This window comes from Desulfobulbus sp. (assembly GCF_031547805.1).
In the GTDB taxonomy this organism is placed as follows: Bacteria; Desulfobacterota; Desulfobulbia; order Desulfobulbales; family Desulfobulbaceae; genus Desulfobulbus.
Window position 1 is genome coordinate 57,672 of sequence record NZ_JAVBRQ010000031.1, and the last position, 40,439, is coordinate 98,110.

Consider the following 40,439-nt stretch of genomic DNA (forward strand, 5'->3'; position numbering starts at 1 on the left):
TTTTCCTGTTCGTTCTCCTGCCGCTGGCCATTGCCCTTTTTGCCGGCTACCGCTACCTGACCAGGGAAATCCCGGTCAAGGTGACGGTGCAAACCGTTGACAGCGGCCCGGTGGAGGCCACGGTGGCCAATACCCGGGCCGGCACGGTCAAGGCCCGGCTGCGGGCCAACCTCACCCCGGCCATCGGCGGCCAGATCGCCGCGCTCAACGTGCGCAAGGCCGACCGGGTCAAGGCCGGCCAAATCCTGCTCACCCTGTGGAACAACGACCTCCAGGCGGATTTGCGGCTGGCCCAGAGCGAGGCTGTGGCCGCCGCGGCCGCGCACCGGGAATCCTGCCTGCTGGCCGATCTCGCCGAAAAGCAGGCAACGCGCCAAAGTGAGCTGATCAGGACCCGTTCCACCTCGGAAGCGCTGTACGACGAGGCCCAGGCCACGGCCCGGGCTCGGCGGGCGGGTTGCGAGGCGGCCCAGGCCCGGCAGGCGGAGGCCGCCGCCCGGATCGACGCGGCCAAGGCCACCCTGGAGCGGACGATCCTGCTGGCGCCCTTCGACGGCATCGTGGCCGAGGTCAACGGCGAGGTCGGCGAATACTTGACCCCCTCGCCCCCCGGCATCGCCACCCTGCCGGCCGTGGACCTGATCAACATGGAATCGCTGTACGTGGCCGCGCCCATCGACGAAATCGACACCGCCCAGATCCGGCCGGGCATGGCGGCGCGGATCAGCCTCGACGCCTTTCCCAAGAAGCATTTCCCCGGCCAGGTCCGCTCCATTTCCCCCTATGTGCTTGAGGTGGCCAAACAGGCGCGCACCGTTGAAATCGAGGCCGATTTCGCCGATGGCGCCGCTCCGCCCAACCTCCTGGCGGGCTACAGCGCCGATGTCGAGATCATCCTCGACACCAGGCCCGAGGCGGTGCGGGTGCCCACCGAGGCCGTGCTGGGCGACGGGACCGTCTACGCGGTGGACCCGGCGACCCAAAGACTGCACCGGCTGCGGATCGAAACCGGCCTGTCCAACTGGAAATTCACCGAAGTGCGGACCGGGCTGCGGCCGGGAGCGGTGGTGGTGACCACCATCGACCGCCAGGGCCTGGCCGACGGCGTGCTGGTCGCGGCCGAACGGGCCGACAGGGCTGACAACGAAGCGGTTGCCAAATGATCGAGCTGCGCGAGGTCAGCCGCCTGTTCACCGTGGGCGGCCAGGAGGTGCGGGCCATGGACCGGGTCTCGCTGGATATCGCCTCGGGCGAATATCTGTCGATCATGGGGCCTTCCGGTTCGGGCAAGTCGACCCTGCTCAACATTCTCGGCCTGCTCGACACGCCCGACAGCGGCACCTATCTCCTGCAGGACCGGGACGTCACCCATCTCAACGACCGCCAGCTGGCCGCCACCCGCAGCCGCACCATCGGCTTCATCTTCCAGTTCTTCCACCTCATTCCCCGCCTGACCGCCCAGCAGAACATCGAATTGCCCCTGCTGCTGGCCGGGGTGCCCCAACGGGAACGCCGCGAACGCAGCCGCCCCCTGATCGAGGCCTTCGGCCTGGCCGAGCGGTGCCATCACCGGCCGGACGAACTGTCCGGCGGCCAGCGCCAGCGGGTGGCCATCGCCCGGGCGGTGATCAACCGGCCCGCCATTTTGCTGGCCGACGAGCCCACCGGCAACCTCGACCGCCACGCCGGCGGCGAGATCATCGACCTGCTGGAAGGGCTGCACCGGGACGGACTCACCCTGGTGGTGGTCACCCACGACCCGGAAATCGGAGAGCGGGCCGCGCGCCGCATCCGAGTGGTCGACGGCCGCATCGCCAACGATTCCAAGGGGCCGTAAAACCGTGCGCCCCTTGGATGCCATCGGCTTTGCCGTCACCAGCCTCGGCGGCAACCGGGTCCGCACCCTGCTGATGCTGCTGGCCATGGCCATCGGCGTGGCGGCGGTGGTGCTGCTCACCGGCATCGGCAACGGCGCCCGGCTTTACATCGTCGACCAGTTCGCCTCGCTGGGCACCAATCTGGTGATCGTCATCCCCGGCCGGGCCGAGACCGCGAGCAACACCCCGGCCACCCTGGTGGGCGAGACGCCGCGCGACCTCACCCTGGACGACGCGCGGGCGCTGGCGCGCAGCGAAACCGTCCGCCGCCTGACTCCGCTCAGCGTCGGCGAGATGACCATCGCCTGGCGGGGCAAGGAGCGGCAGATTCCGCTGTTCGGCTCCACAGCCTCCCTGCTCGAAATCCACCATCTCCGCCTGGAACGGGGCACCTTTCTTCCGGAAGAGGATATGGAAATCGCCCGGCCGGTCTGCGTGATCGGCGCCAAGGTCTACCGCGAGCTGTTCGGCCAGCAAAACGCCCTGGGCGAGCTGGTGCGGCTGGGCGGCTTTCGTTGCCGGGTGATCGGCATTCTCGGTTCCGAGGGCCGCTCGCTGGGCCTGGACACCGAGGAAATGGTGATCGTGCCGGTGGCCTTTGCCCAGATGCTGCTCAACACCGAAGGCTTGTTCCGCATCCTGATCGAGGCCAGGGACCTGGCAACGATCGACCGGCTGAAGGCGCACATCAACGCCACCATCGCCAAGCGCCACTACGGCGAGGAGGACGTGACCATCATCACCCAGGATTCGGTGCTGGCCACCTTCGACAAGATCCTGCAGGTGCTGACCCTGACCGTGGCGGCCATTGCCGGCATCAGCCTGGTGGTGGCCGGCATCCTGATCATGAACGTGATGCTCATGGCGGTGGCCCAGCGCACCGCCGAAATCGGCCTGTGCAAGGCCCTGGGCGCGGGACGGCTGCAGATCATGGCCTTGCTGGTCACCGAGGCCCTGCTGCTGTCGGCGATCGGCGGCCTGGTCGGTCTGGCCCTGGGCTTTGCCGGTTCCTGGCTGGCGGTGCAGTTCTACCCGACGCTCAACACCACCCCGCCCTCCTGGGCCATTGCCGCCGCCTTCGGCACCGCCCTGGGAACCGGCTTCCTCTTCTCGCTCCTGCCGGCCCGCCGGGCGGCGCGGCTCGATCCGATCCAGGCCCTGGCCCGCCGCTGACGCCATGGATATCCGCGACCAGATCGGCTTCGTCACCACCTCCATCCGGGCCAAGCGGCTTCACTCGGCGCTCACCGGCCTGGGCATCGCGGTGGGAATCGCCGCGGTCATCCTGCTCACTTCCATGGGCGAGGGCCTGCAGCGCTTCGTCCTGTCCGAATTCACCCAATTCGGCACCAACCTGATCGCCATCACCCCCGGCAAGGTGACCACCATGGGCGCCTCGCTGGGAGTGATCGGCTCCGAACGCCTCCTCACCCTGGAGGATGCCGAGGCCCTGCGGCATCTGCCGGGCGTCGAGGCGGCGGTACCCATGGTCCAGGGCAACGTCGAGGTCAAGGCCGGCACCCGCACCCGCCGGATCACCGCCTACGGCGTCGGCCCGGAGATGGACCGCGCCTTCCGCATGTACGTGGGCAGCGGCCACTTCCTGCCCCCGGACGATCCCCGCACCGCCCGGCCCTTCGCGGTGCTCGGCCACAAGGTGGCCCGCGAACTCTTCCTGGACCGCAATCCGCTGGGCGAACGTTTCCAGATCGGCAATCAGCCGGCCCGGGTGATCGGGGTGATGGAACCGAAAGGGCAGATCCTCGGCTTCGACATGGACGACACGGTGTACATTCCGGCCATCCGCGCCCTGGATCTGTTCAACCGCGACGGGTTGATGGAAATCGACATCCTCTACCGCGAGGGGCTGGATGCCGACGAGGTGGTGGCGGCGATCAAGCGGCTGTTGCTGGCCCGCCACGGACAGGAGGATTTCACCGTCACCACCCAACAGCAGATGCTCGAGGTGCTCGGCTCGGTGCTGGGGATGCTCACCGTGGCGGTGGGGGCTTTGGGGGGGATTTCGCTGCTGGTGGGCAGCGTGGGAATCTTCACCGTGATGACCATTGCCGTGCGCGAGCGGACCGGTGAAATCGGTCTGCTGCGGGCCATCGGCGCCACCAGGGCCCAGGTCCTGGGATTTTTTCTGCTCGAGGGCACCCTGCTGGCCGGACTGGGAGGCGCGGCCGGGCTGGCGGCCGGGCTGGCCTGCGCAGCCACAGCCAAGTTCTTCGTACCGCTGCTGCCGGTGCACACCCCCTGGAGCTTTGTCGTCCTGGCAGAACTGCTGGCCATGGCCATCGGCATCCTGGCCTCGATCCTGCCCGCCCGCCAGGCGGCCCTGCTCGACCCGCTCGAAGCCCTGCGCTCGGAATGATCCCTGCCCCGGCCCGCGACCGCTACCGGCGTCAGATCCTGTTCCGGTCGATGGTCACGGTGAAATCCTCCAGCTTGACCAGGCCGTTCTTGCCCTCGCCCACCAGGAAAAAAGAAAAGGATTGGCGGGGTTTGGGATTGTAGAAGGAGAATTCCACCTTGCCCTCCTGGCCGGCATGGAGAACGGGAAAATTGTCGAAGGGGATGTCGTGGCTGTCCTCATTCCATTCCTTGATCAGCAGGTTGAGGTTGATCCCCCTGGACGGGGCCTTGACCGCCTTGACCCGGACCGAAACATGCACGGTCGATTCGGCCGGAAAATCGAGGTACTGCGCCCCGACCAGGTTCTCGGACCACTCGCTGCCGATTTTTTCCGGCAATTTGCGCACCTCGCCCTTGGCGAACTGGAGCACCTTGGAGTTCGGATGCGCCAGCAGCTTGTTGTCCAGGGTCTGGGCGATGGCGAAAATCCGGCTGCCCTCGCTCTTGTTGTCCCGACGGAAATCCGCAGGCGGGTCGCCGAGGATGCTGGCGGCCCGCCCTCCCCGGCAGCCGCCGTTGTCGGTGCATTCGAAGCGTTTGCCGCCCGTCAGCCAGCGCAGCTTGGAGGCGGTGAACGACACCATGTCGCGTGATTGGTCGTAATCGCGGAACAAGCTGCGGCCGATGACCGAGGGCGGGATTGCCAGCCCCAGGTAGTCGAGGACCGAGGCGGTAAGGTCGACCAGGCCGTAGCCGCCGACCTTGATCCGCGGCAGCTGCTGCTTTTCCGGCGCCAGCACGATGCCCAGCCCCCAACTGCTGATCCAGTCCGCCAGATCGGAGCCGTGCGACTCGTCGGAGGTGACGATCACCAGGGTGTCCTTGAGCACCCCGTCGCGGCGCAATCCGTCGATGAACCGGCCCACCACCCGGTCGAGTTCGGCAACGCTTGCGATCTTGCGCGAGGAATAGCGTTCGGCCGCCTCGTCGGTCACCCCGTAGGGCTGATGGGTGCCCACGGTGAGCAGGGTCAGCATCCAGGGCGCGCGCTTCTTGCGCAGATTGTTGATGTACTGCCGGGCGCCGTTGAAGAAAACCTCGTCGATTACCCCCCATTCGAACGGAAAAGGATTGGCTTCGGTGAACCACCCGCTGCCGTGGACCTTCTGGAAGCCGATGGATTCCATGACCTTGTCCTTGGCCATGAACTGAAGGCCGGAGGCCTGGAGGAAATGGGTGGACCAGCCGCCTGCCGCCATCTGCGCCGGCAGGCATTCCCCGGCCCGGGAAGCATTCTGGAGCAGTTCGAAGGCCTTGGGCGTCTCGTAGGAGAGCTTGCTGTAGTCGCCGCAGAGCATCGAATAGAGGCCGCGGATGGTCTGGTGGCTGTGCACCGTGAAATCGGGGACGAGCATCCCGTCGGCCGTGCTCGCGGCCAGGTTGTCCATGACCAGTTCGTCGGTCTCCACTCCCATGGCCCGCCGCATTTCGGGGTGGTAGAGGCCGGTGATGCCTTCGAGCACGACGATCAGCACGTTTTTGGCCTGTCCCTTGCCGGCAACCAGGGTCCTGCCTTCCAGATCGAGCTGGCGAAGCCCGGCGGGCAGCGCGTCCTCGGTTATCGGCCCCGTCTCCTCGCGCAGCGCCTCGGTCAGGGCATCCTCGACAAACCAGTGCAGGCCGTTATAGCGGGCGGCCACGGGCTGTTCGTCGTTTTGGCGGCTGGCCATGCCCTGTTCCAACAGCAGGCAGAAGGCCATTGCCAAGCCGAGGGCCAGGGCGCGGTTTCCCCAGCGGCGAGCGGGCTTGACCGCGACCAAAAGCGCCGCGGCTACCAGCAGGCCCACAAGCCAGGGCGAGGAAAGCCTGAAGCCGTCGATGCTGGCGCTGACAAAATCGGGATCGGCCAGATAGCGCAGGTCGTGCCAAGTCGGCAGCCGCTGCAGGGCGGCAAACAGCTCGACGGCCGCCGCCTGGAACAGGGCCCAGATCAGGGCGAGCGGTAGGCGCAGCCAGGGCGGGCAACTCCGCGCCAGGGCAAAGAAGAGGACGCCGACGCCAACATCGGAAAACAGGCCGACCGGTTCGCTCAAGCCGTTTTCCCACAACCGGCCGACGGCTGGCAGGCAGCAGGCCGCGATCAGGGCGACCGACGACACATGGTCTATTTTTTTCAATAAAAAAGCCTTCATACGAACAAAAGCGAGGCAGAGGGCCGGATTGATTGCGGCAAGTTGACGCCCCGGCTGCGGCGGCCGCGTGCCGGGTCAGGAGGCGGTGCGATGACACGGGTTCGGGAGGATGATACACCCCTGTCCAAGAGATGCAACGGAAAAGCGGCAGCCGGATAACTAAACGTCAGAATTGGGAAAAAGCAAAATCACCGTTCAGGTGTCGGGATATTTTTCGGCAAAGGCTTTTTCCGAGGCCGCAGTGCCGATCATCAGCAGTTCGTCCTCCGGTTCGAGCAGTTCGCGGGGGTCGGGGTTGATACGCCGGTGGCCTTGCCGGAAGATGGCGATCACGCTGCAGCCGGTGCTCTCGCGGATGCCGCTGGTCAGGAGGCTTTTGCCGATCAGGAGCAGATGCACCCGGCAGCGGAAAATATTGAGCCCCTCGGTGAGCATCAGCACCCGGCCGGGGGTCAGGATGTTGATGATGGTGTTGGCGGCCATGGAGGCGTGCGACATCACCAGGTCGGCGCCCGCGGCGTGGAGGACGTTGATGTTGCGATCCAGGGTCGCCCGACTGATGATCTGGATGTCCGGCCGCAGCCGGCGGCAGTAGATGGTGAGGTAGATGTTGACGTCGTCGTTGTGGGTGGTGATGAACACCGAGGGCGCGGTTTCGATCCCGGCCTTGATCAGGATCTGGTGATCGGCGGCGCTGCCGATCACGCAATGTTCGCCCTCCTCGCTGATCCGGCGATTTTTTTCGACGATGCGGTAGGCCACGCCCTGTTGCCGCAGGGCACTCACCGCGGACTTGCCCACCCGGCCGCCGCCCAGGATGAGGGCCGGCGAGGCGACGATGGTCTCGGTCTCCCCGATAAAGGCGCCATAGGCGGCCAATTGGCTCTCCGCGCCGGCCAGCACCAGCACCGTGCTCGACTCGATCACCGTTTCCGGGTGCGGCAGGGTGAAGTGGCCGCGGTTCCACAAACCGACGATGGTGATGCCGGTGGCCTGGCGCAGCCCGAGCTGCCGTACCGTCTTTCCCACCAGGTGGGTCCGCATGGCCAGGGCCTCGGCGATGACCAAATCCTCGAAGCGGCCGATGACGTTGGCATGGGTACGGGCCCCCAGGGTACGCCGGGCCAGCGACCGTCCCAGCATGTTCATGAATTGGAAGACGCGGCTACAGCCCGCCAGGGCCAGGATATCCACCGAATCGTCGAGGTCGGCGTTGGCGACGATGGGCACCTGGGGGGCGATCTCCCGCACGGTGTAGACGATGCTGGTGTTCTTCATGTCGTCGTTGAGGGCCACCACCAGGGCGGCCCGCTCGACATGGGCCCGGCGGTAGGTTTCCGAGTCGTCCAACTCGCCCACCAGCACCTTGTAGCCCTGATCGACCAGGTCGAGCGCCTGCTGCACCTCGGGTACCAGCAGGATGTACTCGTGCCCGTACTGCTTGAGCCGCTGCACCAGGGCGATGGCAATGGGGTCGTAACAGGTGATGATGACGTGGTTGCCGATCTCCGCCGGCAGATGTCGGGGAACCCGCGACTTGTTCTGGGCCTCCAGCCATGGGGCGTAGAAAAACTGGATAAAGGTGAAGGGCAGCATCACCAACAGGAAGATGATCCCGGACAGCAGCACGACAATGGAAAACAGTTTGCCCAGGTCGCTGTCGAAGGTGATGTCGCCGAACCCCAGGGTCGACATCACGGTCAGGGTCCAGTACAAGCCGGTAATAGCGGAATAATAGCGGCCTTCGTGGGCCATGATCACATGGAAGAGGTAGCTGTAGATCACCATGATCAGGATCAGGAACAGGGTGAACTTGACCAGCGAGCGGATATTGCGGCGCGCCCGTCCGTCTTGGAGCAGAAAGAGAAACTGGGAGGCGAGGTATTTCATGCCGGCCGGGGGTGCATATCTTCGGGTTGATGGTCAGGAAAGGCGCGTCAAGGCAGCGCCGCCGGAAACGATCGCGTCGGACGGTGTGGCCGGAACCGATGGGCCCGATTGTACAACCCGATCAGCCATTTGCAAGCTTTGCAAGCATTACGGCGGATTTCTGCCGTGTTGCCGACGGGCGGGACGCTACCATCTTCCCTGGTGCACCCGCTCCGGCTTGCTGCGGTTGACCGCGGAAAACGATCCGGCCGGCCACCCCACCGGAATCAGGGCGAACGGCAGGACCTGCTCGGGGATGGTCAGCAGTTGGCGGAATCCCGCCATGCGCTCCTCGATCGGGTACACGCCCACCCAAACCGTGCCCAGCCCGAGATCGCGCGCCGCCAGCAGGGCGTTTTGGGCGGCGGCGCTGCAATCCTGGACCCAGAAATCCGGCCAGGGACAGCCGGCGGCGGGATCGCCGCAGATGAGGATCGCCGCCGGTGCCGTGCGCACCATGTCGCTGTAGGGGTGGAAATCGGGGATGCGGTCGAGCTGCTCTCGGTCGGTGATCACCACGAAATGCCAGGGCTGCTGGTTGCCCGCCGAGGGCGCCAGCATGGCCGCCTCGATGATCGTTTGGATATGCTCGTCGGCAACCAAAGCATCTTGGAACCGGCGGATGCTTCGCCGGGTGGCAATGGCTTCTCGAAGTTCCATGGGACCTCCTGGGAATTGCGGTGGACGAACCCGGCGGCCGGCCGGACGACCGACGGAACGCCGGGCGCGGCTTCAGCGGATGAAATTCATCCAGACCTTGCTCTCCTGCGCGGGCGGGGCGATCGTGCCCTTGCCGTGCTCGACCAGGCGCAGCAGCCAGGCCATATTCCGGCCCAGGGTCCGCATGATCTGGACACCTTCCTCGTCCTTGGTGACCTCACCCGGCCGGGCACCGTGGATCACGTTCCAGTAGTTGGAGGTCGGGATCAACATCTCGGAATAGCAGAGGAAATTATTCAATTGGTTGAAGGCGGGCAGGCCACCGGAGCGGCGCACCGCCACCACTGCGGCCCCGACCTTGTGGCGCAGCATGCTGCCGTTGCTGCCGGCGACATAAAAAGCGCGATCCAAGAACGACTTCATGGTTCCGGCCACGGCCGAATAGTGGACCGGCGAGCCCAGGAGAATGCCGTCGGCGCCTTTCATCAACTGAACCCACTCGTTGACCGGATCGTCGGTCTGGATGCACTGTTCGTTTCTCTTCTTGAAACATTGGCCGCAGGCCAGGCAACCCCGGACCGCCTTGTTGCCGACGTGGGCGATCTCGGTGGCAATACCTTCCTTTTCCAACTCGTCGGTGACCATCTTGAGCGCGTGCCAGGTGTTGCCCTTGGCATTGGGGCTGCCGTTGAATGCGACGACTTTCATCTCGTCTCTCCTTTTGGTGTCTGTGTGGTCTGGGGGGTACGGTCCTTCCCTTTACCCTTATGGCGCCATTAATGCGTCATTAGTCGCCAGACGTCAATGACCTCCTGTTCCGGAACAGCATTTCCTCGGGGAACGTTCGACCCCGGCTCCTTGCTTCCACCCCGACCATGGCAGACGCTTGCTAAGGCGACTCGAGTCATCGTTGCAGCATCCGCCGCAAGCGGCCTTTGAGCCGCAACCGGTTCCAGTAGGTGAACGGCGGTTGGGCGATGTCCAGCGCGCCGCGCAACCCGGCCTCGGGCCGAAAGAGCAGGTCGGCAAGGTGGACGGTCGGGGTGAAACGGTTGAGCGTGGAGGTGCAACCGCAGCAGGCGGCCACCAGCAACCGGCCGGCAGCGGCCTGGGTCCGCAGACTGGTCCATTGGCCGGCCAAGCCGGGATCGATGCAGCCGACCGCCCCGCCTTCGCCGCAACACACCGTCCGCGAATCCTGATGCGCCATCGGCACGATCCGGTAGCCCAGATCGGCCAGCAGTCCCCGGACCGCGGCCTGGAAGGGTCGATCGTGGCGCAAGGAACAGGGATCGTGGATGCAGATCTCGGCCGCGACAGCCGGAGCCGGAGTCCCGGTGCCGGCGGCATGCAGCTCCTCCCACACCGTGCGCACGACAAGCCCCTCGCCGTATTGCCGCAACATGCCGGTGCAGCTGGGGCAGGCGGTCAGCACCGTGCGGATGCCATGCTGCCGCAACAGCTCAAAGGTTTTGCCCAAGCGCGTCTTGCAGAAATCCAACCGCCCCAAATCGTGGGACGGCTTGGCGCAGCAAGCCAGTACCATCCCCACGCTCGGCAGTATCCGGCGCAACCGCGCCAAGATGGAGACGGTCGCCTCCGGTCGCGTTCCAGGCAGAGCGCATCCGGGAAAAAACACGGTATCACAGCCCGGCGGTATGCCGCTCCAGGCCAGCAAGGAAGAACAGCCCAGCCGTTCGTAGAGCAGAAGGCCGCGATACGGCCGGCAGTCGAGCCCGCCCTCGGCCGCATGGCGGCAACGGATCGTCCGGAAGAGACGGCAGGGATCGAGCCCCTCCGGACACACTGCGGCACACAGGCCGCACAGGCTGCAGGCATAGGCCAGGACGCGCTGGCCGGCGGCAATGGCCTTCGGCGTGCCGTGGCGCCGCAGAAAGGCGCAATGCTTGACGCAGGCGCCGCATTCGGTGCACTGTTGCCGGATAAGGTTGGCGATGCGGTCGCATTCCATGGCGTGGGCAGTTTGGTCGCATGCGGGCACCGGATGGGCTGTTCATGCCCGGAACTGGCGCCGCATTCAGTACATTGTCCCAGCATGGGCGATTTCGCCCCGAATTGCAACAGGGGTGCATGGGTCGGGAGCGTCATCCGACGGGTTTTCCATGGAACCGCGACCCTTTTTGCCGCGAATGTGGTAGGTTGGCCGCATCGGTCGTTGCCGTCGAACCCGCGCTGCCGGCAGGTTGGGCGAAATCGTTTAGCTCATCGAATGAGGTCCGCCATGGCTGTCCCCTCCCCTGCTCCTTCCCGCGCCGCATTCCACGGCCTGACTCCCGAACGAATTCTGGAGGCGGTCGAAACGGCGCTGGGGACCGCCTGCACCAATCTCTGCCGGCCATGCAACAGCTACATCAACCGGGTCTACGAACTGGAAAGCGCCACGGGCGAGGGCCTGATCGCCAAGTTTTACCGGCCGGGACGATGGCCCCTGGCGATGATCCAGGACGAGCACGATTTTCTGCGCGAACTGGCCGAGGAGGAAATCCCGGTGGTCGCGCCGCTGCCCCTGCGGCAAGGCGGCACCATCGGCCGCTGCGGCGCCATCTTGTTCGCGGTGTTTCCGAAAAAAGGCGGCCGCTCGGTCGATGAATTCACCGAGGAGCAATGGCTGGCCGTCGGCCGTCTGCTCGGCCGGATGCACATGGTGGGAGCGCGGAACGCGGCAACGCATCGCTTTTGCCTCCATCCGGCCGCCACCACCGCGGCCCAGGTGGCGTATATCAGGGAAAGCGGCCTCGTTCCCGCCGATCTGCTCGCACCTTACATCCGGACCGTCGACCGGCTGATCGCCGCCATCACCCCTCTGTTTTCCGGGCTGGAGACCATCAGGATTCACGGTGACTGCCATTTCGGCAACCTGGTGTATCGCCCGGAGTCTTCTTTTCTCCTGATCGATTTCGACGACATGGTCGTCGGGCCGCCGGTGCAGGATTTCTGGATGCTGCTGCCGGGCCGCCTGGACGACGCCCTGTTGGAAGCCGATCTGCTGATCGAGGGCTACGAAACCTTCCGCCCCTTTGTCCGGAGCACGCTCCGGCTGATCGAACCCCTGCGGGCCATGCGCTTCATCCACTATTCGGCCTGGTGCGCCCACCAGGTGGTTGAGGACGGGGCCACGGCGGTGGTGCCGGATTTCGGCTCCCCCACCTATTGGCGGACGGAAATCGACGACCTCGACGATCAGCTGAAACGGATCGAGCAAGGCAGCCGGTTGACCGATAACCCCTGGGGATAACAGATAATCCCCCACCGGACCCGATGGCGACCGAGACTGCGGAAAAGACTTTCACAATTGGCCCGAGTCCGGTACATTTTGCCCGGCCCGCTTCAAGGGGGCCAACGCCGAAACCACCAGCCATCGTCTGCGCCCGCCGCCGCATGCCGCGACGCCCCGGCCCAGGCGTCAACCATCATCGCAGGAGTACGAATCATGAAGAAAGCATGCGTCCTTGCCGCCTACGCCGTCGCCGCCCTGACCCTGGCCGGCTGCGGCGCGGCCACCATCGCCCCTAATTACCAGTCGACCAATCCCGACCTGATGCGCATCGGTGGCGACACCCCGGGCCAGAAGGAGCCGGAAACCATCAACATGGGCTCCTATTGCCTCCAGGTGATCGACAAATGGAAGACCGACGGCAAGACCCCGGACGGCCAGATGATCTGGACCAAGGACAGTTTCCGCAAGGTCATTCCCTGCCGCTGAACGCGGCCCTGCAAGCCGGCACCCGCTTCGGCACCCCCGGTGCCGCGTTCCCGCTCGCCTGTCTGGCGCTGCACCGCAACGCAAAAAAAACGGGTTGTTGTTCCCACGAACAACAACCCGTTTGCCCATCCCCGCGCCAACCGGCCGGCGATCACTCCTCCGGTTCGTCCAGCCGCGGCTCGTCTTCTTCGTCCTCCACCTCCAGCCAGGGCAAGGAAATTTCGAACCGGGTACCATGCCCCGGGGTGCTGGTGATCGAAATCCTGCCGTCCATCCGGGAGAGCGATTCGTGGATGATGGGCAGCCCCAGCCCGATGCCGCGCCGCTGGCCGACATTGCTCCCCCGGAAAAAGGGATCGAAAATCCGCTCCAGATCTCCCTGTTCTATGCCGATGCCCTGGTCGGCCACGGTCATTCGCAGCCAGTCGCCCGCCTTGACCAGCTCCAGCGACACCTGTCGGTCCGGCGGAGTGTACTGGAAGGCATTGGCCAACAGGTTCTCCAGCACGCGGCGGTAGAGAGCCGGATCGATCAGCAGCAGGCCGCATTCCTCGCCGATGGCAACGATGAACTCGTGCCCCGCAGCCTTGGCCGCCTGCGTCTCCTCGGCAATGGTCCGGCTCAGCATACCGATATCGCAGGGAACGGACTCCGCCTGTTTTCCTGTTTCTCGCTCGACATTGCGATAGGCCAGCAACGATTCCGCCAGGTCGGTCAGTTGTCTGGTGGCACTGCGGATGTGGCGTTTTTGCGTTTTTCGTTCTTCCTCGTCGAGCTGCCCGCCGTAGCGGTCCAAAATATCGAGGCTGCTTTGCAGCAGGCTGAGCGGAGTGCGGAATTCATGGGCCGCCGTGGACAACAGCTTGGTTTTGGCGTGATTGGCGGCCACGGCCGCTTCCCGCGACCGTTGCAGTTCTTCTTCCACGTGCTTGCGATCGGTGATGTCGCGGGAAACGCCGAACAGACCGATAATGGCGCCGGAGGCGTTGCGGACCGGCCCCTTGGTGGAAAGGAAGATGTATTCCTGATTCGCCAGCGTTATGGATTCCTCGTAGGTCCAGACCTCGCCCGATGCCAGGATGCCCCGATCCCTTTCCATAAGTTCGTCCGCTTGCTTAGACGGGAAAAAGGCCCGGTCGTCCTTGCCCAAAATTTCCGACTCCAAATGGCCGAAACGCCGGCTCGCCGCCCGGTTGCACATCAGATACCGCCCGGCCCAATCCTTGATGTAGACCGAATCCGAAGTGGACTCGGTCATGGAATGGAGCAGGGCCTGGCTCTCCCGGAGGGAATCCTCCAACCGCTTTTTCTCGGTGATATCGTGGACAATGGAATGCAACACGATTCGCCCCGCGATCTGGATCGAACTGAAGTATTCCTCGACGTCGCGGATTTCGCCGGAGGCCAACCGATGGCGGAACTGGAACGCCTCCCCCTGCCGCTCCTTGACCATGGCCAGCTTTGCCCGGATCTCCGCGCGATCGAGGACATTGATCTCGCTGACATGCATGGTGATCAACTGCTCGATGGGATAGCCGTAAAAGTCGCTGGCCGCTTTGTTGGCGTCGATGATGCTACCGTTGTCGGGATCGATCAGCAATTTGACCGAATGGCTGTCGGCGAACAGGGCCTGGAACAATTCCGCCCGCTCCCGGATCGCCTCCTCCATCAGCTTGCGCTCGGAGATGTCCTGAATGGCCCAGATGCTCCCCTGCGACGAATCGGCGGGATCGACCGCGCGGCCGGAGATCCGGACATAAATCAAGTTGCCGTCCTTACGCTGCAGACGCAGCTCGCCTTCGTAGATCAGGCCCTGGGCGAGAACGGGGGAGGTGGCTTTGCCCAGGTCTTCATATTCTGCCAGGGACGGAAAAAACCTCCTGGTGCTTTTCTGGTACACTTCTTCCCAAGGATAGCCCAGCATCTCCTCAAAACCTTGATTGCACCAGATCAGTTTGCGGTCGATGTACTTGGCGATACCGATCGGCACCGTGCCCAGAAGAATCTGCTGTTCGCGGCTCAGATCGCGCAACTGCGCCTCGGCCAGCTTCCGCGCGCTGATATCGATGTGGAATCCGGTCATGAGCAAGGGTTTTCCTTCCTCGCTCCACTCGCTGATCCGGCCCCAATCCTGGACCCATATCCAGTGGCCGTCGCGGTGCCGCAGCCGGTATTCCTGGTCGTAAAGCGGCCGGGCGCCGGCAAACAACTCGTCCAGCTGTTTCTGCAAAACAGGCAAGTCGTCCGGATGCACCGATTCCCGCCATGCCTCGGTCTTCATCGCCATCTGATCAGCCAGATGGTATCCGGCCATTTCGGCCCACCGCTCGTTGTAGATCAACTCTCCGGTCTGGATATTCCAATCCCAAATCCCCGCCATGGCGGCCTCGACCACGTGGGCCAATCGCTCGTTGGTGGCTTGGACGTTTTTCTCGGCAACCCGCACCTGTTCTTCTTCCTGGCGGAGCTTGGCTTCGACCAAAACGCTCCGGGCCCGGTAGCGATGTGTCATTTGCCCGACCAGCGACACCAGCAGGCCGCTCAGGACAAAAAAAGTCAATTCCATGACCAGGGTAAATACATTAAACGGCGCGTCTTTCGGAGAGGCCAGCCAAATCGAGAAGGTCAGGGAGCCCGAAAGCAGGGTGGTCATGATCCCTGGCAATGAACCGCCCATCAAGGCGGCCAGGGCCACCGCGAAGCAGAAGGTCACATAGGAAACGTCCTGTCCCAGGTTCTGCAAAAAAAACACACGGAGCACGGCCGCTCCGGAAGAACAGGCAACGGCGACCGCGAAGGAAAGCAGCCAACGCTGTTTCGGCGCGAACACATCCTCCCGCGACAGGGTGTGTTCCGGGCTGAATCCAGGCCATGACCGAAAAACAGCGGCCAGCATGTAGAGGGCGCTGCAGTAATGCGCGCTTCGAGCGGCCCAACTCGCCGGGGTGCCGGTGACTTTCGGCAGCAGCAGGCCGGTGAGTCCCGCTGCCATCAACACAAGGGCCAGACTGTACCAGCGGAGAAAGGGGGGCATGTCCCGGCGGCCCGCCAGAAAGAGGAGCAGGGCCGCGAGCAGGAACATGCCGATGGCCGAGCCGAGCACCAGGTAGCGGGTCGCGGTGCCGCCCTGGCCAAGGACGAAGAAGAGAGGGGTCCAGTGAGATGAGGAGGCGATGATGAGCAATGCCAAAATCGCCGCCGTCCCCACATAGGTGACGGTCAACCAGGTGCGGGGACGGGCAACCGGCTCCATCCGGATGCAGGAGATGGCGGCGCCGGCCAGCTGGGTGATGGCGGCCAGCCAGGCACAGGTATTGTGCTGGGTGACCAGGGTGTTGATATCGAGGACGGGAATATCGTTGCCGAGAAAGATCGACAGCACGAAAATCAATCCCGCCGTGCCCCAGAAAAAGGCACCGCAACTCAAAAGCAGCATGCCGGGACTGCCGTTGCGGACAAAGCTCCCGCCCATCCAGACCGCGACGAAAATCGCGACCAGGGCGCCGAACAGGAAACCGGCCCCCAACAGCCAGGTGTGCTCGTAGACCACCCGCTCCTGCATCGGCATCAGCAGCAAGACCGCCAGCCACACGGCGAGCACGGGCCAATGGGCCTGGCGTTCGAGCGACATGCAGACCGGCAGGTATTTATTCAGCGTCGGGGGAAAGCGGAGAGGAAGACTGACCATGGAGGCAAAAACCTGTCCGGTACGTCTGTCAGATGGCCTTTGTCCGAAACATATGCTCAGCCAATGCGGCCCAATGCGCGAGCGAGGCGGCATTGGCAGCCCCCAATTTGCGCAACAGCCGATTCCGATGGACATCCACGGTTCTGGGGCTGATGAACAGCAGTTCGCCGATCAGCCTGGACGATTTTCCCTTGGCCACCAGCAGCAGGATTTCCCGTTCCCGGGGCGTGATCGACCGCAGCTTGCGCATCTCCTCTTCGGTGGGACCGCCGCGCGATTTGGTGACCGTGCGGAGCGAGGTGAACCGGCGCAGACGGGCCGAGACGGCGACCAGGAGTTCCTCGGCGCTGAAGGGTTTGGTGAGATAATCGTCCGCCCCGACGTTCATGCCCTTGCGGACCTGTTCGGGCGAATTGAGCGCGGAGACAAAGAGGAAGGGAATGGAGGCGAGATGAGTAAATCCCTTCACCGCCTCGTGAAAGGCGAAACCGTCCATGCCCGGCATGAGGATGTCGCAAAGAATCAAATCCGGCCGCTTGCTGCGGATCAGGCTCAAGGCGGCCAGGCCGTCGGCAACCGCACGCACGTTGTACCCTTCGAGCTTGAGGATCAATTCCATGTTGTTTCTCAAGGCGGGCTCATCTTCAACGATCAACAGCGAGAACTGCTTGTTCGCTTCATTTACCTGTGTTTTCGCGTCATTCGACAGCGTTTTCGTTTCATTCATAGGGACGATACCTGTTCGGCGATACTATGATTTTCTCCATGATGTGGAGACATCTTCACGGACTGCTTGGACACATGTGATACTCTAGGATACGGCCGCTCCTGCCTAACACCTATTCGCAGGCGCGGCTACATACGCTACATACATTAACGATAAGCATTATTGCACAGATCCACCCTCAGAACAAGTCGCAATCGCATTCCTGTAGGTGCATCGGAACAGCGAGAGGACCGCACCTGAACCAGCCTGTTCCGCGGCAAATCCGCGAGTTGATCCAGGTCGCCTATTCAATCGGGGGCCTGTTCCCCTGAATTGGGCGAGGAGGATTGCATGGCCATCGGCTCTTGGTCTATCGGCAGCCCGGCGGCAAAGGAAAAGCCCTCGCCTCTTGCTACCGTTTGCAGCCATGGCTGCAATTACGACAAAGATCTGTAATTATACAGTGTTGTGCCATCAACCACAAGGGGCAAATAAATGCCATTTTTTGCCCGCAACGCCTATCGCGCCCGCTCAATCAGGATGCGAACGACGGTCACCGCCAACACCACAGCCTGCAGGATTCCCAATCCCACCACGATGAACATGATGATGGGTTTGTCGGTCTCTTCTTTATCGTCCTTGAAATTGAAGAAATCCCTGATTGTCAAGCTGCCCGATTCCGCATTCTGGCCCAGAGAAAGGGTGGACGCCTGCACGACACCGCTGCCTCCCGCCGATTGGACGGGCCTGTATTTCGGTCCGTCTTCGACAGAGCGGATGTTTTCATGCGGGGAATTGTCAAAAACGACACTGGCCTCGGCAAGGGCCGGGGTTAACTTTTCGGCCTCGACAATAAAAATTCTCCCCCGGGACTTGGCCGGAAAATCGCCCCTATGCTGCACAGAGCCCGGGGCGGTGAAATCGGAATTGACCGAAAATGGTGCGGACGCGGCCCGTGCTCCCTGCTGCTTGCCGCTGCCTGCCGTTCCACTGGAGCGGCCGATTACAACGGCTCGGCGCTCTGTGGGCATGAAATCCTTCATATCCTCCTCGTAGCCATTGGCTGACACCCCCATGAGACTGTCGCCGAGGAGGATGGCATTGCCGTCGGTCTCGCTCGCTTCGCCAAAGGTGTAGGCATAATAGCCGGGGATGCCCTCCATCGTGTCCGCCAGCAGAAAAATGTAGATGTCCTCGTCGTCCTTGCTTGTGCCGTCTTCCCCTGCGGCCCGGTCGTCTACCGTCTTTTCCTCCGCAGTCATCTCTTGCTCGGCGGGGCTGTCCTTCCCCGCCGCCGCAGGCTTGCCCTTGTCGGCGTCCTTGAAATAGCCCTGCAAATAGCTGCCGAAAATATTGTTTCCCGCCGCAGCCTTGCTCGGTCCAGCGCCGGGTTTCGCGGTTTGATGCCGTCCGCCGGGCGGCGCCTGGTCGCACCGCGCTCCAGCGGGGCAACTCTCATCCTGGCCAATGACCACGATCTTGCCGGCCAGAGATGGGGACGGGCTCCAGGCTGTCAGCAGCACGGCGGAGACGAGGAAGAGTGCAAAAAAAAACCGGCGGCCGGAGTTGATCTCCTTGCTCGCGGTGATTGAATTGAATTGCATGGTCGTGCTCTTGCGATCGAAATGGAATAACGGCTTTGTCCGGCATCAGGGGCGGCGGGGGCATGCATGCCGCCTGCACATGTTCTCCCCGTTTCGCCCTGACGCCTGCTCGCCCCTGCCATTCGACGATTTTCGAGCCGATGATGAACGGGAAAAGGCAAGGTCTCTTTTTCCCGACAGGATGGGAGTGCCCCGTACCGCTAAAGGCGTTGCCGTTCCAGACTTATTACCAAATTGAATGTATGCTACGCGGTGACCCGGTGTCTATAAGCAAAAAAGAGTATTTTCAAGGCAAAAAAACGCCGCTGGAGGGCAATTGGGCTATTTTTTCCCGTTGGCGTCATCAATGGCTTGCCAGGTTCAGCGCGAGCAACGATTTTCAAGGCTGGGAAACGAACGGAAGATTCGGATGGCAGCCGCATTTTCACCACTGGACGCGGCCAACCATCGGCCGTGTCGTCCCGCTCCGCTCCGGCCCGCCCGGGCGAACAAAAACTGGAATCCGTCCGATTGCGGTACCACAAGGAAAGCACTTGCGATGGCGCCCATTATCGACTATCAACACACCAGTACGATCCCATTCCATCAACACTCTGATCTTTCGGGCAAACAAGGCAACCCTTGGGTGTCCGCCGCCTTCCTTGGCCGGCTGCACTCCGGATGTCCTGTCCGGAGGTGGCTTCATGCAACTGTCGCCCCTGCTGACCGATCTTTACGAACTGACCATGCTGGCCGGCTACCTCGAGGAAGGGATGGCCGACAAGCAGGCGGTGTTCGACCTGTATTTCCGCACCAATCCCTTTGCCGGCGGTTACGCGGTGTTCGCCGGTCTGGAACCGGCGCTGGATTGCCTCAAACATTTGTGTTTTTCCGCCGAAGAGCTCGACTATCTCCACGGCCTCGGCCTTTTTAAGCCGCAATTCCTCGATTTCCTCCGGAACTTCCGTTTCCGAGGCACGGTGGTCGCTCCCCCCGAAGGCACGGTGGTTTTTGCCAACGATCCGCTGCTCACCGTTTCGGGTTCGCTGGCCGAGGTTCAGCTGGTCGAGACCGTGCTGCTCAATCTGATCAACTTCCAGACCCTGGTGGCCACCAAGGCGGCCCGGATCTGTCATGCCGCCGCCGGTGCGGAAGTGATCGAGTTCGGTCTGCGGCGCGCCCAAGGGCCGGACGGCGGCCTTTCCGCCTCCCGCGCCGCCTGCGTGGGCGGAGCCAAGGGTACCAGCAACGTCCTGGCCGGCATGACCTTCGGCCTGCCGGTGCGCGGGACCCATGCCCACAGCTGGGTCCAATCCTTTCCCGACGAACTGACCGCCTTCCGCGCCTATGCCGCCGCCTTTCCCGACAGCTCGGTGCTGCTGGTCGACACCTACGACACTCTCGGCAGCGGCGTGCCCAACGCCATCGCCGTGGCCCGCGAATTGCGCGCCCAAGGCCACAGCCTGCGCGCCATCCGGCTCGATTCCGGCGACCTGGCCTATCTTTCGCGCGAGGCCCGGCACCTACTGGACGCGGCCGGCTTCCCCGAGGTGCGCATCCTGGCCTCCAACGAGCTCGACGAACAGGTGATCGGCTCGATCCGCGACGAGGGCGGCCGGGTCGACATCTACGGCGTCGGCACCAAGCTGGCCACCGCCGCCGGCATCGGAGGCGTGGCCCTGGGCGGGGTCTACAAGCTGGTGGCCATCGACGGCCGGCCGAAAATGAAGATCACCAGCGACATAGCCAAGGCCACCCTGCCGGGAAACAAGCGACTGTTGCGCGCCATCGGACCCGACGGCAACTACATCCAGGATGTGATCTGCCTGGAGGACGACACCCTCGTCGCCGGAGACACGGTCTTCGACCCGGTCAATCCCCTGCAATGGACCGCCCTGCCCGGCAACGTCGAATTGATCGACCTGCGGCAAACGGTGATGGCGGACGGCCGCCGCCTGCTGGCGCCGGAGCCGCTTGAACGCATGACCGAGCGCTGCCGCCACCAACTGACGCTCCTGCCCCGGGGCTGCCGCCGGTTCGTCAATCCGCACCGCTACAAGGTATCGATCTCGGCCCGCCTGAAAGAAATGCGAGGCTCCCTGATCCAGACGGAACACGTCGGAAGGAGGCGCGCATGAAACGGCTGGCCCTGATCCTGGTGGATGTGCAGAACGATTTTTGCCCCGGCGGCGCCCTGGCCGTCCCCGACGGCGACCGGGTGGTGGCGCCGCTTAACCGGGCGGCCGCCGCCTTTGCCGCCGCCGGCCTGCCGGTGCTGGCCACCCGCGATTGGCACCCGCCCGCCACCGGCCACTTTCAAACGCACGGCGGCCTGTGGCCGGTGCACTGCATCCAGAACAGCCCCGGTGCGGACTTCCACCCGGACCTGCGGCTGCCCGCCGGCAGCCTTCTGCTGTACAAGGGAATCACCAAGCACCTGGATGGCTACTCCGCCTTTGACGGTGTCACCGATGCCGGGGTGCGTCTTACCGACCTGCTCGACGGCCAGGGAGTCGGCCACCTGTTCATCGGCGGCCTGGCCACCGATTACTGCGTTCGCTCCACGGTGCTCGACGCCCGCAGACGCGGCCTGAAGGTAACGGTGTTGATCGACGCCGTTGCCGGAGTAAATCTGCAACCGGACGACAGCGACAAGGCCCTGGCGGACATGCGCCAAATCGGGGCACGCCTGCTCACCACCGAGGCGGCTCTCGCCGAATTGGCCGAATCGCGGCCGCCGATTGCCAAAGCGTGACCATGGCCGCCATGCCCACCCTCTTCATCACCCCGACCCTGGCCATCGACGCCCATGAAATCGAGATGACCGGCATCCGTTCCCAGGGCGCAGGCGGCCAGAATGTCAACAAGGTGGCCAGCGCGGTGCATCTGCGTTTTGACGTGCGGGCCTCGAGCCTGCCCGAGGCGGTCAAGACGCGGCTGCTGGCCCTGCACGACCAACGGCTGACCGAGGACGGGGTGCTGGTGCTCAAGGCCCAGGAATTCCGCAGCCTGGAAAAAAACCGGGAGGCGGCGCTGGCACGGCTGGCCGACATCATTCGGACGGCAATGGTCCCGCGCAAACAGCGGCGAGCCACCCAACCGACCCTGGCGGCCCGGCAACGGCGACACGAGACCAAAGTCCGCCGCTCCCGGCTCAAGACCTTGCGGCGCAAGCCCGAATGATTGCCCGTGCCGCAGCCCAACCCTGAATTCGATCTGGCCCGCGCCTTTGTCGAAGAGACCGACTGCGCCGTCTTTCTCACCGGCAAGGCCGGAACCGGCAAAACCACCTTCCTTCACCGGCTCAAGGAACAAACCGGCAAACGGATGGTCGTCACCGCGCCCACCGGGGTGGCGGCGATCAATGCCGGCGGCCTGACCCTCCACTCTTTTTTCCAGCTCCCCTTCGGTCCTCTGGTTCCCGGCGCGACCCTGCGCGACGGCCGGCACCGGGTCGGCCGGGAAAAACGCAATCTCATGCAAAGCCTCGATTTGCTGGTCATCGACGAGATCAGTATGGTCCGGGCCGACCTGCTCGACGGCGTCGACGCGGTGCTCAAGCGCTACCGCCGCTCGGAGCTGCCTTTCGGCGGCGTGCAGCTGCTGATGATCGGCGATCTCCACCAACTGCCGCCGGTGGTCAAGGAAGCGGAATGGCAGCTGTTGCGGCCGCATTACGGTTCGCCCTATTTTTTCAGCAGCCTGGCCCTGCAACGGCTCGAGTTGGTGGCGATCGAACTTGGCCGGATCTTTCGCCAGTCGGACCAGCGCTTCATCGACCTGCTGGCCCAGGTACGCGACAACCGCCTCGACGCTGCCGGCCTGGAAGCGCTCAATGCCCGCTGTCGCCCCGGCTATGCGCCCGAGGAAGGCGTCATCACCCTCTGCACCCACAACCGCCAGGCCGATGCCATCAACGCGACTCGGCTGGAGGCCCTGCCCACCGCCGCCCACCGGTTTGCGGCCGAGATCGAGGGCAGCTTTCCGGAATACGCCTATCCCACCGCCGCCGAGCTGGAACTGAAGCCGGGGGCCCAGGTGATGTTCGTGCGCAACGATACCTCGCCGGAGAAGCGGTTCTTCAACGGCAAGATCGGCACGGTCGACGAAATAGGGCGGCAGAGCGTGCGGGTCGTCTGTCCGGGGGAGGACGGCCCCATCGAGGTGGGGACCATGACCTGGGAAAACATCGACTATGCGGTCGATGCCGAGACCGCCGAGGTCACGCCCAAGGTGGTCGGCAGCTTCCAGCAGATCCCGCTCAAGCCGGCCTGGGCGATCACCATCCACAAAAGCCAGGGGTTGACCTTCGACCGGGTGGCGATCGACGCCCAGGCAGCCTTTGCCCACGGCCAGGTCTATGTGGGCTTGAGCCGCTGCCGCAGCCTCGAAGGCCTGGTGCTCAGCTCGCCGCTTGCCGCCCGGACAGTGGCGGCCGATCCGGCGGTTCGCGATTTCGTCGCCCGGACCGCCGCTCAGCCCCCGACCGAAGCCGATCTCGCCGCCGCCCGGATTCGCTACCAGCAAAAGCTGCTGCTGGCCTGCTTCGATTTCAGCGCCCTGGCCGGACTATTGGGCCGCCTGACCGGACTGCTGCGGCACAATGCCGGCATCGTCCAGGTGAACGCAACCGACGACGTGTTCGCGGTGCGGCAGCAGGCGCAGGACGCCATCTGCGCCGTGGGCGACCGGTTCCGGCTCCAGTTGCAGTCGCTGTTTACGCCGCAGCGCGAGCCGGCCGCCGATCCGGTCGTCCGGGAGCGGCTGGCCAAGGCGGGCGTTTATTTTGCCGAACAGTTTGCCGCCGGGCTCGGCCCCTGCATCGAAAGTCTGGAAGTGGCATCGGACAACAAGGAAATCCGCAAGCGGATCGAAGAGGTCGTCAAGCTGCTCCGCCAGGAATGCGCGGGCAAACAGGCGGCGATCCGGGTGTGCGCCGAAGATTTTTCGCCCGGCCGCTATCTCCGGGCGCTGTCGGTCGCGGCCATGGCCGAGGAAAAACGGCCCAAGCCTGCCGAGGAGCTTTACACCGAGGCCGATGTCGGCCACCCGGCCCTGTTTCGCGCCCTGCGCCAGTGGCGAAACGACACGGCCGCCACCGCGGGCCTGGCACCCTACCAGGTCATGCACCAGAAGACTCTCATCCAACTCGCCATCCACCTGCCGGACAGCATGGAGGCGCTGCAGGCCGTCAAGGGCATCGGCAAGCGGCTGGCCGAACGATACGGCCGAGAGATCCTGGCCCTGGTGGCCGATTGGCGCGAAGCAGGCGACCATGGGGCGACCATCCCGCCATCGACGTCAACCATCGGGCCGACCGGCGCGCCCAAGCGGACGGGACAACGGCTCGACACCAAGGCCGTCAGCCTGGAAATGCTGCAATCCGGCCTTTCCCTGCCGGAGATCGCCGACCGGCGCGGACTCACCCTCCAGACCGTCGAGGGACACCTGGCCTATTTCGTCAAGAACGGAACCTTGCCCCTTGCCGGCCTGCTTGCCCCGGAGCGAATCCGCGAGCTGGAAGACAAGATCCGCCCGCTGCCGGCCAGCTCCCTCAAGGCCTTGAAAACCGCCCTGGGCGATAGCTATTCGTTTGGCGAAATCAACCTGGTGCTGGCCCACATCCAAGCCCAGGACAACGGCTAGCCCGCCCCCGCCCTCCCCTCGCTCCACCGCCTCGATTCCGCTGGCTATCCGGCCATTTTTTGTAACAATAAGAGGTGATAAGCCCTTGACGGGCGCAGCGCGGTCACGTAAAGATCCGCCAAGGATACCGACATTCACCGGACGCGGCAGACGCCATGCCGCCCCGCACTCATTTTTTCATAGCGATTGTATAGAGCCATGCGCAAAACATGTTCGACCGCCCTCTTCCTGCTGTCAACCGCCCTTGTTCTGCCCGCCGCCCTGCCGGCCGCCGAAGAGGAACCCGCCAATCCGCTGCGCTTCTATGAGAGCGATAACGGCAGCTATCTCCAGGCCACCCTTGGCCTGGACTTCGCCTTTTTCAGCCAGGGCAACGCCTGGTACGGCAACGACAAGGGCGTGCTCGCCGGCCAGAAGGTGGACTCCTGGTCGGAATCGCTGATCCGCCCCGGACTGGAAGGCCACTACGTGCTACCCAACACCCAGAGTTTGTACGGCAGGATCGACGTGGTCCAGGCCAATACCTTCGGCGGCATCGATGCCGACGCCACCAATGCCGACATGGGCGACGTCAGCTGGCTGGGCATCGACAACGCCTATGCGGGCTGGCGCTCGGGCACGCTGTTCGGCAGCCTGGGCGAGGATTTTCTCGACATCTCCTTTGGCCGCCAGACCTACACCACCGGAACCGGTTTCCTCTTTTACAGCGAGGGATGTTCCGGCTTCCGGCGGGCCGCCTATTACCTCGGCAGCCGCAGGAGCGCCGACTATGCCGCCATCGTCCGAATGAAAAGCGGGGCCTGGGCCGGCGATTTGTTCTATTTCGAGGACAACGACGTCTTCCCCATCGACACCAAGGCAGGGGGCGGCACCCTGGAATACGCCTTTGCCGACAATGCCAGCCTGGGCGGCAGTTTCGCCACCATCGCGTCCGACCTGCCCGAGCGCGACGGCATGCAGGTCTATGACCTGCGGGGCAGCATCAAGCCCTTTGCGGTGGGCAACGGCCCCTCGCTGCTGCGGCCGCTCACGCTCAACGGCGAATTCGTCCGCGAAGAGCGCGACCACGGCCAGGACGCGGGCATCGGCTGGTACGCCTCGGCCAGCTACCAATGGAGCGAATTTGCCTGGAAGCCGGAGCTGACCTATCGCTACGCCAGTTTCGACGAGCACTACGACACCCTGTTTTACGGCGCCACCGATTGGGGCTCCTGGTTTCAGGGCGAGATCACCGGCGAGTACGACCTATTCAACACCAATCTCGACTCGCATATGCTCCGCCTCAAGGTCCAGCCGGTGGAACCCCTGACCCTCAACCTGTTCTACTACCGCTTCAGCCTGCACAACCCGGCCTATTTCGAGGTGCAGGACAGCCACTATGTCGATGAATGGAACCTGATCGCCGACTGGGCGGTCAACACCCATCTGACCTTGAGCCTAGTGGGAGCCCTGGCAATTCCTGCCGATGGCGCCACCGCCCGGCTGGGCGGCGACGAAAACTGGACCGCCACCATGTTCCTTGCCACGGTGCGGTATTAGCCGCCGGGAGCGCCTGTTGCCGGCCCCCGGCCGAAAACTGCTTCCCGGCCGTTCGGTCCCGCCGGGCAAGCGCAACCCACAAGGAGGACGCCATGCATGTCCTGGCCATCAACGGCAGCCCGAGAAAAAAGTGGAACACCGCCACTCTGCTGACCAAGGTCCTCGAAGGTGCCGCCGCCCGGGGCGCGTCCACCGAACTGGTCCATCTCTACGATCTCGACTACAAGGGCTGCACCAGCTGCTTTGCCTGCAAGCTGGTCGACGGTCCGAGCAACGGCCGCTGCGCCATGCAGGACCAACTGCGGCCGGTGCTGGAACGGATCGAAACCGGGGTCGACGCCCTCGTCCTGGGCTCGCCGATCTATTTTGGCCAAATGACCGGCGAGATGCGCTCCTTCCTGGAACGGCTGCTGTTCGCGCCGCTCGTCTACAGCCAGCCGCCGCGCGCGCTCTTTCCCCGGACCATCCGGACAGCCGTGGTCTACACCATGAATGTCGACGCGGAACAGTGCGCCCGCCTGGGCTATCCGGCGATGTTCGAAGCCACCGAAACCGTGCTCGACCGCGTCTTCGGCATTCAGCCCGAGACTCTGTGCTGCTACGACACCTACCAGTTTTCCGACTATGGCAAGGTGACCATGGAATGCATGGATCCGGCCCGGAAGGCGGCGCGCAGATCATCGGTCTTTCCGGAGGATTGCAAGCGGGCCGTCCAGCTGGGGCAGCGATTGGCTACAGCTGGATAAAGGAGGCGGGGCGGCACCCGTTGCCTCAGCCGTTTGTCCTGGAACCGCGTCCATGAAGCCGCTCCGGTACGGCCGAGAAAACGCCGGACCGGCCGTGCGGACATTATTTGATGATGCTCTCGCGGCGGCCTTGCTGCGAGAGCATCACGCCAACGGCCACGGCCATGCAACGTCGGTGACGGTTGGCGATCATCGCCCCTCCATTCGGTCGGCCCGCTGAGTCCCCATGCCAAGCACATCCCGTTCAGCGCCTCGGCCGCCTCGGCTAAATCGGCTAGCACCCCCCAGGTTCCAACCAGCAAACCCTTTACTTTCACTACATTTTTCCGTTATGATCCAGTTATGGTCGTCAACGTCTTCCCGTTCGGAAACAAGGAACTAATTTTTTGGATATACGAACTATCATCCTGGCCCTGGGCTTCGGCAACCTTGTCTTCGGCATGGTGCTCATCGTCTTGCAGGAGAGCCAGGAACGCTCCGAACGCAATCCATTCTGGATCGCGGCCAAATGTTTGCAAGGTGCGGGCTGGCTGCTGCTGGCCGCACGGGGCACGGTCATCGATCTGCTCAGCTACACCCTGGGCAATTTCTGCCTGCTCGCCGGTTTCTCCTACGAATGCTGGGCGATTTTCCAGATCGCGAATCGTCCCGTTGCCTCGGCGATGCGAATCACCTGCCTCATCTACCTGCTGGCGGGTCTCGCCCTGTCCACGCCGCTGCCGCCGTCCAAACGGCTTGCCATTACCTCGCTGCTGGCCTCGCCGCTCCTGGCAATCGCAGCCAGAAAGATGTTGCAAAGCGCTTCGAAAACCTCCCCTTTGCAGACCTTCATGGCCTGGAGCATCGCCCTCTTGGCCCTGATTGCCTGCTTCCGCGGGGTTTTGGCGCTGATCGCCACCGAGGAATTCGCCCTTTTTTCCCCAAACACCATCCAATTCGTCACCTTTGCCGTGGTGTTCTACATCATGCTGGCCAATGGCTTCGGCATGTTGGTCTTGTCCAAGGAAAAGAGCGATCGGCGATTGCGGGAGGCGCTGGAGGAACAAAAAGCCATTCTCGACACCCTGCCGACCGGGATCTGCATTATCAAGAACCGGGTCATCGTCTCCTGCAACCCTGCCATGGAGGCCATGTTCCTGTTTCCGCCCGGCACCTTGCCCGGCCAATCGGCGCGCTGCCTGTACGAAAACGACAAGTTGTTCGAGAGGGCGGGCCAAACGATCTATGACGACATTGCCGCAAGCGGCCGGTTCGAGGGTGAAATCCTCCATCGACGCAGCAACGGCGAGCAGTTCTGGGCCAAACAGCACGGACGGACCATTGTGCTCGGCGACCGACCCAAAGGCTACACCGTGTTTTCGGTCACCGACATCGGCGTGCAGAAACAGCAGCAGGAACTGCTGGCCCGCCAAAAAGAAGAGGTCGAGGCCACCCTGGCCCGGATCAAACGCCTGGAGGGCCTTATTTCCATTTGCATGTATTGCAAGAAAATTCGCACCGAGCAAGATGCCTGGGAGCAACTGGAGAAGTACATCACCGCGCACAGCGACGCCCGTTTCAGCCACGGCATCTGCCCCGACTGTTACAGCCGCTCCCTGCTCGGGCGAGGCGAAGCGACGCCTTGGCCGCCCGCACCCACGACGAGGTGACCGTGCGCACCTGTTTCGATGCCGACCGGCTCGACCTGGCCCGCACCGGCGCAACAGTGAATCCGGATTTTTTCTGCACCGACGCGGCCAAGGACCCGCGCCTCATCGCCTGGGCGAGCGGACGCAGCCTCGCCGGCATCGTTTCGGACAACATCGTCGGCCAGCCCCTGCACGCGCTGCCGGCTGCGACGCCCTGAATCGGGCTCGTCCCTCCTCACCGCCCCGCCACCGGGGTACCAGCCTGTTCCTCCACCCACCAATGCTCGCCCGCGTCGAGCGGCCGAATGCGGCCCTCGGGAACGGCGGCGACCTTCATGGCGGCTTTCAAGTCGCGCAACGGTACCTCATAGCCGGTGTCGGCCAGCTGGAACATGCCGTAATGGGTGGGCAGCATGGGCGGCCGCCCCAGGTCGTTCCAGGCCTTGACCGCCTCTTCGGGATTCATGTGGTTGTCGGCCATGAACCAACGGGGATCGTACGAACCGATGGGCAGGACGGCAAGGCGGAACGATCCGTACTTGGCGGCCGCGGTGCGGAAATTGTCGCCGCCGCCATAGCCGCTGTCGCCGACAAGGTAGAGCGTGCCGCCGGGGGTGGCGAGGACGAAAGCGGCCCAGAGGGCTCGGTTGCGGTCCCAGGGGGCGCGGGCCGACCAATGATGCATCGGCGCCAGATGCACCGTCATCCCCGGAGACACCGCCACCTGGCCGTCCCAGTCGCGGGCCTCTATTCGGGCTTCGGGCACGCGTCCGCGAATCAGCGTCTCGTTGCCCAGGGGCACGATGAACAGGGGCCGATCGCGCTGCCACAACCTTACCAGGGTGTCGAGGTCGAGGTGGTCGTAGTGGTTGTGGCTGATCAGCACCACGTCGATGGGCGGCAGATCCTCAAAACGGATACCCGGCGGATGGACCCGCTTGGGACCGGCCCAGGTGAACGGGCTGGCGCGGTCCGACCAGACCGGATCGGTCAGGATATTGAGGCCCTGGGTTTGGATGAGCAGGGTGACATGGCCGACAAAGCCGATCCGCACCCTATTGCCTTCAACCCGCTGGGGCGGCTTGTCGGTGAAGGGCAGTTCGCTGAAGGCGGGCCAGGGTTGGCGCACCCGGGTCGCATACCATTTGAGCACCCGGAAAAAGGTTTTGTTTTCCGGTTTGCCGGGATTGAAAAACCGCTCGCCGTCGAAATGGTCGGAAACCGGGCCGTCATAGGGACGCGGGGAACAGGAGAAGAGCATCAGGACAAGAAAAACGGTAGAGATGATCGAATACCGCATGGCGCGTGACCTCGGGAATGTTCGCACCGGATCGTCGCCGCCGGCGCGGCGTTGGCGTAAGGGTACAATAAGCGATCTTACCGGAAAAACAATGAGTCATCCGGCAAACGCACATCTGGGTCTTAAAAAGAGTTGCGGAAAAGTGACCTGTGCGATGTTGGTCGGCGATGAAAGCACAATGTGGCAGCTTGCTGCCGTTTCCGCCCCAGTTTCCCCACCCGGCGAAAATTTGTTTTGCTAATTTCCAAGGGGTGCTTTACGTTAGCGCACCCTCTTGTGTTCTCCCTGAAGCTTGATCGATCCAGCCTTGGGCGTTTCGTCCAATGCCATCCACTCAACTTTTGTCAGGAGATCCGTCATGTCTCACCTTCCAACCGGCCAGCAAACGCACTACCAACCCGCACGCAAGGTCCGTTTCATCACCGCGGCCTCGTTGTTCGACGGCCACGACGCCACCATCAACATCATGCGTCGCATCCTCCAAGCCACCGGCGTGGAAGTCATTCACCTCGGCCATAACCGTTCGGTCCAGGAAATCGTCACCGCCGCCCTGCAGGAAGATGCGCACGGCATCGCGGTCACGTCCTACCAGGGCGGCCATGTCGAATTCTTCAAATACATGATCGATCTGCTCAAGCAAGGCGACGGCCAGAACATCAAGGTGTTCGGCGGCGGCGGCGGTGTCATCGTGCCGGAGGAGATCAACGAGCTGCACACCTACGGGGTGAGCCGGGTCTACACCCCGGAGGACGGCCAAAAAATGGGCCTGCAGGGCATGATCAACGAGGTGGTCGAACAGGCCGATGTCGATCTTCCCCCGCTGCCGACGGACGAAGAGGCATTGCTTGCCCAACTTGCCGGCGGCGACCGGCGGCTGCTCGCCCGCATCATCACCGTGCTGGAAAACGGGGAGGCGCCGGCAAGGCTCGTCCAGGCGATCCGCGACCGCGCGGCCGGCCGCAGAACTCCGGTCTTGGGTATCACCGGCACCGGTGGCGCGGGCAAGTCCTCACTTACCGACGAATTGGTCCGCCGCTTCCGCCTCGACCAGGACGACCGCCTCAAGCTGGCGATCATCAGCATCGATCCCTCGCGCAAACGCACCGGCGGCGCGCTTTTGGGCGACCGGATTCGCATGAACGCCATCGAACACGAGCATATCTACATGCGTTCGCTGGCCACCCGCGAGACCGGCTCCGAAATTTCCGTGGCGCTGCCCGAGGTGATCGCCGCCTGCAAGATTGCCGGGTTCGACCTGATCGTGGTCGAGACCTCCGGCATCGGCCAGGGCAACGCCGCCATCGTGCCGCACGTCGATGTCTCGCTCTACGTCATGACCCCGGAATTCGGCGCCGCCTCGCAGCTGGAAAAAATCGACATGCTCGATTTCGCCCATTTCGTGGCGATCAACAAGTTCGACCGCAGCGGTGCCGAGGACGCCCTACGCGACGTGCGCAAGCAATATCAACGCAACCACGAGGCATTCGCCACCCCGCCGGAGCAGATGCCGGTCTTTCCCACCATTGCCGCCCGTTTCAACGACGAGGGCGTCACCGCCCTCTACCAGGCCATGCTGCCCGCCCTGAAAGAACTGGGCCTGGCCTTGGAACCCGGCCGCCTGCCCAAGACCGCCGCACCCGCAACGCCGAGCAACCGGGCCATCGTGCCGCCCGAACGGACCCGATACCTGGCCGAGATCGCCGACTGCGTGCGCGGTTACCACGCCCGCGTCGACAACCAGGCGAACAAGGCGCGCGAACGCCAGGCCCTGGCCTTGGCCAAGGATATGTTCGGCATCTGCGGCAAGCCGGTGACCAACTTCGACCAACTGCTCGCGGCCAAGGAGGACGAACTCGATCCGCAGGCGAAAAAGTTGCTCGACACCTGGCCGGAACTGGTGCGCCAATATTCGGGCGACGAGCACGTGGTCACCATCCGCGACAAGGAAATCCGCACCAAGCTGACCCGAACCTCGCTCTCCGGTTCCACCATCCGCAAAGTCTACCTGCCCCGGTACAAGGACCAAGGTGAGATCCTTCGGTTCCTGATGCGGGAAAACGTGCCCGGCCTGTTTCCGTTCACCGCCGGTGTCTTTCCCTTCAAGCGGGAAAACGAGGATCCGACCCGGATGTTCGCCGGCGAGGGCGATGCCTTCCGTACCAACCGACGCTTCAAGCAGGTCAGCGAGGGCATGCCGGCCATCCGCCTTTCCACTGCCTTCGACTCGGCCACCCTGTACGGCTGCGACCCGGACGAACGCCCGGACATCTACGGCAAGATCGGCAATTCGGGCGTATCCATCGCCACCCTGGACGACATGAAGGTGCTGTACGGCGGTTTTGACCTCTGCGCGCCCTCGACCTCGGTCTCGATGACCATCAACGGCCCGGCGCCGATCATCCTGGCCTGCTTCTTCAACACCGCCCTCGACCAGCAGATCGACCGATTCGCGGCCGACAACGGCCGTCAGCCGGACGACAAGGAGCGGCAGGCCATCCGCGACCGGGTTTTCTCCACGGTGCGCGGCACGGTCCAGGCCGACATCCTCAAGGAAGACCAGGGCCAGAACACCTGCATCTTCTCCACCGAGTTCGCGCTGAAGATGATGGGCGACATCCAGGAGTATTTCGTTCGGCACCAGGTGCGCAACTTCTACTCGGTGTCGATCTCCGGCTACCACATCGCCGAGGCCGGCGCCAACCCGATCTCGCAGCTGGCCTTCACCCTGGCCAACGGCTTCACCTATGTCGAGGCCTACCTGGCCCGGGGCATGCACATCGACGATTTCGCCCCCAACCTGAGCTTCTTCTTCTCCAACGGCATGGAACCCGAATATTCGGTGATCGGCCGGGTGGCCCGCCGCATCTGGGCCGTGGCCATGAAGCACAAGTACGGCGGCAACGAACGCTCGCAGAAGCTCAAATACCACATCCAGACCTCGGGCCGCACCCTGCACGCCCAGGAGATGGCCTTCAACGACATCCGCACCACCCTTCAGGCGCTGATCGCCATCTACGACAACTGCAACAGCCTGCACACCAATGCCTACGACGAGGCGATCACCACTCCCACCGAGGAATCGGTACGGCGGGCCATGGCCATTCAGTTGATCATCAACCGCGAATGGGGCCTGGCCATGAACGAAAACCCGAACCAGGGCGCCTTTGTCATCGAGGAATTGACCGACTTGGTCGAGGAAGCGGTATTGAGGGAATTCGAGGCCATCGCCTCGCGCGGCGGCGTGCTCGGCGCCATGGAGACCGGCTATCAGCGCAGCAAGATCCAGGAGGAGTCGCTTTATTACGAGCACAAGAAGCACGACGGCTCCTACCCGATCATCGGGGTCAACACCTTCCGCAACCCCAAGGGTGAGGTGCCGATCGAAATCGAGCTGGCCCGCTCCACCGAGGAGGAAAAGCAGTCGCAGATCAAACGGCTGCGGGATTTCCAGGCCCGCAACCGCGAGGCCGCGGGTCCCGTGCTCGACCGGCTCAAGCAAACGGTGATCGACAACGGCAACGTTTTTGCCGAACTGATCGACGCGGTGCGGGTCTGCTCGCTCGGCCAGATCACCGAAACCCTTTACCAAGTGGGCGGCCAATACCGGCGCTCGATGTGACCGCGTACTGACGGTGCCGGCCGAACCAAACCGTCTGGTTTTGGCGTTCGCATCCCGCTCTGGACATCCGGGGCGGGATGCGGACCAGCCGCTGCCTGAACGAACGATCTTTTCCCCTTTTCTCGTCTTTCCCCGAATCCGCTTTATTTATCGCGTGCTCTGGTTTCCATCCAGTTTTCTGACTATAATCGTCTCGTCATGATCAACGAGACCCTCCCGAACGCAGACAACAAACCCGCGATGTACACATGGGCGGAACGGTTGGCCAACCTGCCGTTTTTCCTTGCCGTACAGCGAAGCCTTGCCGTAACCCTGCCCTTGATCATGATCGGCGCCCTGGCGCTCCTGGTCAGGGATTTCCCCCTGCAATCCGTCCAGAACGCCATGGACCGGGTGCTCGATCCGAACTGGCGGCAGGTCTGCGACAACCTGGTCGCCGGCTCCTTCGGCATCACCGCCCTGGTCGTTTTGTGCGCCTTCAGCAGCATCATGACCACCTTGGCGAACCAGCGCGATCCCCTGTCCACGGTCAGCCCGATCATGGCCGCCATCGTGTCGCTGTCGTGTTTCTTCATTGTCGGCGCGCCCGCGGAAACGGGCTCTTGGCCGGTTCTTTTCTCCCTGGGTCAAGGGTTGCTGATCGCCTTGGCCGTGGCGATTGCCTCCACCTTGCTTTATCTGCGGCTCAGCCGGATCCCCGCCCTGCGGCTTTCCCTGGGGGCGGCCGGGCACGACCCGACGATCAGCGACGTGCTCACCGTCCTGCCCGCCGGCATGGTCACCATGTGCATCTTTGCCCTGATCCGTGTCCTGTTCTTGCCCCGGGGCGCGAACCTGCATGATCAGCTGCACCATCTGCTCGCCCTGCCGTCGTTTTCAGGCGCCTGGGACCATCTCGCCACCGGGCTCGTCTACACGGCGTTTTCCCAGCTTTCCTGGTTTTTCGGCCTGCACGGTCCCAACATCCTCTTCTCGGTCGAGGAAGACATCCTGGCGCCGGCCGGCATGGCCAACGCCGCCGCCTTTGCCAACGGTCTGCCTCCGGCCCACATTTTCACCAAGGCCTTTTTCGATGCCTTCACCAACATGGGCGGAGCGGGTTGCACCCTCTGCCTCATCCTGGCGGTCTTCCTGTGCGGTAAAGACGCAGGCAACCGCAAGCTCTGCCTGTTCGCCCTGGTTCCGGGCCTGTTCAACGTCAACGAACCGCTGTTGTTCGGCCTCCCCTTGGTCTTCAACCCCGTCTACTTGATCCCTTTTCTCTTGGTCCCGCTCATCCAGACCATCGCCGCCTACCTGGCCACGGCTTTCGACCTCCTGCCCCGCACCATCGCCACCGCCTCATGGACCACTCCGGCCCTGCTCAGCGGCTTCATCGCCACCGGCTCGTTGACCGGCACCTGCATGCAGCTGATCAACCTGGCGCTGGGAACCGCCATCTATATTCCTTTTGTCCGAATCGGGGACCGGCTGCTGGAGGATCGAGGCCAGCACCTGCTTGCGGTCTTGCTGCGGGCCGCCGAAAGCCGCACGACCGGGCCGCAGGGACGCAGATGCCTCGACCTGCCGGGCGATGCCGGCCGCCTGGCCAAACTGCTGGCCGAGGACTTGAAGGGGGTTTTGGATCGCGACGACCAGCTGTTTATCGTCTATCAACCGCAGGTCGAGGCGATCAGCAACCGGATACGCGGGGTTGAGGCGCTGCTGCGCTGGCGGCACCCGGTTTTCGGCTTCATTCCGCCGCCGCTGATCATCGCCCTGGCCGAGGACACGGACGGGATCGGCTGGCTCGGCCGCTTTGTTCTCCGGGAAGCCTGCAACCAGCGCGCCGCCTGGAAAGGACTGGTGGCCGATGATTTGGTCATGTCGATCAACGTCATCCCCCGGCAGATCCTCGCACCCTATTTTGATCTCGATCTCATCGCCGCCCTGCAGGATGCGGGAGTGCCGCCGTCGCAGCTGGAAGTGGAAATCACCGAATCGACCATGTTCGAACCCGATGCCGCCTCCCTGGACATGCTCGGCCGGCTGCGGCTGAGCGGGGTGCAGGTAGCCATCGACGACTTCGGCATGGGCCACACCTCGCTCAGGTATCTCCGTGAATTCCCCATAGATACGGTCAAGCTCGACCGTTCCCTGACCCAGGTCGGCAACGGTGATGTCAACGAATCCATTGTGCTGTCGATCGTCGAGCTCAGCCGCGCCCTGGGATTCAGGACCGTGGTCGAGGGAATTGAAAACCTGGAACAGCTGGACTACTTCCTGCGCATCGGCTGCCACCTCTTCCAGGGCTACCTGTTCTGCCGGCCCGTGTCCGGCGAGGACTGCTTGCACTACATCCGCCTGCACAGCGGCGGCTCCGCCGCCCCCTCCTCCCACTTCCCCGCCAGGAAACAACCTAGGCACTGACTCCAACCAAAAAGCCCCTGACAACGGTCAGGGGCTTGGCTCAAAAACGAACGGCTTTTTCATCCTCAAGGAACCACGGCTTACGGAAATCGCGAAACGTCCCTGCCTTGCGTTACGGATCGAGTGGGGTGGCGACCTCGTCCACCAGGGCGAAGATCGAGCGATAGGGGATGCGGCCGTGCAGGCTCAGTCCGATCTCGCAGGTCTTGCTGGTGGAGTATCCGGCTTCGCAGCCATGCACCTGGTCGGCCAGGCCGTGCAGGGCCGAGGCGTTCAGCTCGGGAAAATTGAGCCCCCGGTCGCCGGCAAAACCGCAGCAATAAATATCCTCGGGCACCACCACCTCGGTGGCGCACAGCAAAGCCAATTCCTTCAATTTGGCATCCAGGCCCATCTTGCGGGTGCTGCAGGTGGCATGCAGGGCGATTGTGGCCTCCTTGCGGGTGAACCGCAGCCGATCCTTGAGCACGTCGAGCACGAACTCCACCGGTTCATACAGCCGTAGCCGCTTGTCGAGGGTGGACCGCATCCGCATCAGGCACGGGCTGGTATCGCAGAGAATGGGGAGGGCGCCGTCCCGGGAGGCACGCAGCAGGGCCTCGCTCAGCTCGCCGGCCTTGCGGTCGGCCTGGAGCCGGAAGCCCTTGCTCTCAAAGGCCTGGCCGCAGCAAAGCGCCTCGAGATTGTCCGGCAGGATCGCCGTACAGTTGGCCTTGCGCAGCACCGACAGGGTTTGCTGGGGCAGGCCGCGCCGGTCGGTTTCCTCGCGGGCCGGTCCCCCCATGGCCCGACTGGAGCAGCTCGGGAAATAAACCACGGCCAGGGATTGCGCGGCGGTTTGTCCCGCCACCGCCGCCTTGGGCGCGCCGGTGGGCATGGCCCGGTTCCATTGCGGCACCAGGCCGGCCGTGCCCTTGTGCGCCGCCTCGGCCACCGTTTCCATCAGGGGGGTGCCTGTCAGCCGGTGCAACCGGTCGACGGTGTTGAGCGTGGCCGCCGCCGCCCGGGCCACGCCGTCGAAATGGTCCGCCGTCCAGTTGGCAACGGCATCGGCCAACGGGCCGTGGGCTTCCTCGCGCAGGGCCTTGATCATCTTGCCGGTGTCGATCCCCACCGGGCACAGGGTCGAGCACAGCCCGTCGGCAGCGCAGGTATCCATTCCCTGGTAGCGGTATGAACGCACCAGTCGGCGCAGTGGCGCCTCGCCAGCAACGCCGGTCATCCGTCGACTGATTTCGCGCCGCCCGGCGATCCGCTGTCTGGGCGTGAAGCTCAAGTCCCGCGACGGACAGATCGGCTCGCAAAAACCGCATTCGATGCATTTATCCACCAGTTCGTGGGTGGGGGGCAGCGGCTTGAGATTCTTGATGTGGGCTTCCAAATCGCTGTTGAGAATCACCCCCGGGTTGAGCAGGTTGCCGGGATCGAACAGGCGCTTGATCGCCCGCATGAGGGCAAAGGCCGCCTCGCCCCATTCCTTTTCGACAAAGGGCGCCATGTTGCGGCCGGTGCCGTGTTCGGCCTTGAGCGAGCCGTGGTATTTGTCGAGCACCAGCCGGACCACCTCGGCCATGAAATCGCGGTAGCGCACCACCTCGGCCTGGGTGGAGAAATCCTGGGTGAAGACGAAATGGAGGTTGCCGGCCAGGGCGTGGCCGAAAATGATCGCCTCGGTGTAGCGGTGGCGCAGCAGCAGTTCCCGCAGGTCGATGGTGGCGTCCGCCAGGTGCTCGATGGGAAAGGCCACGTCCTCGATGATCACCGTGGTGCCGGTGCGGCGGACCGCGCCCACCGCCGGGAACAGCCCCTTGCGGATCTTCCACAGTTGGGCGAACTCTGCCGGAACGGCGGTGAATTCGATTGGCCGCACGGTCGGGACGCCGGCCAATGCCGCCTTGATGCCGTCGATCTGGGCGGCGAGCGCCTCGGCGGTCTCGGCCCGGGTCTCCACCAGAATCGAGGTCACCTCCGGGCCCAATTCCCCAAGGAAGTCGGGCATGCCCGGCTGGCCGGTCACCGAGGCCAGGCTGGCCCGGTCCATCAGTTCGGCGGCAGCTACCGGCTGCGGCTTCAGGAGCATCACCGCCTCGCAGGCGGTGCGGGTATCCGGGAAAAACATCAGCGAGCTGGCCTTGTGGCGGTGCTCGACCACCGTGCGGTACACCACCTCGGAGACGAAACCGAGCGTGCCCTCCGAACCGACCATCAAATGCTGCATGATCTCGAAGGGATCGTCGAAATCGACCAGGGCGTTCAGGCTGTAGCCGGTGGTGTTCTTGATCTTGAACTTGTAGCGGATGCGCTCAGCCAGTTCGGGGTCGGCCAGCACCTGCCGGCGCAGGTCCGCCAGCCCGTCGAGGATCTGCCCGTGGCTGCGGCCGAAAGCGGCGCGGCTCTTGTCGTCGCCGGTATCGACCACCGTGCCGTCCGCAAGCACGATGCGCATGGCGTCCAGGGTGCGGTAGCTGTTCTGTTCCACCCCGCAGCACATGCCGCTGGCGTTGTTGGCCAGGATGCCGCCGATCTTGGCGCTGTCGATGGAGGCCGGATCCGGACCGATCTTACGGTCGAACTCGGCGAGGATGCGGTTGGCGTGGCTGCCGATCATCCCCGGCTGCAGGCGGATCTTGCCGGCCCGCTCCAGCACCCGGTAATCGTCCCAGCCCCGGCCCAGGCGCACCAAAATGGAGTCGGTGATCGCCTGGCCCGACAGGCTGGTGCCGGCGGCCCGGAAAGTGATCGGCAATGCCAGCCGCCCCGCTTCCCGCAGAATGCGCCGCACCTCGGTTTCGTTCTCCACGTTGATGACGATTTTGGGAACCAGCCGGTAGAAGCTGGCATCGGTGCCGTAGGCAATGGTTCGCAGCGGGTCGGTGACCAGCCGTTCGGGAGGGATGGTGGTCTTGATCCGACGGTAGAAATCGCGATATTTTCCGGTCAGCATGGCCTACCTCCTGGTCTGGGGTTACAGAAAACAGTGCCTAGCGTGCGGCATGCGCCAACCGAACGCCACCTGAAACAAAAACGTTTTTTCAGTTAAATATCAAATCATCCCTTCACGCTTCCTCCGCCTGCCGCCGCGGGTTCGGCAGCAGCACCGCCGCCAGCCCCAGCAGGGGCAGCCAGGCACAGAGCCCATAGACCGCCTCGATGCCGTGCGCGTCGGCCAACCGGCCCACCAGGGCGGCGCCGATCCCGCCCAACCCGAACGCCAGTCCGAAAAAGAGACCGGAAATCATGCCCACCTTGCCGGGGAACAGTTCTTGAGCATAGACCAGTATTGCCGGAAAGGCCGAGGACATCAACAAGCCGATGACAAAGGTCAGCGGCCCGGTCCAGAATAACGAGGCATATGGCAGGGCCAGGGCAAAGGGAGCTGCGCCGAAGATCGACCACCAGATCACCTGCTTGCGGCCGATACGGTCGCCGATCGGGCCGCCGACCATGGTGCCCAGGGCCATGCCGAACAGAAAAACGAACAGATGCAGTTGCGCCACCTGCATCGAAACCTGGAACTTGTCCATTAGGTAGAAGGTGAGGTAGCTGTTCAGGCTGGAGATGTAGAAAAATTTGGAAAACATCAGCACCAGCAGCACCAGCACCGGCCAGGCCGCCGACAGCCCGCCCCGCGCGGTGTCGGCTGCGGCCACGGTCTTGACCCGTCGACCTTGCCGCTGCTTGTGGGCATACCAGGTGCCGACCCGCCAGAGAATGAGCATGGCCAAAAAGGCGACCAGGGAAAACCACGCCAGGCTCGACCGCCCGTAGGGAATGACGATCAGGGCGGCAAGCAGGGGGCCGGCCGAGGTGCCGCCGTTGCCGCCGACCTGGAAGATCGACTGCGCCAAGCCGTAATGCCCGGCCGAGGCCATGCGCGCCACCCGCGAGGATTCCGGATGGAGTACCGCCGAACCGGTGCCGACCAGGGCCACCGCCAGCAGCAGCAAGCCATAGGTGGGAACGAACGCCAGGGCAACCAGCCCGACGAGGGTGCAGCCCATGCCCCAGGGCAGGGAATATGGCTGGGGATGGCGGTCTGTGTACAGGCCGACCAGGGGCTGCAGCAGGGAGGCGGACATCTGGAAGGTCAGGGTGATCAGCCCGATCTGGGTGAAACTGAGCTGGAAGCTATCCTTGAGCAACGGATAGATCGCCGGGATGAGCGACTGGAGCAGGTCGTTGAGAAAATGGGAGACGCTGATGGCCACCAGCACCTTGAACGCGATGCGCTCCGGGCAGGCGGCGGCCGAGGGGGCGAATGTCGATTGCTGTGCCATGATCGGGTGTTCCTTACGTTACACGAGAGTCGTTGACGGAAGACGCCGCAACCGACCCGTATTTCTTCCTCCTCTCTACCACGTCTGTGGGCCGCCGGCATGCACAATTCCACGCCTGCCCAAGCCCGGTTTGGGCGAGGGGATTTTGACCGACCGTTTCCGCTTCACGGGCTTTCGACGCTCTCTCGACTGACAGCGGGCCGTTGTCCGTACGCCAACCCCGGGCAGCGCAGCCCGGCACTCCAGCAAGCCAGGAGACGCAACCGGTTCCGAGTGCATTGTTCATGTGAGAACATGTGCGCCTACCATTGAAAATGGGATATTCCCTCAACGCTCCCCGGCTCAATACCGAAAATGTAATCAGTGGAAATAAAACAAAAATATGGACAAAACCTCTTGATGGTGCATAGCATAAATACTCAAGTTTCGGGGTTGGCATGACCGAGGAAAAATCGACAGGCAACCTTTTGAAATAATGTCGTTTTAACGTGAAAAGCCTTTTGCTTTCCGATACATTGGATTTGCGAAAATACCTAATGATATCAAAAAGAAAAGGCT

28 protein-coding genes (1 of these 28 only partly in view) are annotated in these 40,439 nt (G+C 63.6%); 16 read left to right on the forward strand and 12 right to left on the reverse strand.

All coding sequences use genetic code 11. From position 1 onward, the window contains the following. The 4 genes in view from RMR13_RS11290 to RMR13_RS11305 are tightly spaced (at most 4 nt apart) and all read left to right on the forward strand, a layout consistent with a single transcriptional unit that may run on beyond the window. Positions 1-1,163, forward strand: the 3' portion of a protein-coding gene (locus tag RMR13_RS11290) for an efflux RND transporter periplasmic adaptor subunit (protein ID WP_310600730.1). It extends 10 nt beyond the left edge of the window; 1,163 of the gene's 1,173 nt are visible here — the last part of the coding sequence; its start codon lies beyond the left edge, outside the window; its stop codon occupies positions 1,161-1,163. Beyond that, the gene (locus RMR13_RS11295; RefSeq protein ID WP_310600731.1) at positions 1,160-1,837 is read left to right on the forward strand and encodes an ABC transporter ATP-binding protein; all 678 of its coding nucleotides are present in this window, start codon (positions 1,160-1,162) and stop codon (positions 1,835-1,837) included. Before RMR13_RS11290 ends, RMR13_RS11295 begins: the two co-directional genes overlap by 4 nt. 4 nt (positions 1,838-1,841) lie before the next feature. Beyond that, positions 1,842-3,050: an ABC transporter permease gene (locus RMR13_RS11300; protein ID WP_310600732.1), complete on the forward strand. Its 1,209-nt coding sequence runs from the start codon at positions 1,842-1,844 to the stop codon at positions 3,048-3,050. Positions 3,051-3,054: 4 nt separating this feature from the next. Beyond that, on the forward strand, positions 3,055-4,254 hold the full coding sequence (locus tag RMR13_RS11305; protein ID WP_310600733.1) for an ABC transporter permease: 1,200 nt from the start codon (positions 3,055-3,057) through the stop codon (positions 4,252-4,254). Between the two features lie 31 nt (positions 4,255-4,285). Here RMR13_RS11305 and RMR13_RS11310 read toward each other — a convergent pair whose 3' ends face one another. The 5 genes from RMR13_RS11310 to RMR13_RS11330 all read right to left on the reverse strand — a co-directional run bounded on the left by RMR13_RS11310 (position 4,286) and on the right by RMR13_RS11330 (position 10,988). Next, positions 4,286-6,412: an LTA synthase family protein gene (locus tag RMR13_RS11310; RefSeq protein ID WP_310600734.1), complete on the reverse strand. Its 2,127-nt coding sequence runs from the start codon at positions 6,410-6,412 to the stop codon at positions 4,286-4,288. Between the two features lie 210 nt (positions 6,413-6,622). Further along, on the reverse strand, positions 6,623-8,317 hold the full coding sequence (locus RMR13_RS11315) for an NAD-binding protein (RefSeq protein WP_310600735.1): 1,695 nt from the start codon (positions 8,315-8,317) through the stop codon (positions 6,623-6,625). 186 nt (positions 8,318-8,503) lie between these two features. Then, a complete protein-coding gene (locus RMR13_RS11320; RefSeq protein ID WP_310600736.1) occupies positions 8,504-9,016 on the reverse strand; it encodes a nitroreductase family protein in 513 nt (170 codons plus the stop codon). A gap of 72 nt (positions 9,017-9,088) precedes the next feature. Continuing rightward, complete coding sequence (locus RMR13_RS11325; RefSeq protein WP_310600737.1) at positions 9,089-9,724, reverse strand: flavodoxin family protein; 636 nt, start codon at positions 9,722-9,724, stop codon at positions 9,089-9,091. 196 nt (positions 9,725-9,920) lie between these two features. Further along, positions 9,921-10,988, reverse strand: a complete 1,068-nt coding sequence (locus RMR13_RS11330; protein WP_310600738.1) for a (Fe-S)-binding protein — start codon at positions 10,986-10,988, stop codon at positions 9,921-9,923. 270 nt (positions 10,989-11,258) lie between these two features. Between RMR13_RS11330 and RMR13_RS11335 the strand changes: the two genes are divergently transcribed. Continuing rightward, positions 11,259-12,272, forward strand: a complete 1,014-nt coding sequence (locus RMR13_RS11335; RefSeq protein ID WP_310600739.1) for a serine/threonine protein kinase — start codon at positions 11,259-11,261, stop codon at positions 12,270-12,272. 195 nt (positions 12,273-12,467) lie between these two features. After that, entirely contained in the window at positions 12,468-12,740 is a 273-nt protein-coding gene (locus tag RMR13_RS11340; RefSeq protein WP_310600740.1) for a hypothetical protein, read from the forward strand. A 151-nt stretch (positions 12,741-12,891) separates the two neighbouring features. On the opposite strand, the gene RMR13_RS11345 is transcribed toward RMR13_RS11340, so the two are convergent. The 3 genes from RMR13_RS11345 to RMR13_RS11355 form a co-directional block, all read right to left on the reverse strand. Beyond that, positions 12,892-16,428 carry a PAS domain S-box protein gene (locus RMR13_RS11345; RefSeq protein ID WP_310600741.1) on the reverse strand — a complete coding sequence of 1,179 codons (3,537 nt, stop codon included), beginning with the start codon at positions 16,426-16,428 and terminating at the stop codon, positions 12,892-12,894. Between the two features lie 28 nt (positions 16,429-16,456). Further along, positions 16,457-17,155, reverse strand: a complete 699-nt coding sequence (locus RMR13_RS11350; RefSeq protein WP_310600742.1) for a response regulator transcription factor — start codon at positions 17,153-17,155, stop codon at positions 16,457-16,459. 497 nt (positions 17,156-17,652) lie between these two features. After that, on the reverse strand, positions 17,653-18,609 hold the full coding sequence (locus tag RMR13_RS11355) for a hypothetical protein (protein WP_310600743.1): 957 nt from the start codon (positions 18,607-18,609) through the stop codon (positions 17,653-17,655). An 812-nt stretch (positions 18,610-19,421) separates the two neighbouring features. Here RMR13_RS11355 and RMR13_RS11360 point away from each other — a divergent pair. The 8 genes from RMR13_RS11360 (at position 19,422) to RMR13_RS11395 (ending at position 28,494) form a co-directional block, all read left to right on the forward strand. After that, positions 19,422-20,855, forward strand: coding sequence for a nicotinate phosphoribosyltransferase (locus RMR13_RS11360; protein ID WP_310600744.1), 1,434 nt, complete (start codon positions 19,422-19,424; stop codon positions 20,853-20,855). Further along, positions 20,852-21,472: an isochorismatase family protein gene (locus RMR13_RS11365; RefSeq protein WP_310600745.1), complete on the forward strand. Its 621-nt coding sequence runs from the start codon at positions 20,852-20,854 to the stop codon at positions 21,470-21,472. Before RMR13_RS11360 ends, RMR13_RS11365 begins: the two co-directional genes overlap by 4 nt. A gap of 11 nt (positions 21,473-21,483) precedes the next feature. Beyond that, positions 21,484-21,900 carry an alternative ribosome rescue aminoacyl-tRNA hydrolase ArfB gene (gene arfB, locus RMR13_RS11370; RefSeq protein ID WP_409070287.1) on the forward strand — a complete coding sequence of 139 codons (417 nt, stop codon included), beginning with the start codon at positions 21,484-21,486 and terminating at the stop codon, positions 21,898-21,900. A gap of 6 nt (positions 21,901-21,906) precedes the next feature. Then, positions 21,907-24,363: a helix-turn-helix domain-containing protein gene (locus RMR13_RS11375; protein WP_310600747.1), complete on the forward strand. Its 2,457-nt coding sequence runs from the start codon at positions 21,907-21,909 to the stop codon at positions 24,361-24,363. A 198-nt stretch (positions 24,364-24,561) separates the two neighbouring features. Next, positions 24,562-25,902, forward strand: a complete 1,341-nt coding sequence (locus RMR13_RS11380) for a hypothetical protein (protein ID WP_310600748.1) — start codon at positions 24,562-24,564, stop codon at positions 25,900-25,902. A gap of 92 nt (positions 25,903-25,994) precedes the next feature. Next, positions 25,995-26,648 carry a flavodoxin family protein gene (locus RMR13_RS11385; RefSeq protein ID WP_310600749.1) on the forward strand — a complete coding sequence of 218 codons (654 nt, stop codon included), beginning with the start codon at positions 25,995-25,997 and terminating at the stop codon, positions 26,646-26,648. A gap of 386 nt (positions 26,649-27,034) precedes the next feature. Further along, the gene (locus RMR13_RS11390; RefSeq protein ID WP_310600750.1) at positions 27,035-28,297 is read left to right on the forward strand and encodes a PAS domain-containing protein; all 1,263 of its coding nucleotides are present in this window, start codon (positions 27,035-27,037) and stop codon (positions 28,295-28,297) included. Continuing rightward, positions 28,270-28,494, forward strand: coding sequence for a hypothetical protein (locus RMR13_RS11395; protein ID WP_310600751.1), 225 nt, complete (start codon positions 28,270-28,272; stop codon positions 28,492-28,494). The genes RMR13_RS11390 and RMR13_RS11395 overlap by 28 nt, the downstream gene beginning before the upstream one ends. 17 nt (positions 28,495-28,511) lie before the next feature. On the opposite strand, the gene RMR13_RS11400 is transcribed toward RMR13_RS11395, so the two are convergent. Beyond that, positions 28,512-29,576, reverse strand: a complete 1,065-nt coding sequence (locus RMR13_RS11400) for an MBL fold metallo-hydrolase (RefSeq protein ID WP_310600752.1) — start codon at positions 29,574-29,576, stop codon at positions 28,512-28,514. 358 nt (positions 29,577-29,934) lie between these two features. Between RMR13_RS11400 and icmF the strand changes: the two genes are divergently transcribed. Together icmF and RMR13_RS11410 are read left to right on the forward strand one after the other, a co-directional pair. Next, positions 29,935-33,195: a fused isobutyryl-CoA mutase/GTPase IcmF gene (gene icmF, locus RMR13_RS11405; protein WP_310600753.1), complete on the forward strand. Its 3,261-nt coding sequence runs from the start codon at positions 29,935-29,937 to the stop codon at positions 33,193-33,195. Positions 33,196-33,435: 240 nt separating this feature from the next. Beyond that, positions 33,436-35,604, forward strand: coding sequence for an EAL domain-containing protein (locus tag RMR13_RS11410; protein WP_310600754.1), 2,169 nt, complete (start codon positions 33,436-33,438; stop codon positions 35,602-35,604). A gap of 112 nt (positions 35,605-35,716) precedes the next feature. Here the strand turns inward: RMR13_RS11410 and RMR13_RS11415 are convergent, their stop codons facing one another. From RMR13_RS11415 to RMR13_RS11425, 3 genes are all read right to left on the reverse strand, one after another. Continuing rightward, the gene (locus RMR13_RS11415; RefSeq protein ID WP_310600755.1) at positions 35,717-38,548 is read right to left on the reverse strand and encodes an FAD-binding and (Fe-S)-binding domain-containing protein; all 2,832 of its coding nucleotides are present in this window, start codon (positions 38,546-38,548) and stop codon (positions 35,717-35,719) included. Positions 38,549-38,660: 112 nt separating this feature from the next. Beyond that, on the reverse strand, positions 38,661-39,881 hold the full coding sequence (locus RMR13_RS11420; protein ID WP_310600756.1) for an MFS transporter: 1,221 nt from the start codon (positions 39,879-39,881) through the stop codon (positions 38,661-38,663). Between the two features lie 13 nt (positions 39,882-39,894). Further along, positions 39,895-40,439: hypothetical protein (locus RMR13_RS11425; RefSeq protein WP_310600757.1), on the reverse strand; the 545-nt coding region annotated here is incomplete at its 5' end.

What these genes read in the sequence shown, in the direction of transcription:
- RMR13_RS11295 (WP_310600731.1), top strand. Translation starts at nt 1,160, where the DNA reads ATGATCGAGCTGCGCGAGGTCAGCCGCCTGTTCACCGTGGGCGGCCAG.
- RMR13_RS11305 (WP_310600733.1), top strand. Translation starts at nt 3,055, where the DNA reads ATGGATATCCGCGACCAGATCGGCTTCGTCACCACCTCCATCCGGGCC.
- RMR13_RS11315 (WP_310600735.1), bottom strand. Translation starts at nt 8,317, where the DNA reads ATGAAATACCTCGCCTCCCAGTTTCTCTTTCTGCTCCAAGACGGACGG.
- RMR13_RS11320 (WP_310600736.1), bottom strand. Translation starts at nt 9,016, where the DNA reads ATGGAACTTCGAGAAGCCATTGCCACCCGGCGAAGCATCCGCCGGTTC.
- RMR13_RS11325 (WP_310600737.1), bottom strand. Translation starts at nt 9,724, where the DNA reads ATGAAAGTCGTCGCATTCAACGGCAGCCCCAATGCCAAGGGCAACACC.
- RMR13_RS11330 (WP_310600738.1), bottom strand. Translation starts at nt 10,988, where the DNA reads ATGGAATGCGACCGCATCGCCAACCTTATCCGGCAACAGTGCACCGAA.
- RMR13_RS11335 (WP_310600739.1), top strand. Translation starts at nt 11,259, where the DNA reads ATGGCTGTCCCCTCCCCTGCTCCTTCCCGCGCCGCATTCCACGGCCTG.
- RMR13_RS11340 (WP_310600740.1), top strand. Translation starts at nt 12,468, where the DNA reads ATGAAGAAAGCATGCGTCCTTGCCGCCTACGCCGTCGCCGCCCTGACC.
- RMR13_RS11345 (WP_310600741.1), bottom strand. Translation starts at nt 16,428, where the DNA reads ATGGTCAGTCTTCCTCTCCGCTTTCCCCCGACGCTGAATAAATACCTG.
- RMR13_RS11350 (WP_310600742.1), bottom strand. Translation starts at nt 17,155, where the DNA reads ATGAATGAAACGAAAACGCTGTCGAATGACGCGAAAACACAGGTAAAT.
- RMR13_RS11360 (WP_310600744.1), top strand. Translation starts at nt 19,422, where the DNA reads ATGCAACTGTCGCCCCTGCTGACCGATCTTTACGAACTGACCATGCTG.
- RMR13_RS11365 (WP_310600745.1), top strand. Translation starts at nt 20,852, where the DNA reads ATGAAACGGCTGGCCCTGATCCTGGTGGATGTGCAGAACGATTTTTGC.
- arfB (WP_409070287.1), top strand. Translation starts at nt 21,484, where the DNA reads ATGCCCACCCTCTTCATCACCCCGACCCTGGCCATCGACGCCCATGAA.
- RMR13_RS11380 (WP_310600748.1), top strand. Translation starts at nt 24,562, where the DNA reads ATGCGCAAAACATGTTCGACCGCCCTCTTCCTGCTGTCAACCGCCCTT.
- RMR13_RS11385 (WP_310600749.1), top strand. Translation starts at nt 25,995, where the DNA reads ATGCATGTCCTGGCCATCAACGGCAGCCCGAGAAAAAAGTGGAACACC.
- RMR13_RS11400 (WP_310600752.1), bottom strand. Translation starts at nt 29,576, where the DNA reads ATGCGGTATTCGATCATCTCTACCGTTTTTCTTGTCCTGATGCTCTTC.
- icmF (WP_310600753.1), top strand. Translation starts at nt 29,935, where the DNA reads ATGTCTCACCTTCCAACCGGCCAGCAAACGCACTACCAACCCGCACGC.
- RMR13_RS11410 (WP_310600754.1), top strand. Translation starts at nt 33,436, where the DNA reads ATGTACACATGGGCGGAACGGTTGGCCAACCTGCCGTTTTTCCTTGCC.
- RMR13_RS11415 (WP_310600755.1), bottom strand. Translation starts at nt 38,548, where the DNA reads ATGCTGACCGGAAAATATCGCGATTTCTACCGTCGGATCAAGACCACC.
- RMR13_RS11420 (WP_310600756.1), bottom strand. Translation starts at nt 39,881, where the DNA reads ATGGCACAGCAATCGACATTCGCCCCCTCGGCCGCCGCCTGCCCGGAG.